Origin of the sequence: Shewanella sp. MF08487 (assembly GCF_050848685.1) — a bacterium.
GTDB classification, from domain to species: Bacteria; Pseudomonadota; Gammaproteobacteria; order Enterobacterales; family Shewanellaceae; genus Shewanella; species Shewanella glacialipiscicola.
On the sequence record NZ_JBOZPB010000011.1, the window covers coordinates 57,672 to 115,342 of the forward strand.

General features: G+C 44.6%; 43 protein-coding genes and 15 tRNA genes (2 of these 58 cut by a window edge). 39 read left to right on the forward strand and 19 right to left on the reverse strand.

The features are described from left to right. The 5 genes from ACRN9H_RS09770 to ACRN9H_RS09790 all read left to right on the forward strand — a co-directional run. A tRNA-Lys gene (locus ACRN9H_RS09770) sits at positions 1 to 65 on the forward strand; it begins 11 nt to the left of the window's first position. A 57-nt stretch (positions 66 to 122) separates the two neighbouring features. Then, positions 123 to 198 (forward strand) — tRNA-Lys (locus tag ACRN9H_RS09775). Between the two features lie 56 nt (positions 199 to 254). Continuing rightward, positions 255 to 330: transfer RNA gene (locus ACRN9H_RS09780), tRNA-Lys, on the forward strand. 57 nt (positions 331 to 387) lie between these two features. After that, positions 388 to 463, forward strand: a tRNA-Lys gene (locus ACRN9H_RS09785). 56 nt (positions 464 to 519) lie between these two features. Then, positions 520 to 595, forward strand: a tRNA-Lys gene (locus ACRN9H_RS09790). Positions 596 to 1,047: 452 nt separating this feature from the next. Here ACRN9H_RS09790 and ACRN9H_RS09795 read toward each other — a convergent pair. The 3 genes from ACRN9H_RS09795 to acs all read right to left on the reverse strand — a co-directional run bounded on the left by ACRN9H_RS09795 (position 1,048) and on the right by acs (position 5,295). Further along, positions 1,048 to 1,308 (reverse strand): GrxA family glutaredoxin, encoded by a 261-nt coding sequence (locus ACRN9H_RS09795; protein WP_432313495.1) that lies wholly within the window; start codon positions 1,306 to 1,308, stop codon positions 1,048 to 1,050. Positions 1,309 to 1,368: 60 nt separating this feature from the next. Further along, complete coding sequence (locus ACRN9H_RS09800; RefSeq protein ID WP_432313496.1) at positions 1,369 to 3,123, reverse strand: DEAD/DEAH box helicase; 1,755 nt, start codon at positions 3,121 to 3,123, stop codon at positions 1,369 to 1,371. A gap of 219 nt (positions 3,124 to 3,342) precedes the next feature. Next, positions 3,343 to 5,295, reverse strand: a complete 1,953-nt coding sequence (gene acs, locus ACRN9H_RS09805; protein WP_432313497.1) for an acetate--CoA ligase — start codon at positions 5,293 to 5,295, stop codon at positions 3,343 to 3,345. A 173-nt stretch (positions 5,296 to 5,468) separates the two neighbouring features. On the opposite strand from acs, the gene ACRN9H_RS09810 reads away from it, so the two are divergent. Next, positions 5,469 to 8,909, forward strand: a complete 3,441-nt coding sequence (locus tag ACRN9H_RS09810; protein ID WP_432313498.1) for a hybrid sensor histidine kinase/response regulator — start codon at positions 5,469 to 5,471, stop codon at positions 8,907 to 8,909. A gap of 72 nt (positions 8,910 to 8,981) precedes the next feature. Here the strand turns inward: ACRN9H_RS09810 and bioA are convergent, their stop codons facing one another. Then, positions 8,982 to 10,322, reverse strand: coding sequence for an adenosylmethionine--8-amino-7-oxononanoate transaminase (gene bioA / locus ACRN9H_RS09815; RefSeq protein WP_432313499.1), 1,341 nt, complete (start codon positions 10,320 to 10,322; stop codon positions 8,982 to 8,984). A 122-nt stretch (positions 10,323 to 10,444) separates the two neighbouring features. Between bioA and bioB the strand changes: the two genes are divergently transcribed. From bioB to bioD, 4 genes are all read left to right on the forward strand, one after another. Beyond that, positions 10,445 to 11,497 carry a biotin synthase BioB gene (gene bioB / locus ACRN9H_RS09820; protein ID WP_432313500.1) on the forward strand — a complete coding sequence of 351 codons (1,053 nt, stop codon included), beginning with the start codon at positions 10,445 to 10,447 and terminating at the stop codon, positions 11,495 to 11,497. Between the two features lie 133 nt (positions 11,498 to 11,630). Beyond that, the gene (locus ACRN9H_RS09825) at positions 11,631 to 12,863 is read left to right on the forward strand and encodes an aminotransferase class I/II-fold pyridoxal phosphate-dependent enzyme (RefSeq protein ID WP_432313501.1); all 1,233 of its coding nucleotides are present in this window, start codon (positions 11,631 to 11,633) and stop codon (positions 12,861 to 12,863) included. A gap of 61 nt (positions 12,864 to 12,924) precedes the next feature. Next, the gene (locus ACRN9H_RS09830) at positions 12,925 to 13,761 is read left to right on the forward strand and encodes a methyltransferase domain-containing protein (protein WP_432313502.1); all 837 of its coding nucleotides are present in this window, start codon (positions 12,925 to 12,927) and stop codon (positions 13,759 to 13,761) included. A gap of 196 nt (positions 13,762 to 13,957) precedes the next feature. Further along, on the forward strand, positions 13,958 to 14,689 hold the full coding sequence (gene bioD / locus ACRN9H_RS09835; RefSeq protein ID WP_432313503.1) for a dethiobiotin synthase: 732 nt from the start codon (positions 13,958 to 13,960) through the stop codon (positions 14,687 to 14,689). Between the two features lie 313 nt (positions 14,690 to 15,002). Here the strand turns inward: bioD and ACRN9H_RS09840 are convergent, their stop codons facing one another. After that, positions 15,003 to 15,362: a TraR/DksA C4-type zinc finger protein gene (locus tag ACRN9H_RS09840; protein WP_432313504.1), complete on the reverse strand. Its 360-nt coding sequence runs from the start codon at positions 15,360 to 15,362 to the stop codon at positions 15,003 to 15,005. A gap of 213 nt (positions 15,363 to 15,575) precedes the next feature. Further along, positions 15,576 to 16,523, reverse strand: a complete 948-nt coding sequence (locus ACRN9H_RS09845) for a tRNA-dihydrouridine synthase (RefSeq protein ID WP_432313505.1) — start codon at positions 16,521 to 16,523, stop codon at positions 15,576 to 15,578. 268 nt (positions 16,524 to 16,791) lie between these two features. On the opposite strand from ACRN9H_RS09845, the gene ACRN9H_RS09850 reads away from it, so the two are divergent. From ACRN9H_RS09850 to recR, 9 genes are all read left to right on the forward strand, one after another. Next, positions 16,792 to 17,157: an HvfA family oxazolone/thioamide-modified RiPP metallophore gene (locus ACRN9H_RS09850; RefSeq protein WP_432313506.1), complete on the forward strand. Its 366-nt coding sequence runs from the start codon at positions 16,792 to 16,794 to the stop codon at positions 17,155 to 17,157. A gap of 111 nt (positions 17,158 to 17,268) precedes the next feature. Then, positions 17,269 to 18,138, forward strand: coding sequence for an HvfB family MNIO-type RiPP peptide maturase (locus tag ACRN9H_RS09855; protein WP_432313507.1), 870 nt, complete (start codon positions 17,269 to 17,271; stop codon positions 18,136 to 18,138). Beyond that, a complete protein-coding gene (locus ACRN9H_RS09860) occupies positions 18,138 to 18,899 on the forward strand; it encodes an HvfC family RiPP maturation protein (protein WP_432313508.1) in 762 nt (253 codons plus the stop codon). Before ACRN9H_RS09855 ends, ACRN9H_RS09860 begins: the two co-directional genes overlap by 1 nt. Before the next feature lie 139 nt (positions 18,900 to 19,038). Further along, complete coding sequence (locus ACRN9H_RS09865; RefSeq protein WP_432313509.1) at positions 19,039 to 19,161, forward strand: hypothetical protein; 123 nt, start codon at positions 19,039 to 19,041, stop codon at positions 19,159 to 19,161. 78 nt (positions 19,162 to 19,239) lie between these two features. Beyond that, on the forward strand, positions 19,240 to 19,608 hold the full coding sequence (locus ACRN9H_RS09870; protein WP_432313510.1) for a YbaN family protein: 369 nt from the start codon (positions 19,240 to 19,242) through the stop codon (positions 19,606 to 19,608). Between the two features lie 268 nt (positions 19,609 to 19,876). Beyond that, positions 19,877 to 20,428 (forward strand): adenine phosphoribosyltransferase, encoded by a 552-nt coding sequence (gene apt / locus ACRN9H_RS09875; protein ID WP_432313511.1) that lies wholly within the window; start codon positions 19,877 to 19,879, stop codon positions 20,426 to 20,428. 37 nt (positions 20,429 to 20,465) lie between these two features. Next, positions 20,466 to 23,618 carry a DNA polymerase III subunit gamma/tau gene (dnaX, locus tag ACRN9H_RS09880; protein WP_432313512.1) on the forward strand — a complete coding sequence of 1,051 codons (3,153 nt, stop codon included), beginning with the start codon at positions 20,466 to 20,468 and terminating at the stop codon, positions 23,616 to 23,618. A 223-nt stretch (positions 23,619 to 23,841) separates the two neighbouring features. After that, entirely contained in the window at positions 23,842 to 24,171 is a 330-nt protein-coding gene (locus ACRN9H_RS09885; RefSeq protein WP_432313513.1) for a YbaB/EbfC family nucleoid-associated protein, read from the forward strand. 12 nt (positions 24,172 to 24,183) lie between these two features. After that, complete coding sequence (gene recR, locus ACRN9H_RS09890; RefSeq protein WP_432313514.1) at positions 24,184 to 24,783, forward strand: recombination mediator RecR; 600 nt, start codon at positions 24,184 to 24,186, stop codon at positions 24,781 to 24,783. 630 nt (positions 24,784 to 25,413) lie between these two features. Here the strand turns inward: recR and ACRN9H_RS09895 are convergent. From ACRN9H_RS09895 to ACRN9H_RS09910, 4 genes are all read right to left on the reverse strand, one after another. Beyond that, positions 25,414 to 25,490: transfer RNA gene (locus ACRN9H_RS09895), tRNA-Met, on the reverse strand. Between the two features lie 47 nt (positions 25,491 to 25,537). Then, a tRNA-Met gene (locus ACRN9H_RS09900) sits at positions 25,538 to 25,614 on the reverse strand. Between the two features lie 146 nt (positions 25,615 to 25,760). Further along, positions 25,761 to 25,837: transfer RNA gene (locus ACRN9H_RS09905), tRNA-Met, on the reverse strand. A 40-nt stretch (positions 25,838 to 25,877) separates the two neighbouring features. After that, positions 25,878 to 25,954: transfer RNA gene (locus tag ACRN9H_RS09910), tRNA-Met, on the reverse strand. A 257-nt stretch (positions 25,955 to 26,211) separates the two neighbouring features. Here ACRN9H_RS09910 and rlmKL point away from each other — a divergent pair. The 5 genes from rlmKL (at position 26,212) to rmf (ending at position 32,740) form a co-directional block, all read left to right on the forward strand. Next, complete coding sequence (gene rlmKL / locus ACRN9H_RS09915; RefSeq protein WP_432313515.1) at positions 26,212 to 28,341, forward strand: bifunctional 23S rRNA (guanine(2069)-N(7))-methyltransferase RlmK/23S rRNA (guanine(2445)-N(2))-methyltransferase RlmL; 2,130 nt, start codon at positions 26,212 to 26,214, stop codon at positions 28,339 to 28,341. Continuing rightward, the gene (locus ACRN9H_RS09920) at positions 28,334 to 28,588 is read left to right on the forward strand and encodes a glutaredoxin family protein (RefSeq protein ID WP_432313516.1); all 255 of its coding nucleotides are present in this window, start codon (positions 28,334 to 28,336) and stop codon (positions 28,586 to 28,588) included. The genes rlmKL and ACRN9H_RS09920 overlap by 8 nt, the downstream gene beginning before the upstream one ends. Before the next feature lies 1 nt (position 28,589). After that, positions 28,590 to 30,515, forward strand: a complete 1,926-nt coding sequence (locus ACRN9H_RS09925; protein ID WP_432313517.1) for an ABC transporter ATP-binding protein — start codon at positions 28,590 to 28,592, stop codon at positions 30,513 to 30,515. Positions 30,516 to 30,543: 28 nt separating this feature from the next. Next, on the forward strand, positions 30,544 to 32,376 hold the full coding sequence (locus tag ACRN9H_RS09930; protein WP_432313518.1) for a DUF3466 family protein: 1,833 nt from the start codon (positions 30,544 to 30,546) through the stop codon (positions 32,374 to 32,376). A 187-nt stretch (positions 32,377 to 32,563) separates the two neighbouring features. After that, positions 32,564 to 32,740, forward strand: a complete 177-nt coding sequence (gene rmf, locus ACRN9H_RS09935) for a ribosome modulation factor (protein WP_006082074.1) — start codon at positions 32,564 to 32,566, stop codon at positions 32,738 to 32,740. 113 nt (positions 32,741 to 32,853) lie between these two features. Here rmf and fabA read toward each other — a convergent pair whose 3' ends face one another. Together fabA and ACRN9H_RS09945 are read right to left on the reverse strand one after the other, a co-directional pair. Beyond that, positions 32,854 to 33,369 carry a bifunctional 3-hydroxydecanoyl-ACP dehydratase/trans-2-decenoyl-ACP isomerase gene (gene fabA, locus ACRN9H_RS09940; protein ID WP_220772914.1) on the reverse strand — a complete coding sequence of 172 codons (516 nt, stop codon included), beginning with the start codon at positions 33,367 to 33,369 and terminating at the stop codon, positions 32,854 to 32,856. A gap of 74 nt (positions 33,370 to 33,443) precedes the next feature. Further along, the gene (locus ACRN9H_RS09945) at positions 33,444 to 35,177 is read right to left on the reverse strand and encodes an AAA family ATPase (protein WP_432313519.1); all 1,734 of its coding nucleotides are present in this window, start codon (positions 35,175 to 35,177) and stop codon (positions 33,444 to 33,446) included. Positions 35,178 to 35,398: 221 nt separating this feature from the next. On the opposite strand from ACRN9H_RS09945, the gene ACRN9H_RS09950 reads away from it, so the two are divergent. From ACRN9H_RS09950 to ACRN9H_RS09960, 3 genes are all read left to right on the forward strand, one after another. Then, positions 35,399 to 35,489: transfer RNA gene (locus tag ACRN9H_RS09950), tRNA-Ser, on the forward strand. Between the two features lie 87 nt (positions 35,490 to 35,576). Next, positions 35,577 to 36,311 (forward strand): hypothetical protein, encoded by a 735-nt coding sequence (locus tag ACRN9H_RS09955; protein ID WP_432313520.1) that lies wholly within the window; start codon positions 35,577 to 35,579, stop codon positions 36,309 to 36,311. 101 nt (positions 36,312 to 36,412) lie between these two features. Beyond that, entirely contained in the window at positions 36,413 to 37,849 is a 1,437-nt protein-coding gene (locus tag ACRN9H_RS09960; RefSeq protein ID WP_432313539.1) for an amidohydrolase family protein, read from the forward strand. Between the two features lie 364 nt (positions 37,850 to 38,213). On the opposite strand, the gene ACRN9H_RS09965 is transcribed toward ACRN9H_RS09960, so the two are convergent. Next, entirely contained in the window at positions 38,214 to 38,603 is a 390-nt protein-coding gene (locus ACRN9H_RS09965) for a MerR family transcriptional regulator (protein ID WP_432313521.1), read from the reverse strand. 263 nt (positions 38,604 to 38,866) lie between these two features. On the opposite strand from ACRN9H_RS09965, the gene ACRN9H_RS09970 reads away from it, so the two are divergent. From ACRN9H_RS09970 to ACRN9H_RS10020, 11 genes are all read left to right on the forward strand, one after another. After that, a complete protein-coding gene (locus tag ACRN9H_RS09970) occupies positions 38,867 to 40,147 on the forward strand; it encodes a TolC family protein (protein WP_432313522.1) in 1,281 nt (426 codons plus the stop codon). 46 nt (positions 40,148 to 40,193) lie between these two features. Continuing rightward, positions 40,194 to 41,246, forward strand: a complete 1,053-nt coding sequence (locus ACRN9H_RS09975; protein WP_432313523.1) for an efflux RND transporter periplasmic adaptor subunit — start codon at positions 40,194 to 40,196, stop codon at positions 41,244 to 41,246. Between the two features lie 11 nt (positions 41,247 to 41,257). Then, positions 41,258 to 44,392, forward strand: a complete 3,135-nt coding sequence (locus ACRN9H_RS09980; protein ID WP_432313524.1) for an efflux RND transporter permease subunit — start codon at positions 41,258 to 41,260, stop codon at positions 44,390 to 44,392. A 480-nt stretch (positions 44,393 to 44,872) separates the two neighbouring features. After that, positions 44,873 to 44,963: transfer RNA gene (locus ACRN9H_RS09985), tRNA-Ser, on the forward strand. A 491-nt stretch (positions 44,964 to 45,454) separates the two neighbouring features. After that, complete coding sequence (uvrY, locus tag ACRN9H_RS09990; RefSeq protein ID WP_076501810.1) at positions 45,455 to 46,099, forward strand: UvrY/SirA/GacA family response regulator transcription factor; 645 nt, start codon at positions 45,455 to 45,457, stop codon at positions 46,097 to 46,099. A gap of 77 nt (positions 46,100 to 46,176) precedes the next feature. Then, a complete protein-coding gene (gene uvrC / locus ACRN9H_RS09995; RefSeq protein WP_432313525.1) occupies positions 46,177 to 48,006 on the forward strand; it encodes an excinuclease ABC subunit UvrC in 1,830 nt (609 codons plus the stop codon). 47 nt (positions 48,007 to 48,053) lie between these two features. Continuing rightward, positions 48,054 to 48,602, forward strand: a complete 549-nt coding sequence (pgsA, locus tag ACRN9H_RS10000; RefSeq protein WP_076501816.1) for a CDP-diacylglycerol--glycerol-3-phosphate 3-phosphatidyltransferase — start codon at positions 48,054 to 48,056, stop codon at positions 48,600 to 48,602. Between the two features lie 211 nt (positions 48,603 to 48,813). After that, positions 48,814 to 48,889: transfer RNA gene (locus ACRN9H_RS10005), tRNA-Gly, on the forward strand. Between the two features lie 43 nt (positions 48,890 to 48,932). Continuing rightward, a tRNA-Cys gene (locus tag ACRN9H_RS10010) sits at positions 48,933 to 49,006 on the forward strand. 49 nt (positions 49,007 to 49,055) lie between these two features. Next, positions 49,056 to 49,142: transfer RNA gene (locus ACRN9H_RS10015), tRNA-Leu, on the forward strand. A 126-nt stretch (positions 49,143 to 49,268) separates the two neighbouring features. Further along, positions 49,269 to 49,355, forward strand: a tRNA-Leu gene (locus ACRN9H_RS10020). Positions 49,356 to 49,914: 559 nt separating this feature from the next. On the opposite strand, the gene ACRN9H_RS10025 is transcribed toward ACRN9H_RS10020, so the two are convergent. Both ACRN9H_RS10025 and pepE read right to left on the reverse strand, forming a co-directional pair. Beyond that, positions 49,915 to 51,510, reverse strand: a complete 1,596-nt coding sequence (locus ACRN9H_RS10025; protein ID WP_432313526.1) for a glucan biosynthesis protein G — start codon at positions 51,508 to 51,510, stop codon at positions 49,915 to 49,917. Positions 51,511 to 51,890: 380 nt separating this feature from the next. Next, on the reverse strand, positions 51,891 to 52,601 hold the full coding sequence (pepE, locus tag ACRN9H_RS10030; protein ID WP_432313527.1) for a dipeptidase PepE: 711 nt from the start codon (positions 52,599 to 52,601) through the stop codon (positions 51,891 to 51,893). A 289-nt stretch (positions 52,602 to 52,890) separates the two neighbouring features. Between pepE and htpX the strand changes: the two genes are divergently transcribed. Further along, positions 52,891 to 53,754, forward strand: coding sequence for a protease HtpX (htpX, locus tag ACRN9H_RS10035; protein ID WP_432313528.1), 864 nt, complete (start codon positions 52,891 to 52,893; stop codon positions 53,752 to 53,754). Between the two features lie 236 nt (positions 53,755 to 53,990). On the opposite strand, the gene ACRN9H_RS10040 is transcribed toward htpX, so the two are convergent. From ACRN9H_RS10040 to ACRN9H_RS10055, 4 genes are all read right to left on the reverse strand, one after another. Further along, on the reverse strand, positions 53,991 to 55,952 hold the full coding sequence (locus tag ACRN9H_RS10040; RefSeq protein ID WP_432313540.1) for a hypothetical protein: 1,962 nt from the start codon (positions 55,950 to 55,952) through the stop codon (positions 53,991 to 53,993). 297 nt (positions 55,953 to 56,249) lie between these two features. Then, the gene (locus ACRN9H_RS10045) at positions 56,250 to 56,624 is read right to left on the reverse strand and encodes a DUF2069 domain-containing protein (RefSeq protein ID WP_432313529.1); all 375 of its coding nucleotides are present in this window, start codon (positions 56,622 to 56,624) and stop codon (positions 56,250 to 56,252) included. Positions 56,625 to 56,663: 39 nt separating this feature from the next. Beyond that, the gene (gene arsC / locus ACRN9H_RS10050; protein ID WP_432313531.1) at positions 56,664 to 57,014 is read right to left on the reverse strand and encodes an arsenate reductase (glutaredoxin); all 351 of its coding nucleotides are present in this window, start codon (positions 57,012 to 57,014) and stop codon (positions 56,664 to 56,666) included. A gap of 131 nt (positions 57,015 to 57,145) precedes the next feature. After that, positions 57,146 to 57,671 carry the 3' portion of a beta-barrel assembly-enhancing protease gene (locus ACRN9H_RS10055; RefSeq protein ID WP_432313532.1) on the reverse strand. 944 nt of this gene lie beyond the right edge of the window, so only the last 526 of its 1,470 coding nucleotides appear in the window; its start codon lies off the right edge, out of view; the stop codon is at positions 57,146 to 57,148.

Consider the following 57,671-nt stretch of genomic DNA (forward strand, 5'->3'; position numbering starts at 1 on the left):
TCAGTCGGTAGAGCAGTTGGCTTTTAACCAATTGGTCGAAGGTTCGAATCCTTCACGACCCACCACTTTTATATGTATGGTTCATATAAAATAAGTACATCGTTTTATCGCAATATATAGATGGGTCGTTAGCTCAGTCGGTAGAGCAGTTGGCTTTTAACCAATTGGTCGAAGGTTCGAATCCTTCACGACCCACCACTTTTATATGCATGGTTCATATAAAATAAGTACATCGTTTCATCGCAATACCAGATGGGTCGTTAGCTCAGTCGGTAGAGCAGTTGGCTTTTAACCAATTGGTCGAAGGTTCGAATCCTTCACGACCCACCACTTTTATATGTATTAGTCATATAAAATAAGTACATCGTTTTATGGCAATATCTAGATGGGTCGTTAGCTCAGTCGGTAGAGCAGTTGGCTTTTAACCAATTGGTCGAAGGTTCGAATCCTTCACGACCCACCACTTTTATATGCATGGTTCATATAAAATAAGTACATCGTTTTATCGCAATACCAGATGGGTCGTTAGCTCAGTCGGTAGAGCAGTTGGCTTTTAACCAATTGGTCGAAGGTTCGAATCCTTCACGACCCACCACTTTAATGAAAGTGTTTAAATCAGCGCAATATCCAGATGTGTCGTTAGCTTAGTCGCTTATTTATAAGGCTAGGGCAGCTGGCTTTTAACCAAGCAATAAATCGAATAGTTCTAATCCTTCCTAGTAAACCACTTATTACTCTGCCTAATTATTATCCTGCAGTGCTACCACATTACTACCCGTATAGTACTCTAATCAATTGTCTTTTATGTCTGTTGATTCATATCCGTCACATCGATATTATTTGAGATTTACTCTCTGTCATTATCAATCAAAAATAACTGATGTTATGCTCGGTTACGTACCAAAATAAAAACCATGTAACATCCGTAGAGTAAGCCCTTCGCCGTGACTCTATTCATGCGCGTGACATTTTAATACTCTGTATAGTGTGATAAAAAAAAGGAGACCTAGAGTCTCCTTTTTATTAAGCCGAGAATATACGTAGGGCTTAATCTAACAACTTGTGCTCACGAACGTATTGTTCAAAATCAGTACAGCCACCGATGTGTTTCTCATCGATGAAAATCTGCGGGACTGTCTCAACAGGCTTGCCTACAGTCTTCTCGATATCTGCTTTAGAAATACCTTCCGCGTGAATATCAATATATCTGAACTTGAAGTCATCACGCTTTTCAACGAGTTGCTCAGATAATTGCACTGCACGAACGCAATAAGGACAGCCTGGACGGCCAAAAATAACAACAAACATAATAACTCCTTAGGATTACTTTAGTCGTTTTATACCATAGGCCTAGGTGAATTGGTAATGTCAGCGGTATTTATTTTCAGTTTGATAACGGCCTTGATAATCAAAATAGCTTTCGAGCAGATCCCAACCTTTTTTATGCTTCTTCAGCAGCAAGAGATTAGGCATACGGAATTTATCCGTATCACTGATTAAATCTACCACCTTAGTGTATTTTTTCGGTTTTAACCCCGGTGTACGGCTATGGGGGAAAATAAATAGCGCATATAGTGCACGCCACTGGGCTGGAGTTTGTAATTTAAAGCGTTGATTAAATTCATTACCGTCGATATCAAGATACTGCACTTTTAGGTTGCCGCCATCGTCAATAAGCGTCATATGCTGGCAACGAAATAAATGATGATGTTGCTGGCTGAGTACTTGGCGCAGGCGTTTATCGGGATCGATGAGCGTTGATTGGCAGTGTTGGCAAATACGCGCCGCAATGTCATTTTCTTCACCGCAATCTGGGCATGATTTCGATCTAAATCGAAAATCGCATTGTTGTTTTTTACCTTGCGGTTCTACTATGCCTTGGCAGCGGCGACCAAAGTGTTCAATGATGTCGCCATCGTCGTCCGTTAGTCCCCAAAAAATATTGGCAAAATCACATGCGGGGCAATGAACTTGCACGGGAACCGATTTACTGTTGGGTTTAGCTTGGCCGACTTCAGGGAAATACAAATCATAGCCGTTGGCGGCATAGTCAATAACAAGACAATCTTTTTTACCTTCGGCGATCCGTAAACCACGGCCGATCATTTGTTGAAAAAGGCTCACTGAAGCGGTAGGCCGCAAGATGGCAATCAAATCAACATGGGGTGCGTCAAAGCCTGTAGTTAATACAGCCACGTTGACTAAAAACTTGAGCTCTTGGGCTTTAAAGCGTTCAATCGTTTCGTCACGTTCATCGTCATGCGTTTGTGCCGTAATAATGGCGCTCTGCGTCCCATGAGTTTGGTTTAATAGGTCAAAAATTTCATTAGCGTGGCGCACCGTTGCCGCAAAGATGATGATACCTTTTCTATGCTGGCTGAGCTCAATGAGCTGTTTCACTATCGCTGTGGTTGCGCGGCCGTAATGCCCCAGCAAATCGTTAACTTCTGATTGTGTGTATTCGCCGTTGTCGTTTGGTTTGAGTTGACTGAAATCGTACTGGGCACTTAAGCCATCAAATAGTATTGGCGCTGTGAGGTAACCTTGTTTGATAAGCGGCCTTATGGGAAGTTCAAAAACACAATGTTCGAATACGGCATGTTCAGGTGAGCCTACTTTACCATGGTAGTGCTGCTGATAAATCCACCCAGTACCAAGGCGATAGGGTGTTGCCGTGAGTCCAAGTAATCTCAGTTGAGGATTTTTGGTGCGTAAATGATTGAGCACTTGCTGGTATTGGCTGGTTTTAGCCAGACTGACCCTGTGGCATTCATCGATAATAATGAGTGAAAAAGGTTGATCAAATTGAGTTAGTGCCCGCGCCGCTGATTGGATACTGGCCACGACGGTTTTACCGTCGGTTTGTTTTTGATTAAGTCCTGCGGCATAAATACTGGCTTGTGCCGTGAGTAAGCCGACTTTTTGTGCATTTTGCGCGACTAACTCTTTCACATGGGTGAGCACTAAGACTCGCCCCTTTGCAATGCGCGCTAATTCAGCGATCACAATGCTTTTGCCTGCGCCTGTGGGCAATACGAGTACGGCTGAAGCCTGGCTTTGCCTAAAATGGGCGATAGCCGCATCAACCGCTTGCTGTTGATAGTCTCTGAGTTTGACTGACACGCTGATAAAAAATCTATATTGAATAAAAATGAGGTGACAAGCTTAACATAGCGGCCAAAAAAAATGCCCCTGGTTGGAGGGGCAAACTAGAGAAAGGAGCAATCACAGACTCTCTCAACAGGGGTCACTTTTACCTGAGCTTTAAAAAGGGAGTTTCAGGTTACACTTAGCCTATTGGGAATAGGCTAAGTGTTGTGGACGTTATTTTTAACTCGGATATTACTCAGTACGATTCAAGCGTGATTCAATCAAGGTCTCGATCACCGCTGGATCGGCCAAGGTTGATGCATCACCTAAATTAGTGACTTCGTTAGCGGCAATCTTACGCAGGAAACGACGCATGATCTTGCCTGAACGTGTTTTAGGTAAGCCCGTCGCCCATTGGATTAAATCTGGGGTTGCTAGCGCACCAATTTCTTTACGTACCCATTGACGCAGTTCTTGGCGTAGTTCTTCGGTTTCTTCAGTGCCACGGGTTAAGGTGACATAGGCATAAATGCCTTGGCCTTTAATATCATGCGGGTAACCCACTACTGCGGCCTCTGCGACAAGCTCGTGCGACACCAGCGCACTTTCAACTTCAGCGGTACCTAATCGATGACCCGATACGTTGATCACGTCGTCAACGCGGCCCGTGATCCAGTAATAACCATCTTCATCGCGACGGGCACCGTCACCAGTAAAGTACATACCACGGAAGGTTTTAAAGTAGGTCAGTACAAAGCGTTCATGATCGCCGTAAATCGTACGCATTTGGCCGGGCCAAGAGTCGAGTAATACTAAGTTACCTTCGTTCTCACCGTCTAAAATATTACCCATATTATCGACTAAGGCAGGTTGCACGCCAAAGAAAGGGCGAGTGGCTGAGCCTGGTTTAGTGTCAGTAGCGCCTGGCAGTGGAGCAATTAAAATGCCACCCGTTTCAGTTTGCCACCACGTATCGACGATAGGGCAATGCTCATGGCCAATCACCTCATGGTACCAACGCCACGCTTCTGGGTTTATTGGCTCACCGACTGATCCCATAATTCTTAAGCTGCTGCCATCAAACTTATCGAAATGTTGTTTGCCTTCTGCCATCAATGCACGGATTAAGGTTGGCGCGGTATAAAGGATATTGACCTTATGACGGTCAATCATTTCACCTAAACGGGCAGGGCTAGGATGATTAGGCACCCCCTCATGAATAAGCACTGTCGCGCCATTAGCGAGTGGCCCATAGACCATGTAAGAGTGACCGGTGATCCAACCTACATCGGCGGTACACCAATACACTTCACCGACTTTATAGTCGAACACATATTCATGGGTCATAGACGCATAAACCATGTAGCCACCAGTGGTGTGTAATACGCCTTTGGGGTTACCGGTTGAGCCTGAGGTATAGAGTAAAAACAATGGCGCTTCTGCGTCCATTTCTTCGGGGTGACAGTGTTCAGATGCGGTTTCCATCAGTGCATGCCACCAAATATCGCGGCCTTCTTGCCAGTCAACCTTACCACCAGTACGTTTAAGTACAATGACTTTTTCAATCGTGGTCACATCAGGATTTTTTAACGCATCATCGACGTTGCGTTTTAATGGGATGGCTCGGCCACCACGCATGCCTTCATCGGAGGTGATGATCACTTTGGATTTACCGTCAATTACGCGGGTGGCAATTGAATCGGGTGAAAAACCACCAAATACCACAGAGTGGACCGCGCCAATGCGGGCACAGGCGAGCATGGCGACTGCAGCTTCTGGCACCATGGGCATGTAAATGGTCACTATGTCACCGCAGCATACACCTTGGCTACGCAGTGCGTTCGCAAATTTACAGACATCAACATGTAATTCGCCATAGGTGATTTTGCGTTGTTCGCTAGCGTTGTCGCCTTCCCAAATAATCGCTACACGATCACTGTGCTCGGCTAAGTGGCGATCTAAGCAGTTGGCAGAAGCATTCAGGGTGCCATCGTAAAACCAGTTGATCGACAGATTATGATCATCGAAAGAGGTTTTTTTAATCTTAGTATAGGGCTTAATCCAATCTATACGCTTGCCGTGTTCTCTCCAGAAACCTTCTGGATTAACAATCGACTCTTGATACATTGTTTTATATTTATCGTTGTTTACAAGTGCATTGGCTGCGATATCGCCGGAGACTTTGTAGAGAGACTGCGAGCTCATAGGGCTTCCCTTTTGAAATTTGCGTGACCTGAGTATGGTATGTAAGGAGGCGGCAACTCCATTAGACCTTGGTCTATTTTTAAATTTTCCTTTATATTTAGACTGTTGCATTACAAATCAGGCTAGATTTTAGACAGGTTTTATCGCACAATAATCAGAAAAAAGAGCAGAGTATGAATTTAACCTTAGTCGTTGCTATTATTGCCGTCTGTTATGTCTCGCTTTTATTCCTATTGGCGTGGGGAGCGGAGCGGTGGTTTAGCCAAGTCACCAAAAAGCTACAGGTTGCTATCTATGGGCTGAGCTTAGCGGTTTACTGCTCTTCGTGGAGTTTTTTGGGCACGGTAGGCCAGTCAGCAAATGATTTTTGGTCTTTTTTACCCATTTTTGTCGGGCCTATTCTGATATTTACCTTAGGTTTTGGCATGTTGCGTAAAATCGTATTAGTGTCAAAGGCACAAAATATCACCTCAGTTGCCGACTTTATTGCCGCCCGTTACGGTAAGTCGCAAACCTTAGCCGCTCTCGTTACGCTCATCGCCTTGTTTGGCATCATGCCGTATATCGCCCTGCAGCTAAAGGCCATGGTATTTAGTCTTAATCTCTTTCAGCCCGTGGACGACCCGCTTGATGGCGTAACCATTCCGTTACTTATTACAGCACTATTAGCCATATTTGCCATTTTATTTGGTACCCGCAAACTCGATGCCACTGAGCATAATCCAGGGATGATGTTCGCGATTGCCTTTGAATCTCTGGTTAAACTAGCGGCATTTTTGTTAGTCGGTATTGTCATCAGTTTTGGTTTTTTTGATGGTTTTGGTGACATCTGGCAACAAGCGAGTGCTCAATCGTTGATCCACAACCCCAATCCGCGCATCGAAGCTTTAATGCCTGAGTTATTAGTCGGGATGGCGGCCTTTTTATGTATGCCAAGGCAGTTCCACGTGATGGTGGTGGAATGTGCCGATGAGTCAGTGTTATCGAAGGGTCGCTGGTTATTTCCACTGTATTTAGCATTGTTTGGCCTATTCGTTGGACCGCTTGCTTTAGCAGGAAAAATTATCCTCGGGGATTCAGTGTCCGCCGATACCTATGTGATCAATCTACCGCTGGCTTTAGATCAGCCTTTGTTGGCGGTAATTGCACTGCTGGGTACGCTTTCGGCCGCCACGGGGATGGTGATTGTTGCGGTCGTCACCATCAGTGTGATGGTGAGTAACGAATGGTTAGTGCCAGTGATGTTACGTACGGGTCATATCCGTGAGAAAAATTTTAGCCAATTTTCGCAGTTGTTATTAAATGCTCGCCGCTTTGCTATCGTGATTATTTTGAGTTTGGGCTATGGCAGTTATCTGGCATTAGCAGACAGTGATTCATTATCGCATTTAGGCATGTTGTCCTTTGGTGCTTTTGCCCAACTAGCGCCCGCTTTAGTCGGCGGGCTTTACTGGAAACACGGCAACCGTGCTGGAGTATTTTTAGGGCTAGGTGTCGGTTTTAGCTTGTGGTTTTATATCATACTGCAGGGCATGACGGATGTGCAAAGTTCAGCAGCCTTAGTGTCTGGTGTGGTACATGAAATTGGCTTATTGGATGCCATAACGCCCAATGTGCGTGATGCATTAACGGCACTTTCAGCCAATATCGGCTGTTATATTTTAGGCTCTATTTGGTTTAGGGCAGGCGTCGCTGAACGTATTCAGGCTAGTGCCTTTGTAAGCCCTGGTAAGTTAAAAAGCAGTGCCAATAAGAAAAATGGACCTATTTCGCAGCAGGATTTACTGATTTTAGCCAGTCGTTTTGTCAGCCCAACCCGCGCCTATGAAAGCTTTAGCCGTTTTTCAATTGATGCCGTAAAAAGTGATAGCTGGCATAAAGCGGCGCCATCTGAGCTAATTTTTCATACAGAGCGTTTGTTAGCAGGGGTGCTTGGTGCTTCAAGTGCGGCGCTGGTGATGGATTCTGTGCTACAAGGGCGCGATTTAGCGCTCGATGAAGTATTTAGTTTGGTGGATGAAGCATCATCGAAAATTATGCTCAGCCAAGATATGCTACGTGGCGCCATTGAACACGCCTATGAAGGTATGAGTGTTATTGATAACGATCTCAATCTGGTAGCGTGGAATTACAAATATGTCGAGCTATATCAATATCCTGAAGGTTTTTTGCAGCAGGGCATGCCGATTAGTGAGGTGATCCGTTTTAATGCAGCGCGAGGTTATTGTGGTGAAGGGGAAATCGAGCAACAAGTCGAGCAACGAGTGCAGCATATGCGTAATGGTACGCCGCATACCTCTGAACGTTATCGCAAAGATGGAAAAGTGATTAAAATTCAGGGGAATCCAATGCCATCAGGCGGCTTTGTGATGACCTTTACCGACATTACCCAATATCGTAAGCAAGAACGAGCCTTACTCGAGGCTAATGAGACTTTAGAAAGCCGCGTGAATGAACGTACTTATGAATTAGCTATGTTAAACAGTGAGTTATTAGAAGCCAAAGCGCAGGAAGAAATCGCCAACGCCTCTAAGAGTCGCTTTTTGGCCGCCGTTGGGCATGATTTAATGCAGCCGCTTAATGCTGCGCGGCTGTTTACTGCTTCTTTATCTCAATATCCTAATTTAGATCGAGAGGCTCGTACTACGTTATCCCACGTAAATAGCTCATTAAAAATCGCGGGTGAATTACTCACTGACTTACTCGATATTTCTAAACTCGATTCGGGTATGGTGGACGTAAATCGCCGTGACTTTGCTATTTCTGAACTTATCAATGGCTTATCTGTTGAGTTTGAGGCAATGGCAGCCGATAGCCACATCCGTTTTAAGATGATCCCATGCAGCGCAACCGTCAATTCAGATCCCTCTTTATTGCGCCGTATCCTGCAAAACTTTTTAACTAATGCGTACCGTTATGCTCGGGGGGGGAGAGTGTTATTTGGTTGTCGTCATCGTGGAGATTATCTTGAAATTCAAGTGTTAGACACGGGCTGCGGTATCGATGAAAAAGAAACCCAAGAAATATTTAAAGAATTCAAACGCTTAAATAACCCCAAAAGTAACAATATCAGCGGGTTAGGTTTAGGTCTGGCAATAGCCGATCGCATCAGCAAAGTACTCGAACACAGTATTCAAGTCTCGTCACAATTAGGACGGGGTTCGGTGTTCTCTATTTGTGTGCCACTTGGAGAAACCGTGAGCCAACCACAAATAAAGGCATTACCCTCATTATTACAGCCGTTATCGGGTATTAAGGTATTGTGTATCGATAACGAAGAAGCGATTTTGGCTGGGTTAGAAAGCTTATTAAGTCGTTGGCAATGTGAGGTTATTTGTGCCAAAGATTTATCCGATGCACGCATTAAGTTAGGGCTTAAGGGCGTTGCGCCCGATATTGTGCTCGCAGATTACCACTTAGATGATGGCCAAAATGGGGTTGATGCGATGGACGGTATCCGCGCACTTTATGGCAAAGATTTACCCGGTATTTTGATTACTGCCAATACCCGTAAAGAGCTGGTGGAAGATGTGCAACGCCGCGGTTATCACTATATGGCAAAAATGATAAAACCTGCGGCGCTGCGGGCGTTGATTTCTAGCCTAGTGAAATAAGCTTAGTAAAATGAACCCATTAAAAATGCGTCTAGTTAAATGAGTTCAGTGAAATAAAGGTATCAGCCACCACTAACCGTGGCTGATAAGTTGTTGCGTTGAATGGCTTGATGATACGCTAATGCCTCCTGCGACTTGCTTCATCGCGCTGGTGAGTTGGCTTAACTGCGCTGAGCTAATCACGTAGGGTGGCATAATGTAAATTAGGTTAGCAAAGGGGCGAACCCACACCCCTAAATCAACAAATTGTTGCTGTAGTTCAGCGGTATTGACGGGATCATGCATCTCTAACACGCCGACAGCGCCGAGCACTCGCACATCTTTTACGCTCGGTAAATCAATCGCATCCTTAAGTTCAACGCGCATTTGCTGCTCGATAGCGGCCACTTGCGCTTGCCATTCATTGCGGTTAATTAAGTCTAAGCTTGCACATGCCGCGGCGCAGGCTAGCGGGTTACCCATAAAAGTAGGGCCATGCATAAACACGCCCGCGGGAGATTGGCTTATACCTTGGGCAACTTTATCGGTACATAGCGTTGCCGCTAGACTGATGTAACCGCCCGTTAGCGCTTTACCTAAACATAAGATATCTGGAGTGATATTGGCGTGTTCATAGGCAAATAGCTTGCCTGTGCGGCCAAAGCCAGTGGCGATTTCATCTAAGATTAACAGCACATTAAATTCATCGCACAACGCGCGAAGGCCGATTAAATAATCCGCACTGTAAAAACGCATACCGCCCGCGCCTTGCATTATCGGCTCTATGATCACTGCGGCAATGTCGTTGTGATGAGTGCTTAAGATACTGCGCATCGCCGTTAAATCATCGGCTTGCAACGTTTCGCCAAAGGCGGTTTGCGGTGCGGGCACAAAAGATTGCTTAGTGACAGCATCGCCAAACATAGTGTGCATGCCGCCTTCGGGATCGCATACGCTCATGGCGGCAAAGGTATCGCCGTGGTAACCCTTCTTAACCGTAAGAATACGTTGCTTTAACGGGCGTAAACCTTCATGTGTATTTTGACCCTGCCAATACTGCAACGCCATTTTAATCGCCACTTCAACTGCGATTGAGCCAGAGTCGCACAAAAAGACCTTTGTTAGCGGTTCGCAGGTCATAGCGATAAGTTTTTTACACAGTTCAATGGCGGGTTCATGGGTGATGCCGCCAAACATCACATGGCTCAGCTGATGTAGCTGTTTTTCCATCGCGGTTAATATTGTGGGATGTGCATAACCATGAACACAGGCCCACCATGAACTGGTGCCATCGATAAGTTTGCGGCCATCGACGAGTTCAAGATCGCAGCCCTTTGCACTATGTACACCAAAAACAGGAAGAGAACGGGTCATTGAGGTATAAGGATGCCAAATATGGGCTCTATCAAAATCAAAATCGAGTAAATTGGGCATAAATGCTCACTAGGTTGGTTGTAAAGTGGCCACTAGTAAACCGGCTTTACTGGTTGGCGTTGACAGTTTAAGGGCTGAGGTTATCCTAGCCAAGATAAAAGACAGAATAAAAAGGGTATTCAATGTCGCTGTTGCAAGTTCGTCATGATTGGAAGCGGGAAGAAATCGAAGCCTTATTTGCGCTGCCGATGAATGATTTGTTATTTAAAGCCCACAGCATTCACCGTGAAGTGTACGATCCTAATGAAGTGCAAATTAGCCGCTTGTTATCGATTAAAACCGGTGCTTGCCCTGAGGATTGCAAATACTGCCCGCAGAGCGCCCGTTATGACACAGGTCTAGAGAAAGAGCGTTTGCTGGCAATGGAAACTGTGCTGACCGAGGCGCGCAGCGCTAAAGCCGCGGGGGCTTCTCGTTTCTGCATGGGCGCAGCTTGGCGTAATCCTAAAGAAAAAGACATGCCGTACCTTAAGCAAATGGTACAAGAAGTCAAAGCCTTAGGTATGGAAACCTGTATGACGCTCGGCATGCTGTCAGAAGACCAGGCTAATGATCTCGCTGGTGCTGGCTTAGATTATTACAACCACAATTTAGATACTTCGCCTGAATATTACGGCGATGTGATCACCACACGTACCTATCAAAATCGGTTGGATACACTGACAAATGTGCGCGCATCTGGCATGAAAGTGTGCTCTGGCGGGATTGTTGGTATGGGTGAAAAGGCAACGGATCGCGCAGGTTTACTACAACAGCTGGCTAATTTACCGCAGCATCCTGATTCAGTGCCGATCAATATGCTGGTCAAAGTGGCGGGCACGCCGTTTGAGAAACTGGACGATCTCGATCCATTAGAATTTGTGCGTACCATTGCCGTGGCACGTATTTTAATGCCACTTTCGCGCGTGCGTTTATCGGCGGGGCGTGAAAATATGAGTGATGAGCTGCAGGCCATGTGTTTCTTTGCTGGCGCCAACTCGATTTTCTACGGTTGTAAATTGCTAACCACGCCAAACCCAGAAGAAAGTGATGATATGGGGTTATTCCGTCGTTTGGGCCTACGTCCAGAACAGGGACCAGTGGCAAAACTGGAAGAAGAAAAGGCCGTATTGGCTAAAGCGGCGGCGTATCAAGATAAGTCATCAGCAGCATTTTATGATGCGGCTGCGTTGTAATATTAGGCAATATTTAGACCTGAGGCCACAACCTTATAACGGTTGTGGCTGTTAATCTTATGCCGTTATTCTCATCTATGCGATAACGTTTGAGGCAACTCTGTTTGAGACTATCTTTCTTAAGAGCAAATAAATGAGTTCTCTGCTTGAGACTAAAATTGCAGCCCGTCAGCACGCTTTGCGTGAGCAAGGATTACTGCGACAACGTAAAGTGTTGAGTGTCGATCATGCCCTTAATACTAACGCATCTACTTCGGGCCCACGCTTTGTGTTCGAAGGGCGATCCTATGTTAATTTTAGCAGTAATGATTATTTAGGTTTATCCCGCCTGCCAGAACTTGCTGACGCCTTGCACCTTGGCGCGCAGACTTACGGTGTTGGTAGTGGCGCTTCGCCATTAGTAACAGGTTACAGTGAGGCACATTTCGCGCTTGAGCATAAGCTCTGCGCCTTAACGGGGCATGAAGCAGCATTACTATTTTGCTCAGGCTTTAGTGCCAATACGGCGCTGATGAAAACCCTGTTTGATCAACACGATATTGTGGTTGCCGATAAGCTAGTACACGCCTCAATTATTGATGGTTTGCAGGACAGCGGCGCGCAGCTGAAACGTTTTTTACACAATTCCTTAGAAAGCGCTGAGCGGCTTCTGACTCGAAATCACGCATCGGCGTTAATCACAGAAAGCGTGTTTAGCATGGACGGGGATTGTGCGCCGATCACGCAGTTATCAGCGCTTTGTCGTCAACACAATACTTGGTTGATTGTTGATGATGCCCATGGTTTTGCGGTGCTCGATGGTTATAAAAATAGTGATGTAATAGATAAAGCCGCCAAGCTTATCGATGTGCAAGTGGTGACCTTTGGTAAAGCTTTAGGTTGCCAAGGCGCAGCGGTTTTGGGAAGCCAAGCGCTGATCGACTTTTTGGTCAGTAATGCCCGTGAATATATCTATTCGACCGCATTATCGCCTGCCAATGCCGCACTGGCGTTAGCTGCTGTTCAGTACAGCACGGCGCATCCTGAATTACAGCAAAAACTGCTTGCAAATATTGCGCTGTTTAAGCGCTTATGCCTTGATGCCAATGTGCCTCTTTTAGGCTCAGACACAGCAATCCAGCCATTAATCATTGGTGATGCGCAGCAAACCCTGCAAGTGGCCGAGGAGTTAAGGCTGGCTGGTATTTGGGTTGGCGCTATTCGCCCGCCTACAGTGCCTGTGGGCTCGGCGCGTTTACGTATTACCTTAACCGCGGCGCATAGCGCTGAAGATATTGCAGCTTGTGCTGCGCAATTAGCCCAAGTGCTCAGTCGCGTTAATATCCCTCGCGTGAGTGAGCGCCTCGCCGCCGATGAGTACAGATAAATGCGCTTTAGAGATTGGGTGAGTTTTTTGAATTTGAATTGTGTTATGAGTGTGAAGCAAAATGCTAAGTCTAAAAGAGTCTGAAGTAATCAAACCTGTTGAAATCAAGCCTCATTCCACAGAGGTTAAGATTGCGCAGCGCTTCTCCGCCGCGGCCAATAGCTATCAAGATCATAATAAATTACAGCGCCTGAGCGCCGCCAGTTTACTCAGCAGTTTATTCGTCCAAGGTAATCTGTTAGATATTGGGGCGGGTCCGGGGACTGATTTTTCAGCATGTTATCCTAACAGGCTTTCTATGGATAACCAGTTTAGCGCTGTGTTTGCCGTGGATATTGCCCTTGGCATGTTACATAAGTTAAATCAGTCCTATCCCGATTATCATGGGGTATGCGCAGATGCGCAGTATTTACCCTTTAGCGATAACAGTATGGATGTTATTTATTCGAATCTGGCTTTGCAGTGGTGTGCGGATTTTCCTGCCGCTGTGGCTGAGATGGCGCGGGTACTAAAGCCTGGCGGCGAGTGTCATGTGACGCTGGTGGCTGAGGGGAGCCTTCATCAATTAGCTGAATTAGGCTTAAGGGTGAATGACTTCTCTACGGTTGAGGCGCTCAAAACAGCATTTAAACTCGATATATGGCAGCATTTAGATGTGCAGCTCATCCCAATGACAGTGCATTTTGATACATTAAAAGCATTACTCTATTCCATTAAAGGGGTCGGCGCTTCGGTGCAATCAGCCCGCGCATCTATCGCTGTTGCAGACCGAACTCCACGGCTGCGTGGCCGTGAGGATTGGCAACGAATACAGGCCAAAGCCGAGGTGCTACGTTTACCCGACGGTCTACCGTTAACCTATCAAATAGTACAGATCCGCGCGCGACGTAATGCTTAAAAATATGTCGACATAGCGCTTTAAAAGTATAATACCCGTACATGAGTCACACTATTTTCCTTTAATGCGAGTGTTTATAAATCACCGTTTTATAAAGCATTTAGTTGATAGCGATTTAGGCCTATGATGATGGACATATAACGTCGTCAACTGAGCAAAATCAGCCAACAGCGATCGACGAACATAAGGATCTCATATGTTTTTTGTAACAGGTACAGATACTGACAGTGGTAAAACCTTAGTCTCATCAGCATTATTAACCGCAGTGAATCGTTTAGGCCATATTGCTAGCGCAGATTCTGCCGTGGGCATTCTCGCTGCTAACACTATGCTGACCCTAGGCATTAAGCCTATTGCTTCGGGCTGTGCACAAACCTCTGAAGGCTTGCGAAATGCCGATGCTCTGCAGCTGATGACCTCATCGTCGTTAAAACTTGCGTATCCGCTCGTTAACCCTTTTAGTTTTGAACCCGCCATCGCGCCGCATATTGCCGCGGCTCAAGTAGGCATGCGTTTAACGCCAGAGGCGATTGTCGATAGCTTAGATTTTACGGCATTTTCCCAAGCGGATTTTTGCTTGATTGAAGGCGCGGGTGGCTGGCGTTTGCCATTAGGTGAGGACAGGTATTTGTCGGAAGTGGTGCAGAAACTTGAGCTGCCGGTCATACTCGTGGTAGGCATGAAACTCGGTTGTTTAAATCACGCCTTACTGACCCAAGAAGCGATACTGGCTGATGGTCTTACCATTGCAGGCTGGGTGGCAAATCGTATCGATCCTGAAATGAGCATGTTTGACGAAAATCTAGTTAGCCTTAAAGGGATGATGTCAGCGCCTTTTCTTGGCTGCATTCCTTTTCTAACTGAACCGAGTGCAGAAAATGCCGCTGATCATCTCGATGTTTCTCTTTTGCATGATAATGCTCATTAATTAACTTGATAAGGGTGTTATGAGCCTTGGTTGCGATGGCATTAGACTTTGCATTGGATGTTCATGCATTGGATGTTCATGCATTGGATGTTCAGTTGCTGTTTGTGAGTTTCATCTGTTAATTTATTTCTGCTATTTAGGATTAAATTAGGATTAAACTACTTAAAAATTATAGATATTACAAAATGCTTCTATTCGCTTGCGCATAGTACCTGCTGTGCGCTGGGCTTTTTATTAGCTGAAAATTAAACACGTAGATAGCGGTTAGTTCAATGTATTATCACAAGTTTAGGTTAAATAAGCGGGAGTTTTATCAATGATTGAGCCGTAGCTCGTGGCGATGCTCATGTTGATAATGATCAGCACATGCGTTACAGCGCTGCTCGGTGGGGTCTTGAGTTAACCGCACGGTTTCGATTTCAGCTTCGCAATCGGAGCAAAGACCATAAAGACCTAAATCGAGCTGACAAAAAGCTGCGTCGAGTTTATTTAATTGACTAAATAGCGGGTGTTCTGCCAATGGGGTTTGAGCCAATTTATCGATAAGCTCAGTTAAGCTCAGACTAGTATAATGCTTTCCTATGGCTTCGAGGAACGAAGGGATCGCGCCGATTTCTATCCTTAGATTAGCTTCAAGCTCTGACAATTCATGTCTGATATGGGTAATACTCACGTAAAATAGCCTATATTCATTTAACTCTAGGCGTTCAGTCTAATTGTTCCACTATCAACAACTATGATGAAGATCAAGTATCTGCCACATTTTCATTTTTTTGCGTTTTTAAAATCGCTCATCCTTATCGCGTCACATCTGCGATAAAAAAGTTCCTTTCATCGCAGATACACACAGAGTGGCCTATTGAGGTTTGATGCTAAACCTTGATGGTTAGTCGTTTAAATTGCGCTGTGCTGTCTCTAATACTGCAACGATTTCTTCTGTCGTTTTAAAGACTCGCAGCTCTCTAAATAAGATATCGGCCGCGGGATATTGACGATTGAGATAGGTAAACCACTGTTTGATTCGAGCAGGATAATAGTCGCTTTTACGACCATTTAATTCCCTTTGGGTGTAGCTGAGCATTAACGCTAAGGTTTGCTCCCACGTATAAGGAGTTGCGCCTGTTTTGATGGTATCGGCTAAATTGGGTAATGAAATCGCCCCACGGCCGATCATGATGCTGTCGCAGCCTGTGACTTCGATGCAACGCTTTGCATCGTCGCGGTTCCAAATTTCACCGTTAGCAATCACTGGAATAGGCAAACGCTTGCGTACTTCTGTAATGTATTCCCAGTAGGCTGGCGGCTTGTAACCGTCGACTTTGCTGCGCGCATGGATGGCAAGTTCCGTTGCTCCTGCTTCATACACGGCTATGGCATTTTCCATGAACAGTGATTTATCTTCATAACCTAAGCGAATTTTTGCGGTCACTGAGTGTTCTTTTGGGACAGCTTGACGCATAGCTTTAACAATATCGTGCACACTTTCTGGATATTGCAGTAATACGGCGCCACCTTTACTGCGGTTAACGATTTTTGCTGGACAGCCAAAGTTGGCATCGACACCGTGTGAGCCCAGTTCAATTGCGCGTAGAGCATTTTCGCCCATGCATTGGGGTTCTTGGCCGAGTAACTGCACTCGCACTGGCGTACCTGAAGGGGTATTACCGTTATTGAGTAACTCAGGACACAGCTTTAAAAAAACTTTATCTGGTAACAGTTGGTCTACCACACGCACAAATTCAGTGACGAGTAAATCGTAGGGATTGATAGTCGATAAGATGTCACGCATCAAAGCGTCTACTACGCCTTCCATAGGAGCCAAAATCACGCGCACTGCAGTAAACCCATATCTGTTGCAAAGGGCGAGCATTCTACCTTATCAGCCCTAAGTTACAAAGTGGCCTAGTTAATGGGGATAAATAGGTGGACTAAACAATAATCTTCACGCCAAAATAATCGCCCCAACAGGATATTTTGGCCATTTCTGTGATTTAGTGATATTTTTTGCAACAGGATTGAAACAAGGCAGGTCTTTTGTTGTGAGCCAGCGATTTACTCTGTTGTTGGTTAACATTACTCAATAAACAAGAAGGGGTTATTTTATGAATTCAGTTAAAAAAACAGCAGTGGCAGTCGCGTTAGGTTCAGTTGTGATGAGTTCAGCATTTGCTGTCAATGCACAAACGAACCCATTTGGTTTTGAAGCGATGGACACCGGTTACCAAATCGTCGGCTCAGAAGGTAAGTGTGGTGAAGCGAAATGTGGCGCCGATATGAAGAAAGCCGCAGCTGAAAAAGCGAAAGAAGGCAAATGTGGCGAAGCAAAATGCGGTGCCGATATGAAGAAAGCCGCTACTGAAAAAGCGAAAGAAGGCAAATGTGGTGAAGCCAAATGCGGCGCCGACATGAAAAAAACTGCCGAGAAAGTTGATGCTAAAGTCGAAGCCGTTAAAAAAGAAGTGAAATAACGCCAGCGGGTATTATCTCTTGCATGATCGGGCTTATGGAGTGTGTTCAGGCCAGCCTATGCTGGCCTCTTTTTTATCTCAGCTGAAAATCATCAGCGTTGGTGAAGTGCTATGAATAATCAGAAAAATGCGGCGCAGGTCGGGCTGGGGTTAAGGCGAGAAATGCTCAGTGAGTTTTGTTTACAGGTGCCTGATGCTATTAATTTTTTTGAGGTGGCACCTGAGAATTGGATGACATTAGGTGGTAAATTTGGCCGCCAATTTCGTGAATTGACCGAGCAACATACTTTCTACTGCCACGGTTTGAGTTTATCCATTGGTAGCCCTGACCCCTTAGATCTCGCGTTTGTAAAAAATATCAAAACCTTTATGGATTTACACCAAATCCAAGTCTATTCCGAACATTTAAGTTATTGCTCAGGGCAAGGCCATTTATACGATCTTATGCCCATTCCTTTTACCGACGCTGCGGTAAAACATGTGGCGGCGCGTATCAAGCAAGTGGAAGACATCCTTGAGCGGCCACTCATTTTAGAGAATGTGTCTTTTTACGCCGCACCTGGCGCACAAATGAGTGAGCTTGAATTTGTCAATGCTGTGCTGCAAGAAGCCGATTGCAAACTGCTATTAGATGTTAATAACATCTATGTAAATTCGGTTAATCATCAATATGATGCCGAGCCTTTTTTAAAGGCTATGCCAACGGAGCGCATCGCGTATTTGCATATCGCTGGGCACTATAAACAAGCAGAAGATTTACTTATCGATACCCACGGCGCAGCTATTAACGATCCGGTATGGGCATTACTGCAACGCTGCTATGCCTTGCATGGAGTAAAGCCGACTTTGCTTGAGCGTGATTTTAATTTACCGACAACCGCAGAACTCATGGTAGAGATAGAGCAAATACGCGCTTATCAAACTGTGGCGCTCAGCCCTAATGCCCAGAATAGTCGTCATGCAGTAAAGAGGATTGCCTAATGGATTTTAAGCAAGTGCAGCAATCCTTTATCGATTATATCCGCGATCCTTCTTTGCCATTGCCCATCGATACCGATGTGCGCCACATGCAGGTTTACCGTGAGTTATTTTTTAATAATGTCATGGGTTTTGTATCCAACGGTTTCCCTGTGCTGAAAAGTTTGTATTCTGATGAAGCTTGGCAGGCATTGGTGCAGAGATTTTTTAGTCAGCATGACTGCCAATCGCCGATTTTTATTGATATAGCGGGGGAGTTTTTAAATTTCTTACAACAGCAATATCAGCTCACGGATAATGATCCGCTTTTTATGCCGGAATTAGCCCACTATGAATGGCTTGAATTAGTGGTTGCGGTGGCACAAAGCCGTGATGATGAGTATTCACTGAGCCCTGAACAACTTTCGTTGCAGACGTTATACCTGTCGCAGACGGCGAGGGTTGCGCAGTATCATTTTGAAGTACAACATATTCGTCAGGATTATCGCCCACAGCAACGCCTCGACATCCCTGTATTTTTTTGTCTCTATCAAGACGTTGATGCCGAAGTCTGTTTTTTGCAGTTAAGCCCTTTAAGTGCACAGGTAATGGCATTGTTAACGTCACAAAGCAATGTGACATTTATACAGATAGTCAATTGGTTAACTAACATTTACCCTCAAATGGAACCTCTGGTGATTGAGCAAGGTTGCCTACAATTACTCGAGCAATTAGCAAGCAAAGGCATTGTGCTAGGCCGCCGGTCGTTAAATGAGCTCGGTTAGCGAAATAAATGCAATAACCTTACTTTTACAGGGTTTTTATTGATTTGACAAACCGCTACAATATGGACAGTTTTGTGATCTAAGTCACTTTGTTATTCCTGCGATATTTATACTTTATCCCCATACTCGAGGAGCTGTAATGAGTAGCGAGCCATTTAAAGACCCATTTAACTTTATGTACTTTGCTGGTTTTATTTTAGTATTGTTGCTACCCACGCTACCTGCGAGTTTGATGTGGTTAAAGCATTTTGGTTTAGTTTAATCCAACATTAATGCTAAATTTGTATAGTATTAGCCACTCTTTGAGTGGCTTTATTTTTAATGGTGTATTTTTAATATTATGGCTATAAAACGCGGGTTATTTTTACTGTTGGGATTAATCGCATTAGCCCTTGGTTTACTCGGTATAGTGCTGCCTTTGCTGCCGACCGTGCCGTTTATCTTGCTTGCAGCCTTCTGCTTTGCCCGCTCGAGTGAACGTTTACACTATTGGTTGATGACACATCCTTGGTTTGCCGATGCCTTAACCCAGTGGCAAGAGCAGCGAGCAATGCGTAAGGGATTGAAACGCAAAGCCATGATAGTTAGCGCACTCAGTTTTAGTGTCAGCATTGTTGTGGTGCCTATCCTTTGGGTAAAAGGTTTGCTGCTCGTGATGGCACTCGTCTTACTCTGGTATCTCAAAGAGATCCCTGAAATAGAGGGATGATTGAACGATACGATGGATTCAATTTGTTGCCAATAATTTTTGCCGCGTCATGGTTGAGGAGATTTAACACTGTGCCGACAGGGTTTGATCTAAGGCACAAATTGATAACCTTTACATCACTTGTGCGTTGTGATTGTTGCAACTAAAACTAAAGCGGCATAAACTTTGTCTGACTTTCGACAAAACGTCCACCTAGTGTGGACGTTTTGTTTTATACCGCCGATCCATGGGTTGGTGAATTGATTAAGTAACTTATTAAGTAAATATGATGGCTATGAATACAGAAACCTTATCCTTGATAAAACAAAGCATTAAAACAATTCCTAATTATCCTAAGGAAGGGATTTTATTTCGCGATGTCACCAGTTTGCTTGAAAACCCAGCAGCCTATAAAGCGACTATCGACTTGCTAGTGGAACATTATCGTGGCCAAGGTTTTACCAAAATTGTGGGTACCGAAGCCCGTGGTTTCTTCTTTGGTGCGCCGCTAGCATTAGAATTGGGTGTGGGTTTTGTGCCAGTGCGTAAGCCCGGTAAACTACCGCGTGCAACCATTAGCCAAAGTTATGAGTTGGAATATGGTCACGATAGTCTAGAAATTCATACCGATGCGATTAATGCTAATGACAAAGTGCTGGTGGTTGACGATTTACTCGCCACTGGCGGTACTATCGAAGCGACAGTGAAACTCATTCGCCAACTGGGCGGTGAAGTGAAACATGCCGCTTTTGTTATCTCGTTACCCGATTTAGGCGGTGAAGCACGTTTAACCGCATTAGGGCTTGAGTTGGTTAAACTTTGCGAGTTTGAAGGCGAATAAATCTGCAGCTACAGGCGCCTTGGGATAGTTTGATGGCATGTCAAATCGTGACATGTTATCTTTCAACGTTCTTGGGGCGCATGCTCCCGCTTTTGTATCACATACTCTGGGGAGTCCCATGTCATATCAGGTGTTAGCCAGAAAATGGCGCCCTGCCACATTTGATCAAATGGTTGGCCAAAGCCATGTTTTGCAAGCTTTGACCAATGCGTTAAGCCAGCAGCGCTTACATCATGCTTACCTGTTTACGGGAACGCGCGGTGTTGGTAAAACCAGCTTGGCGCGACTCTTTGCCAAAGGCTTAAATTGCGAGCAAGGCGTAACAGCGACCCCCTGTGGTGTTTGCGGCAGCTGCGTGGAAATCGCCCAAGGCCGTTTTGTCGATTTGATTGAAGTCGATGCCGCATCTCGGACTAAGGTAGATGATACCCGTGAGCTACTCGACAATGTGCAGTATCGTCCGACTCGTGGCCGTTTTAAGGTTTATCTTATCGACGAAGTGCACATGCTGTCGCGTAGTAGCTTTAATGCACTGCTCAAAACCTTAGAAGAACCTCCTGAACACGTTAAATTTCTTCTGGCGACCACCGATCCACAGAAACTGCCCGTAACTGTGTTATCTCGTTGTTTGCAGTTCAATTTAAAAAGCCTGACCCAAGCTGAAATTGGCACTCAGCTGAATCATATCTTGACCCAAGAGCAGTTTCCCTTTGATGCTGAAGCCCTAAAACTGCTGGCTAAAGCCGCCAATGGCAGTATGCGTGATGCCTTGAGTTTGACAGATCAAGCCATCGCCTTTGGTGGCGGTCATGTGATGCTTGGCCAAGTGCAAACCATGCTAGGCAGTATTGATGAGCAGCATGTGGTTGCTTTACTTAAAGCTTTAACCGATGCCGATATTGGTGTGTTAATGCATACCTGTGCCCAAGTGCTCGCGTACGGCGCAGATGCCCAAGAAGTGCTACGCAGTTTACTTGAGTTGTTACATCAAATTACCTTGACCCAATTTGCCCCCGCTTGCGCGCAGCAATCCTTGTATAGCGCACAAATTCGCGCCTTTGCCGAGCAGCTTAAGCCGGAACAAGTGCAGCTTTATTATCAGATTTTATTAACGGGCCGCAAAGACTTACCCCATGCACCGGATCCTAAATCGGGGCTTGAGATGGCGCTATTACGTGCTGTTGCTTTTGTACCAGAAAAACCGGTAAAACGTTGGCAGCCTGATGTTGTTGCCGAGGTCATGTTACCCGAAAGACAGACATCAATTACGCCGCAAGCGGTAGCGCAAGAGCAACCAACGGCTGAAAAAAAAACAGCGTTAATTGAGCAAACCGCAGCGAGTCATCAAGCTGAAACGTCTCTTAAAATCCCTTCAGCTGAAAGTCCCCTCGCTGTAACACCTAAGGGCGCTGATGCGGTAAGAAGTGTTCAGGAAATGGTAATCGATGATGCCAATGACGAGTGGGAGTCAGCAGAGTTTGACGCGGATGCGGCATTAATTACCGAGCAGGCGGTTATTTTAAGTCAGGCCCAGAGTCAGGGATTTAATGCTGACAGCGCCAATATGAAGGCAGAGCCTCACGCATTATCGTCAGCGCTAGGCGCTTTTGCACCAATCCATGATTCTTGTGTTCCAACCATAATGCCTGCCACTGCTACTGAGGATAATGGCATTGAGCATTCATCTTCACTAATAGTGGATTATGCTCAAGAATCTGCGCCGCTCGATTCCTATCAAGATGCTTACGTTGGATTCTCGTCAGGCTTTTATAATGACGATGACTTTAATCACAGCTTTGAGCCTCAAGCTGAGCCTGATGAGGTTCAACACGCAGATAGTACTCAAAACACAGCTTATATTCAAAGCGCAGTGGGCGTGCAAGGTTCAGTTGACCATCAGTTAGCTGCAGTGGCCCAAGAGTCTACTTCGGCACCAATACCAACCTGCGTACCTTTAGCGGATGATGATATTCTCTCGGCAGTATTAGCGGCGCGGGATTCACTGTTATCAGATCTTGATGCTCTAAGTGCTAAGGACGGTGATGAAAAAAAGTCGTCACAGGACTCAAAATTAAAGGTGCCAAGCAATAAACCTGCGGGTGTAACGTTACCTAAACCTAGCTCTAAAATTGGGGCCAGTCATGCAAGTGCGGCATTATCTACCGCTCCTACATCTGAATCTGACGTAAACTCCCATTTAGCTTCCGATCTAGATTTTGGTGATGATTTTGACTTAGATCTTGAGCCTATCGCTGTTCACCAAGCGGCGCCTTCGATTACAAGTTCAGCTGGATTAGTCGCTGCAGAACTTATCAAAGCTACCTCCACCTATGATCGTCCACCTTGGGAAGCTGCGCCAGCAACTGATAACCTCACAACGACTCAAGTTGATAGTACTTGTGTAGACAGTGCTGACACGAATACTGCTGCTATGAACAGTGTCGATATTAATAGCGCTGCTATGAATAGTGTTCAGACTGATTATGCTCAAACGTCTTTAGATACGACTCATTTAATCAATCATGCATCAAATAATGTGCGAGATGGCAGTGCAGGGCTGCACATCGGACAGCCGTTGGAAACGACTCCAACGTCAGCAATGCTTCAGACTCAAACAAAAAAGCATCAAGATGAATCGCAAGTCCCAGCCTCTGCGGTAACACTGACGAGTACGGCTGTACTTACTCATACCTCGCATGCAGTGGAAGGTGCGCTCAATACGACTTTGCCGATAAGCGGCCATCCACTCGATTTACATTGGTATAAGCTAATGGCGAGTCTAGATATCGGCGGTCGAGTGCGGCAACTTGCTGTCAATTCAGTTTGCCAAACACAGAGCGAACCTTTGCTATTATTGCTCAAACCGAATCAGAAGCATCTTGCTGCCGATGGTGCCATCGTGCAGCTTGAGCAGGCATTAAGTGCTGTGCTCGGGAACCCAAGACGGGTACAAGTGGTCATAGGAATCGATGCGCAGCGGGAAACGCCCTTAGAGTTACGTAAGCGTTTCCATCAAGAGTTGCTGCAACAGGCACATCAATCACTGATCCATGATGAGAATGTGCAATGGTTGATCCAACGTATGGGCGCCGAACTCAATGCCGACAGTTTAGTGTATCCGCCCGAGTTGTTGAATTTACGCAGTCAGCAAATACAAGCGTTACCTGAGTTAACTGAGGCGGCGAGTTAACCAGTATTGATGAGCCCTTGGGTAAAATGTTCGTCGTTAATTTGTAACCTTGTGGTTTAAATTTGAGCGCAAAGTGCATATTTATAGTGATGCTGCTGAGAAACTCGGCATCGAGATCATAAGTTTATTAACAAGATAACGGCATTGATTGCCAATCCCATTTATTTAAGTAAGATTAGCCGCGTTAATGCTTGCGACTAACCCTAATAGAAGAGAAAAGACTATGTTTGGAAAAGGCGGTATGGGCAATCTGATGAAACAGGCCCAGATGATGCAAGAAAAAATGGCCAAAGTGCAGGAAGAAATCGCCCGTATGGAAATGGTGGGTGAATCTGGTGCAGGTTTGGTGAAAGTCACCATGACTGGCGCGCACACAGTGCGTAAAGTTGAAATCGACTCAAGCCTGATGGAAGACGACAAAGAAATGCTGGAAGATTTGATTGCTGCGGCTTGTAATGACGCTGCTCGTCGAATCGAAGAAAACCAAAAAACTAAAATGGCCGAAGTCACTGGTGGCATGCAATTACCACCAGGCATGAAAATGCCATTTTAATTGAGATAGCCGATGAAATTTAGTCCACTGTTAGATGAGTTAATTCAGTCCCTGCGTTGTTTACCTGGGGTTGGGCCTAAATCGGCGCAACGTATGGCGTTTCAGTTACTCGAGCGCGACCGAAAAGCAGGGCTTAAATTAGCCAGTGCGCTGTCCAGTGCGATGAGTGACGTCGGTCATTGTCAGTCTTGCCGAACCTACACTGAAGAAACCCTCTGTCCTATCTGTGCTAGCCATAAACGCGGAATGTCCGCCACCATTTGTGTGGTGGAAACGCCGGCAGATGTGTTAGCCATTGAGGCTGGTGGACATTTCACTGGTCGCTACTTTGTTCTTTTAGGTCATTTATCGCCACTCGATGGTGTGGGACCAGAAGAGCTAGGTTTAGCGTTACTTGAGCGCCACTTGGCTTCGGGTGATGTTGCCGAGTTGATTTTGGCGACGAATCCGACGGTAGAAGGCGAGGCAACAGCGCATTTTATTGCTGATATGGCTAGACGCCACAAAGTTATAATTAGTCGCATTGCCCATGGCGTACCAGTGGGGGGCGAGCTTGAATATGTGGATAGCACTACGTTAGCACTGTCATTTAATGGACGACTGCCGCTCTAAGCATTAAATAATATAGTCACTTGATATCGTTAAAGTAAAATGATTAAAGCGGCTAATTCAAAGTAGTGATAATGCTGATCGTCTAAGCCCGCCAAGATCTGATCTTGAGCGGGTTTTTATTTACCTGATGTTTCAACATAAACGTAGCGATATTGGTCGGAAGGTTTGGCTCTCAATTTAATTTGATGCAGCTGCCTAAAATTAGTTTCATGGTCAATTTGATATCCAAAAAATACCTCTACTTCAATAGGTAAATATTAATATGACACGGCTGCTATGTTTCTAGATATTGGCTGGTGGAAGGTGAGTGCAATGGGGCTTGTATTTGAGCGTTATGTATATTGCTAATCGCGGCGAGTCAAATAATAAAGCGTTGAGCTAGCATATTGCATTGCTTTAGTCTGCATTCCCTACTGATCTCAGGTACAAAAAAACCAGCTTATACTGGTTGATTGACTCTTCTATGAAGAGATTGGTTGCGGGAGCCGGATTTGAACCGACGACCTTCGCCTGTTGTTTATGAAGAGTTGAGCCCGATGAGTTAGCATATTGCTTTAGCCAGCTTCTCTACGGATCTCAGGTACAAAAAAACCAGCTTATGCTGGTTGATTGACTCTTCTATCAAGAGATTGGTTGCGGGAGCCGGATTTGAACCGACGACCTTCGGGTTATGAGCCCGACGAGCTACCATACTGCTCCATCCCGCGTCCGATTGTTGCTGTTGATTACTGTTTTAATTCTGTTATCTAAGAATTGGTTGCGGGAGCCGGATTTGAACCGACGACCTTCGGGTTATGAGCCCGACGAGCTACCATACTGCTCCATCCCGCGTCCGATTGTTCCTGTTGATTACTGTTTTAATTCTGTCATCTAAGAATTGGGTTACGGAAGCTGGATTTAAACCTGCTACCTTCGCCTGTTGTTTATAAAGGGTTGAGCCCGATAAGCTGTTTCTCATTATAAACACATATAGAAAGTGGTTGCGGGAGCCGGATTTGAACCGACGACCTTCGGGTTATGAGCCCGACGAGCTACCATACTGCTCCATCCCGCGTCCGATATCTATCTGTATTACTTCACTATTTGCTTTTAAATGGTTGCGGGAGCAGGATTTGAACCTACGACCTTCGGGTTATGAGCCCGACGAGCTACCATGCTGCTCCATCCCGCGTCCGTCTTCAAAGCGGGGCAGACTATAACGGCAGAGCGCTGGCAATGCAAGGACGAAGATTGAAAAAAGGTGGTGAACGCTTAAATATAAAGCGAGGTGGGGGGCTTTTATACGATTTCAACATAAGTTGGCGATTTTTCGCTGATGATCTTAGACCAAGACAGTGACTAAATGGGGCATTGGTTAATAACTGTTTATCTTTTATGTATCCGAGCAGGTATAATGTCGCTTTGATTTTGACTGCGTACTGATATCCCATGCTTAATTTTTTTGCTGCCGCCCCTAAGGGCTTTGAATATAGCTTAGCCCAAGAGCTGATAGAATTTGGTGCGACTGAAGTAAAAGAGAGTGTTGCAGGTGTGTATTTCACCGCCCCTTTAGCTTTAGCGTATCGTATTACTTTATGGACACGCTTAGCCAGCCGTATTGTGTTGGTTATCTATAAAGGTAGCTGCGAGTCGGCAGAGCAACTCTATAACGCAGCCTATTGTGTTGACTGGCCTGCACATTTTTCGAATAAATGCACTTTTAGTATCGATTTTCACGGTACGGGTGGCTTTATCAATAATACCCAGTTTGGCGCTTTAAAGATTAAGGATGCGGTGGTTGACCGTTTTCGTGACGATGATATCGAACGTCCAAACGTGTCGCGCGTCGACGCTGACTTTAAGATTGATGCACATTTCCGTAATGGCGTAATCACCATCGCGATAAACTTTTCCGGCCCATCGTTACATCAACGTGGTTATCGTTCAACTACGGGTGAAGCACCATTGAAGGAAAATTTAGCTGCCAATATGCTAGTACGAAGTGGCTGGCAAGCAGCGCCTTCGACGTTACTCGATCCTTTTTGTGGTAGCGGAACTGTGCTAATTGAAGCGGCGTTAATGGCAGCGGATATTGCCCCAGGTTTGCAACGTAGTCGTTTTGGTTTTGAACACTGGCGTCGCCATGATAAAACTATGTGGCAAGAGGTTGTTGAAGAAGCCAAAGCACGTGCTTCAGTAGGCCTTGAACGTTGTGACATTAAATTTTATGGCTCAGATATCGATGCGCATTTAATTGGCGTTGCCAAACGTAACGCTGAGAATGCTGGCGTGCTGGAGTTAATCGAGTTTCAAGTTGCTGATGCGTTGACGATAAAGCCGCCTGCGGAAAGCGGCTATTTGATCACTAACCCACCTTATGGTGAGCGTTTAGGTAATGTGTCTGAGTTATTGCAGCTTTACTATCAGCTCGGTGACAAGTTTAAAAAAGAGTTTGGCGGCTGGAAAGTGGCCATGCTATGTAGCGATATTGAACTGATTTCATCACTCAAGCTTAAAGCTGATAAACAGATGAAGATGTTCAACGGCGCCTTAGAATGCGTGTTTAACATCTATACCTTGCATGCCAACAGCACTCGTCGCGACACGCCAGTGCTACCCGATGGCGTTGACATTGCCGATATCGCTCCTGCGTTTGCTAACCGCATTAAAAAGAATGCCAAGCTATTAGAAAAATGGGCCCAAAAAGAAGGTATCGATAGCTATCGTATTTATGATGCTGATATTCCTGAATATAACGTCGCAGTAGATAAATACTTAGATTACGTGATTATTCAAGAATATATGGCGCCAGCGACCATACCTGAAGCCGTAACCAAGCGTCGTTTAAGCGATGTATTGTTAGCACTGCCGTCGGCCATTGGTATCAATCCGAACAAGATGATTATGAAGACCCGTGAGCGTCAAAAGGGCACGAGTCAGTATCAAAAGCTGGATGAGCGTAAGTTAGAGCTTATCACCACTGAATATGGTGCTAAGTTCAAATTGAACTTAACCGGTTATTTGGATACAGGATTATTTCTCGATCACCGCTTAACCCGTCGTTTAGTGGGGCAAAAATCTAAGGGTCGCCGCGTACTGAATTTGTTTTCTTATACCGGTTCTGCTTCTGTGCATGCCGCGCTTGGCGGTGCCAAATCAGTAACGACCGTCGATATGTCTAATACCTATATCGCGTGGGCAAAGGACAACTTTGCACTCAATGGTTTGCAAGGCAAACAATATGAGTTTGTGCAGTCTGATTGCATGCAGTGGATTAGAGATTGCCGTGAACAGTACGATCTAATTTTTATCGATCCGCCGACGTTTTCTAACTCTAAACGGATGGAAGACTCCTTTGATGTACAGCGCGACCATGTGAACTTGCTGGCATCTTTAGTCAAACTGCTTAGTCCAACAGGTGAGTTAGTGTTCTCGAACAATAAACGCAAGTTTAAAATGGACATAGAGACACTGACAAAGATGAATATCAAGGTGACTAACATTGATGACATCACGTTACCGATGGATTACAAACGCAACCCGCATATTCATAACACGTGGTTGCTAACCCATGCCTGAGCTGACTCAAACAGAGTTAGATAACAGGCCTTATCTGCTATATCACACAGACGGTTGCCATCTGTGTGAGCTGGCTGCGGCGTTACTAGACGCGGCCGAGATTAACTATCATGCCATCGATATATGTGATGATGCATACCTCGCGCAGCGTTATGGCGTATCGATTCCTGTGCTGAGAGCCAGGGACGATAACGAGTTATATTGGCCATTTAATGCAACGCAATTACAAGAGTTTACAGGAGCTTAGTTTGAGTCTGGTTCGTATCAATAGTGGCTCTTTAGCCTATGGTTACACTCCGTTATTACAAAAAGCGGATTTTACTATTCAACGCGGCGAGCGCGTGTGTATTGTTGGCCGTAATGGTGCTGGCAAGTCGAGTTTATTAAAGGTGTTGTCTGGTGATGTGTTGCTGGATGAAGGTGAATTTAACATCGCTGGTAATGTTACAGTTAGCCGCCTACAGCAGGATCCCCCAAAAGCCGAGCAAGGTTCTGTGTATGCTTATATTGCTGCGGGCTTAAAAGAAGTCGGGCATGCGCTTGAGCGATATCATCAACTGTCTCACGATGTTGCCCATGCTTCGCCTGAGCAAATGGATCGTATGCTCAATGAGATGCAAGGCCTGCAAGAGACGTTAGATCACTACAACGGTTGGCAATTAGATTCACGTATTCAACAAAATTGTGAGTTATTAAGTCTAGATCCCGACAAATTATTAAGTGAGTTATCGGGTGGTTGGCAACGTAAAGTGGCCTTAGCAAGAGCATTGGTCAGCGAGCCTGATTTGCTGTTACTCGATGAGCCGACTAACCATTTAGACATAGATACCATTGAGTGGCTTGAAAAGTTTTTACTTGATTATCAAGGTGCTATTGTGTTTATCAGCCATGATAGGGGCTTTATTGCTCGTATGGCGACGCGTATTGTCGATTTAGACCGTGGCGTCGTGACATCATGGCCGGGCAACTATCAAGCTTATCTTGATGGTAAGCAAGAATGGCTACGTGTCGAAGCTGAAAAAAATGCCTTATTTGACAAACGCCTAGCCGATGAAGAAGTATGGATCCGTCAAGGTGTTAAAGCTCGCCGTACCCGTAACGAAGGTCGAGTGCGCGCGCTTAAAGCCCTACGTGACGAACGCAGTGAGCGTTTGAATCGCCAAGGTAACGCTAAAATGGCGGTGTCGGATACTGAGCGTTCAGGTAAGTTAGTGTTTGATGTTAAAGATCTAAATTTCAATTTACCGGACAAAAACCTAGTTAAGAATTTCAATACCACAGTGATCCGTGGTGACCGTATCGCGCTGATTGGCCCGAACGGCTGTGGTAAATCGACGCTGATTAAACTGTTAATTGAGAAGTTACAACCACAATCGGGCGAGATTAAAGTCGGAACTAAGTTAGATATTGCTTATTTCGACCAATATCGTGAGGCGTTAGATCCTGAACAAACGGTTGAGGAAAACGTCGGTGAAGGTAAAAAGACCATCACGATTAACGGTCAAGACCGTCATATTTTAAGTTACTTACAGGACTTCTTGTTCTCACCAATGCGCGCGCGAACGCCAGTTAAAGCGTTATCGGGTGGCGAGAAGAACCGTCTGTTACTGGCTAAGCTACTCATTCGTCCTGCAAACTTAATCATACTCGACGAACCAACCAACGATCTTGATATTGAGACCCTAGAATTGTTAGAGTCGCTGCTGACTGAGTATCAAGGCACGCTTTTATTGGTGAGCCATGATAGGGCATTTATCGACAATACAGTCACCAGTAGTTGGTGGTATGCGGGTAATGGCCATTGGAGCGAGTATGTGGGTGGTTACCAAGATGCGGTGAACCAAGGAGCAAAATTTTATTCTGAGGAACCTAGTGCACAAAAGGCGGTCGAAGCACCTGCGGTTGAAACAAAACCAGTAGAAGTAAAACTTGCTGAGCCAGTTCAAACAGTAAAAAAATTGTCATATAAGTTACAGCGTGAGTTAGAGTCATTACCCAGTATGATGGAGCAGCTAGAAGCGGATATCCTCGCGCTACAAATCACCATTGGTCACGCAAACTTCTATAGCCAGACGCAAGATAAAGTGAATCAAGTGCTAAGCCAATTAGCAGATAAAGAAAAGCAGTTGGAAGTTTGCTTCGAGCGATGGGAAGAGCTTGAGTCACTGAAGTAAACCAATAATAAAAATGGGAATAGAATTAATGAAGTCAACGTTGGATAAAGCCCTTTCCTTGGTAGCCTTAGGTGTCCTTGGTGTATTGAATAGTGCTCATGCTGCACCTGTGTATGAAATTGTTAACTTAGATAACTATGATCTACTCGGTACTCTTGAGGGGACGCGTAATGGCTATGCTTTAGGCATCAATGCCAATGATGAGTTAGTCGGTATTTCTAAGGGTAAGAAAAAGCTCAGCACTTCTGATGTAGAAGATGGCATCATTGATATTGAAGATGGCATCGCTCCAGAAGAAACCATCACCTATTCAATTACCGAGGCAATAGTTGCGAATAACTTTGCCTTTACCGCCGCGCAAAATGGTGCCACAGGTGCTTGGTTACCAACGTTTGATAGTATTAATGGCACTACACAGCCAAGTGATACCACCGTAATTAACTCGGTTGATACCTTTTATTATGGTATCAATGATGTGGGTATCAAAGTTGGTAATATGACGGCGCCTGAAAAGAAAGTCGACAATACTGCAACGACTAATGTCGCTGATGATTACTGGTATTACCGTGACTATGAGTTTCGCGGTATTGCGAAACAGGGTGACACCGAAATTCCATTAGTACCTCCTTATACGCAATTTGTTAAGGATGACAAAACGGTTGAGCTTGGCGGTTGGTCAGCAGCATCTGCGGTAAATAACAATAATTTAGTCGCGGGTTATGCTAGTACTGCTATCAGCAAGTACGGCAGCGATCGTGTGACTTATTGTTTAGGTACAGATAATACCTTACCGTTGGACGTTTGTGTGCAACGTGAACAATATCCTAATGCTTCTGGGACACGTAATATTCAATATCAGACCCGTGCTTATATATGGCAAATTGATAACAATATTGCGACAGGAACTGAATTACCTTTAGGATTAACGCCTGCAAAAGATAGTACATTTACCTTTACTGCTCAGGCCGTAGGGTTGAATAATACTGGAGTTACTGTGGGGCGTTCACACGTTTATCGTTATGGTAAAACTGATAATTTACGCCAAGATGCGGCTTACTGGGCTAAAGACGCTAATGGTGAGTATCAGTATCACTGGATCCCAGTTCGCGATAATAAAGTATTGAGTTCTATAGCCTACGCTATTAATGATGACGGTCTGGTGGTGGGAAGTTACCGTAGCTATTTGCAAGGTTATGCACGGGATAAGTTCTTCTATTTTGATTCAACTCAAGCAGATGCAACCATAGTAACGCCAAATGACTTTGCAGCAAAAACGAGTGATCTTTCAAGCAAGCCAAAAGATATTAATAATAAAGGCCAAGTGGTTGGTTATATTGAAACCACGTACGACAAAGAAAAACCGCGGCCTAAAGCGGGTTTTTTGTATGATAAACCAACAGATGAATTCAGTAACATTAATACATTACTGACCTGTGAGTCTAAGGGCTATGAGAAAAATAGCAGTGGAAACTGGGCTCGCCATCAAATAGATATACAAGATGGCTCGGGTAAGCAACTGCAATACAACGCAGATATCGTGGTTGTTGAAGGTGCTAGCATCAACGAAGAAGGAACGATTGTCGGTACCGCTTTTATTCGCAAACCTGCTTACCAATTTGATAAAGATGGGAAAGTGATAATTGGTGATAATGGCTTGCCGCTATTTGAGCTAAATGGAAATGGCGATCCGGTAACGGCATATCTCCCACGCATGGTTGTGCTTAAACCTACGACAAATGGCGTGGCTTGTACTGTTGAAGATAGTTCGATTGATACGGGTAATTATGAACGTAAAGGCGCTGCATCCTTCGCTTGGTTATTTGCCTTGCCCTTATTGTGGTTCCGTCGTCGAATTCGTTAACTTTTAAGATTCAATTCAGGCTAAAAAAATCGAGGCTAAATGCTTCGATTTTTTTTAGCTAAGATCTCAGTAGCTTAATAAATAGTCAGTAAAATGGCCGATTTTTTGATTGATCTTGGCGTCAAAAAGCACTATTCCTATGGGTGAAGCTTTTGCTTCTATTTTATGTAGAACAGAGGACGCTTGCATGAAAAGACAAAAACGAGATCGTTTAGACAGAGCTTTTTCAAAAGGATTCCAAGCTGGTGTGGGTGGGCGCTCTAAGGAGCTCTGTCCTTATGCAAATCTTGATTCGCGATCGCAGTGGTTAGGTGGTTGGCGTGAAGGTGTGGATGGCCGAGTTAATGGGCTATTTAATAAATAAGTGAGCCTAAGCTCATTAATTAAATAGTCCAGAACACGCAAAGTAATGCAGCATATTGCCCTCAGTCGAGGGCAATTTTATCTATCACAAAGCTGATATTGCAGACTAGGGGATTAAAACGTAGAAGTGTCGCTAAATACACCAACTTTAAGATCTGTAGCGCTATAAATCTGACGTCCATCGACTTCGAGAACCGCATCAGCAATACCCATCACCAGCTTACGATGAATAGTGCGCTTGATATTGAGCTTATAAGTCACTTTCTTTGCACCAGGCAATACTTGGCCCGTAAACTTAACTTCACCTACGCCAAGCGCACGGCCTTTACCTTCTGCTCCTTCCCAGCCCAAATAGAAGCCAACTAACTGCCACATGGCATCTAGGCCTAAACAACCGGGCATCACAGGGTCGGTAATGAAATGGCAGTCAAAAAACCATAAGTCTGGATTAATATCGAGTTCAGCGACAATTTCACCTTTGCCAAATTCACCGCCATTATCATTGATGGTGACGATTCTATCTATCATCAGCATGTTGTCGACAGGAAGACGGGGTGAGTTCGGACTAAATAATTTCCCATGACCACAGGCTATGAGTTCTTCTTTATTGAAACTGTTTGCTTTATTCATTGTTTTACTACTCCAGCAATAAGAGGGGCCAAGATTAGCGAACACGTGTAAGCTAAACAACTCCGATCAGCTAATTAACGGCGAAAAAATCCTAATTTTGCGAGTAATCTCGTAATTAGGCCGATTTCCTCTTCACCATTCCCAGCAAGTTTGTCTAATCTCTCCTGCACTAGGCCATATAATGAGTCGTGTGGAAAATCATTATCTTCATCAGCGACACCCGCGGGCATTTGCATTAATAGTTCAACCGCCTGATCCATATGCTCAATGGCATAGATGTGAAATAGGCCTTTGCTTACAGCTGTAATCACTTTGGGATTAAGATTAAGCTGTAATATGTTCGATTTGGGCATAATCACACCTTGCTCGCCCGTTAGACCTCGTCTTTCGCATAGGTTAAAGAAACCTTCAATTTTCTCGTTGATGCCGCCAATCGCTTGTACATTACCAAATTGATCTAATGCACCGGTAATCGCCAGTGACTGAATAATCGGTTGTTCGGCAATAGCTGACATCAAACAGCAGTATTCAGCGAGTGATGCGCTATCACCATCAATTTCTTGATAGGACTGCTCAAAAACGATATTTGCATTTAGGTGTAATGGTGCGTCTCGTCCAAAAATACGATACAAGCAGGCCGAGAGGATCATCATTCCTTTGGCATGTATATTGCCACCAAGTTCAGATTTTCTTTCAATATCAGCTACTTCGCCATCACCATAATGGACTGAGGCTGTGATACGTGCCGGCTCGCCATAACTGTAATCGATGGCATCGATCACGGTTAGACCATTAATCTGACCGACCATAGCCCCAGACGTTGGCAGATTGATGAAGTTATCATCAAAGCTCTGGCCTGAATATTCTTCAGAACTATTATGGCGATAGTTGGCTTGGATTAACGCGTGTTCAATGCTGTTGGCATCGATACTTATTTTGCCGCTATATGCCTTAGCCTGTGCCATAAGTTGAGCAAACTCGAGCATAGACAAGCTGAGGCGACGCTGGTGCTCGGTTAATCGTGTGCTGTAACTGAATAGTGGCGCTAAACTCGACTGTTCTAAGGTAACATCAACACTTTGGGCTACAGTTTGAAGCCACGCTACGTATTGTGATTCCTTATAACGGATCAAATCGATTTCACTGGCAAGCTCAGCTAAAAGCGTAAAGTGACGTTGAAATTGCCAATCTTCCGTTCTCACTTGACTATAAATCATCCCTGCGCCCACTAAGACAATTTTACAATTTAGTGCGATAGGGCTTAAATTATTACTAATCTGGTATTGTTTATGGGTGAGGATTTGCATCACTAAATCCCATAAAATTTCACGTTTCCACAGCGATTCGGCACAAATAAAAACATAATGACATTGTGCTAGAGCACCTGCTTGATATTGACTCGTCGTCCCTGTTTGTAGCATGCGACCTATGAGATCAACGCGACGAATATTACCGCTTAGATAACGATAGTTAGTCGTTTTTTCGGTAATCATTTGTTGATTATCTAGCGGTTTCTCTAATTGCCATTGAAATTTTACCGCGTTATCAATCTGGCTGGATGCCACTAGATACTTTGCAGGTAAGGGATCTAGGCTATTAACGCAGGCTTGGATCATCAGCTGGCGGTCAATGCCGGGATAATCAGCCAAATAAAGCTGCTGGTCAATAATGGCATGGTGGAGTTTAAACGCATCCACAGCACGTTCTTGGCCTAAGAGTAATGCGCTTAGATTGGCAGCCGTTTCAGAAATAGGTGGCAGGCTAAATTCAGGTGCGAGTGAAGACGTGGGTATCAAGAGTGAATTCATATAAGCATTTACCATGAAAAGTTAATCTGATTTTACCATACCCAAACGACAAGTCTCTCACTGTATAGATATTTTTGTGCCTGTTTTACCGATTTTTCAGCAAAGTTAGCGAGGAATTTGCCGTAAAAAACATCGAGCTGGCCATAAGATGAGCATTTGATTCAATAATTTTAAATTGAGGTTTACAATACTCTACGATGCTTATATTATTCTCGGCGTTCGGAGGGGTGGCAGAGTGGTTTAATGCACCGGTCTTGAAAACCGGCGTGGGTTTATAGCCCACCTAGGGTTCAAATCCCTACTCCTCCGCCATATTAAATACGAAAGAAGCCGTTGATTATCAACGGCTTTTTTTGTTTGTGGCGTTTGAGAGACTCTCCATAAGGATTGACTCAGACAATGTATCTTTATCGCGCCCCCAACAACGTTTACTTCACTCGTATCTGTTTAACCAAATCCTTACGCGATATCGGCTATCCTTTCGATGTTAAAGTCTCATTATTAACTCGTGACCGCTCTGAAGCGGTGATTCGTAACATTGATGTCGCTGGAAACCTCAAAAAACTGATTAAATCGATTGATGAGCACACACGCATTAATGATTTTATTCGCTACGTTGATGAGGTGATTAATCAGCTACGCACACAGTTCGCACAAATAGACCGTCCTCACTCGTTAATTCCTCAACGGCAGAGCAAATTAACGCCTGCGCGCGAGGTGATTCCGCCCAAACCTCAAATCTGCTTTAACGAGGCTCTCACGCAGTTTGTCGCGTCAAAACATAAGGCGGGCATTCGTTTATTGTCGGTAAAGCAACTGACCCAACGCATTGAACACTTCATCACATTTACTTCCGCTACTCAGGTCACCCACATCACCAGTGCCGATGCGATGCAGTATCGTGATACGTTATTAACGCAAGGTCGCAGCTATAAAAGTAATAAAGAGTACTTAGCCGCCACATTTCAATTCTTTAAGTGGTGCAAATTAATGAACTATTGCACTCAAAATCCATTTAGAAGTGTGACGATAGGACAAAAGCTGAAAGTCAAAATTGAGGGACTTGTCGAACGTAAAAAGGTACTGCATAATAAAAAGTCATTGGCAATAGTGAGTTACCAGCTCCTGTCATAAAATAACCCGTCGCCGTGATGTATTCCGTTGATAAGTTAGCTTGGGTCTCCCTCCGTGAAAGGTAGATTTTTCCAGAATGGCAGAAAAAGGAGATCGAAGTGATGAATCTCGGTTATACGCGGATTTCTACCCTAGAGCAGGATAACAGAATGAATAATGCAGAAAAAAGCCGCCGTGAATTTCTGAGCGGAAGTGGCAAAGTTGCCGCTGCTGCCGCACTTTTTGGTGCCACGGGTTCGATGGCGTATTCAGCCCCTTCGACATCTAAAACACGTGAAACGGATAATCGCATGATCGCCATTAAAGATAAGCATTACTACCTCGACAATGTACTGCTGGAAGCGGGTTTCGTACGCGATGGTCAAGCGGTAGTAGGAACAGAAACCGAGCTAAAAACGCTTGAAATTAAAGGCGGTGTGATTGCTGCTTTGCTGGATAACAAACAGCATCCTGATGCAACACTTGCACATTTCGACGCAGGCGGAAAACTGCTGCTGCCAGCGATGCGCGACATGCATATTCATCTTGATAAAACGTTCTATGGTGGCCCGTGGCGGGTGAATTACCGTCCTGAAGGCACCACCATTATGGATATGATTGCGCTGGATCGGAAGCTGCTGCCGGAACTTCAGCCCTACACGCAGGAACGTGCTGAAAAGCTGATTGATTTAATCCAGTCTAAAGGCTCCACAATCGCTCGCAGCCACTGCAACATCGATCCAGTATCCGGGCTGAAGAATTTAGAAAATCTGATGGCGGTGCTGGAGCGTCGTAAATCTGGTTTCGAATGTGAAATTGTGGCGTTTCCGCAACACGGCTTGCTGTTGTCAAAATCTGAGGCATTAATGCGTGAAGCGATGCAGGCTGGGGCGCATTATGTCGGCGGGCTTGACCCGACAAACGTTGACGGCGCGATGGAAAAATCGCTCGATACAATGTTCCAGATAGCACTCGACTACGGTAAAGGCGTGGATATCCATCTGCATGAAACCAGCCCAGCAGGAATTGCTGCGGTGAATTATATGGTAGAAACGGTGGAGAAAACGCCAGAGCTAAAAGGAAAACTGACCATCAGCCACGCGTTTGCTCTGGCAATGATGAATGAGCAGCAGGTGGATAACATTGCCACGCGTATGGCGGCACAGAAAATCACCATCGCTTCTACTGTGCCGATTGGCAAAATGCATATGCCGCTCAAGCAATTGCAGGAGAAGGGCGTATTCGTGATGACCGGCACAGACAGCGTGATTGACCACTGGTCGCCGTATGGCCTAGGCGACATGCTGGAAAAAGCCAATCTCTATGCGCAGCTCTACGTTCGTGCCAATGAGCTAACGCTCTCTCGCTCGCTGGGGATCGCGACTGGCAATACGTTACCGCTCAACGATAAAGGCGAGCGTGTGTGGCCGAAAGTGCAGGATGAAGCGAGTTTTGTGCTGGTTGATGCCTCATGCTCTGCCGAAGCCGTCGCGCGTATTTCCCCTCGTACCGCCACATTCCATAAGGGCGAAATGGTTTGGGGAGCTGTGGGGGTTTAGGCTTTGAGATTGTGGTCAGATTGCCGGTTAATCTGGCCACAATTTTTTTAACCACCAAATGATGTGAGTAAACTTTAACTGAAACATGCATTTGGCAATATCTAGTCTCGCTCGAGTTCGCTCAACTATTGAAATTTTTTTGCATAGTGCTTTCTGACGAAGACGGTGCAATCAATCCCAGAAACAATTTTATATCTCACAGCCTTCATCAAACATCCTGTCTATCCACAGCAAGAAATCCGCTACCATAATTTACTTTGCTTAGTGATTTATCTTCGTGGAGCAATAAAGGTTTTAATAAACCATTAGTGAGGCGATAACATTTCTTGCTAGGTGGCAAGATGTACTATGCCACTCTAAGCATTTATTTTTCAGTTAACTTTTGTAAAATCTGACATTGAGAAACGGTATCAAATTGACAAGAGTGGGCTAGTTTATTGAGGGTTTTTTCTAGTTGCTGTAGTTCTTTAATCCTATCGCGTACCTTTTCAAGCTGCTTGAGGATGATGTCATCTACCTCCAAACAAGATGATTGTTGATCTGTCTGTACATTGACAAGGATCATCAGCTCTTTTATTGGAATTTGTAATTCACGACAACGCCGAATAAAAATCAACCTTTCAATATCGGTATCGCCATACTCCCGGTAGCCATTTGCATTGCGGTTCGTCGGTGGCAGTAAACCCACTTCTTCGTAGTAACGAATCGTCTTGCTATTAATGTTAGAACGCTTAGCGGCATCGTTGATTTTCATTTAGGGTTGACCTTCTTGTCACTGGAAGGATTAAGCTAGCACAAATAACGCAAAACGGCTCAAATATCTATCTTTTTTAGCGATTAATCATGGTGTTAATGGGTCTGGTCATCATCATTATGTCTGTTAATCGATACAAAATCTGATCACTCTATCTTCCGTAGCAATTGATATTGCTCTTGGGCGGTAAGTTAGCGGTAAAGCTGCGTTGAGCAAACCCGCTGCAGTAAGTTAAGCGAATATCTACTTAAGGTTATAAATACATGCTAAACAGTCATCATCCATCGCGGCAGCATAGGCGCTATTTATGTAGCGTATTATTTTTGCTGACGTTTTTATCAATTGGCGGCGCGTATGCAAAAGCCCCTGAGCGTTTAACGTTAGAAAGTGCTGCCCAGTTAACGTTAAGTCGTCATCCACAGTTGCAAGTGTTCCAATGGCGCAGCCAAGCATTAGCGGGGCAACGTTTAACTGCCAGCCAGTCACCGTCATACGAAATGGGTCTAGAAGCGGAAAACGTATCGGGAACAGGCGAATATTCAGGTATTGATGCCGCTGAGCTGACGCTAGCCTTATCATCATTTATTGAGCTGGGTGATAAACGATTAGCGCGCACTACGGTTGTTGATACCAGTTTTGCTTATGTTGAAGCGCAGAAAAAAGCCGCCGCTTTAGATTTATTAAGTGAAGTGACGCAAACTTTTATCACTACGCTTTCTTTACAAGAAAAACAATTGCTTGCTGAAAATGTCATCGCGTTAGCGCAAGCGACTTATCAGCAGGTTAACCAGCGGGTCCGCCAAGGCGCAGCGTCTCAAGCGGATGCACTGCGGGCAAAGGCGGCACTGGCTAATGCTCGTTTAAATGCGGCGGAACTCGCATCGCGTTATAACAGCAGTAAAGTGATTTTGGCGAGTTATTGGGGCGAATATCAGCCAACCTTTGCGTCATTAAGTGGCGATCTATTTGCCTTTAACGCGGTTGAGCCCTTTGAAACACTGTATCAACGCATTGAAACTACCCCAGCGATTGAAGTGTATGCTAATGAGCAGCGCGTTCGTGAAGCACAGTGGCAGCTGGCTCGTAGCCAGTCCAGCAGTGATATTCGTTGGCAGATAGGCGTTAAGCACTTTGAGGTTTCTGGCGATAACGCGCTGACATTAGGCTTTTCGATGCCGTTATTTGTTGAGCAGCGTAATAGTGGCAATGTACAAGCGGCAAATTCGGCAATGAATGAGGTTAGTGCGCAAAAAGATGCGGCCTTATTAGCCTTAAGAGTGCGGTTATTTAAAGCTTATTCAAGTCGTGAGCAGCAATTTGAGGCGGTAGCACACCTACGGGATGAGATTATCCCCATCTTATCTGAATCGCTTATCCACACCGAGAAAGCCTATGAAAAAGGCGCTTATCGTTATGCCGATTGGGTGTCTGCCCAGCAAGAGCTTCTTGATGCCCGTTTAGCCTTAATTGAAGCCGCAACCTCAGTGCTATTAAACCAAGCCTTGATTGAACAACTGACAGCCCAAGCATTGGAGCAGCGTTAATCCAATGCTTTGTCATTAATGGAATACAAATGGAAATCTCATCAATATGAAACAGTTACTTTTTCCCCTATGCCTTTTCTTTGCTTTTTCAAGTCAAGCTTGGTCATCTGACGATCACGGTCATGAGCATTCGGAACAAACAAAACCAGAACAGACAAAACATGCGGAGCACAATGAGCAAGATGCTCACACTGAACACGATAAACATGGTGAGCACGCCGAACACGGCGATGATGACAAACATGCTGGCCATGATGATCACGACGAAGATGGCGGTCACGATGAGCATGAAACCAATCATGTGACTATTGCGGCTGCAATAGCCCAAAAAGTGGGTATAAAAACAACGCCAGCGGCAGCAGGCACCATAGCTCAAACCGTTAAAGCCTATGGCAGGCTGACACTGGCGGCGGATAATATCGCTAATATTACTGCGCGCTTCCCCGGTGTAGTGACCAACATCTACGTCAATATTGGCGATAAGGTTGAAAAGGGTCAGCGTTTAGCGCAGGTCGAGTCCAATGACAGCCTGCAAACTTATACTCTATCAGCACCTATTAGCGGTGTGGTGCAAGGTCGATATGTCAATGTGGGTGAAACCACCAGCAATACGCCGTTATTGCTGATCACCAATACTGCCACCTTATGGGCTGACATTAAGCTTTTCCCCTCTGCCCGCGCTCAAGTAAAAGTCGGCCAAGCGGTCACATTGCAAGGAAGTGGTAGCTCATACCAAGGCTCGATTACGCATTTACTGCCCTCATCTAATGGTGAGGCTGTGGTGGTTGCTCGGGTGCAGGTCAATAATACCGCAAGCACGTTTGCCCCCAACGATATGCTGGCCGCCAACATTGAAATTGCGCACCTTGATGTGCCTTTAGTGGTGGTGAATCAAGCGCTGCACAATATGGAAAATCAAGACGTTGTTTTTGTTAAAGAAGGCGATCGTTACGAGCTAAGACCCGTTACCTTAGGTTATCGCGATGATAGCCACACTCAAGTACTGTCAGGTCTTGCAGCGGGTGAACAATATGTTTTTGAAAACAGCTATTTGATTAAAGCCGATATTGAAAAATCTGGCGCAGCGCACGAGCACTAAGGAGAAACAGTATGTTTGAACAAATCGTACGTTTCTCTATTGAGCGACGCTTTTTGATGATGAGTCTCGTCTTGCTGCTGGTTGCGGCCGGGTTATGGAGTTACCAGCGTTTACCGATAGATGCAGTCCCCGACATCACCAATGTGCAGGTGCAAATCAACACAGAGGCTGCGGGGTTCTCGCCGTTAGAAACCGAGCAAAGGATCACTTTTCCGGTCGAGTCTGCGCTATATGGCTTGCCGCATCTTAGCTATACACGCTCTATTTCTCGTTATGGCTTATCGCAAGTCACGGTTGTCTTTGAAGATGGCACCGATATTTATTTTGCTCGTAATCTAATTAATGAGCGCCTTGGGACAATTAAAGCCCAACTACCTCAAGGGCTTGAGCCAACAATGGGGCCGATAGCGACAGGCCTCAGTGAAATTTTTATGTACACGTTAGCTGCACTGCCGGGCGCCACGCAAGCCGATGGTTCGCCGATGGACGCTATCGCCCTACGTGAAATTCAAGAGTGGATCATTAAGCCGCAACTTGCGCAGGTTTCAGGCATTGTTGAGGTCAATACCTTTGGCGGCTTTAATAAGCAATACCATGTGTTACCTGATCCTAGGTTGTTGCTGCAATACGGTATATCGATGGAGCAAGTGGCTGAAACACTGCGAACCAATAACAGCAACCGCGGCGCAGGTTACATTGAAAAGAACGGCCAGCAGTTATTAGTGCGCTCACCAGGGCAATTGGCAACGATTACAGATATCGAACAGATTGTTGTCGGGCGTAATGGTTCCGAGCCTATTTTAATTCTCGATGTAGCTGAAGTGGCAATCGGCAAAGAGCTTCGCACCGGCGCTGCGACCCGTGACGGTAAAGAAAGCGTGCTTGGCATGGCGATGATGCTGATGGGGGAAAACTCCCGCACTGTTTCGCAGGCCGCGGCCACCAAACTTGAAGCCATTCAACCATCATTGCCCGATGGCGTAACCGTTGATGTGGTGTATAACCGCACCACCTTGGTCGATAAAACGATTGATACCGTTAAAACCAACCTGTTAGAAGGCGCTTTACTGGTTGTCGTGGTGCTATTTTTACTACTCGGGAATTTTCGCGCCGCCTTGATTACCGCTGCAGTGATCCCGCTGTCGATGTTAGTCACCATTACTGGCATGGTGCAAACCGGTGTTTCAGCAAATTTAATGAGTTTAGGTGCACTGGATTTTGGCTTAATCGTCGATGGCGCGGTGATCATAGTTGATAACTGTGTGCGGCGTTTATCCTTCGCGCAGCAGCATGGCGGTGGATTATTAGATTTACGCCAACGCCTACAGCTGGTTTACGAAGCGACCATAGAAGTGATCCGCCCGAGTTTATTTGGCGTGGCCATTATCACGGTGGTGTATATCCCGATTTTCAGTTTGTCGGGCGTTGAAGGCAAAATGTTCCACCCTATGGCGATTACCGTCATCATGGCCTTATTAGCGGCAATGGTGCTTTCTATCACCTTAGTGCCCGCTGCTGTGGCGATTTTTCTACGTGGAAAAATCAGTGAAAAAGAAAGTATCGTGATTAAAGGCGCTAAATCTTTGTATCGCCCGTTATTAGAATGGGTGCTTGAGTGGCGCTGGCTTGTGGTGTCTTTTACCGCCGCGCTGGTGGGCGTATCTATTTGGTTACTGACTCAAATGGGATCAGAGTTTGTCCCTGAGCTTGATGAGGGCGATATCACCTTGCATGCCATGCGTATTCCAGGAACGGGTATAGATCAAGCCATTGAGATGCAATCACAGGTTGAGCTGCGTTTATTGCAATTTCCTGAAGTAGTAAAAACCTTCGCTAAAATCGGCACACCCGATGTAGCAACAGATCCCATGCCACCCAATATTGCTGATAGTTTTGTGATTTTAAAGCCTCGCGATCAATGGCCTAACCCCAATAAACCTAAAAACGTGTTAGTTGAAGAACTCGAGGCCGCATTATTTGAATTGCCAGGTAATAACTACGAGTTTGCCCAGCCGATTCAAATGCGTTTTAACGAGTTAATTTCAGGGGTGCGTGCCGATTTAGGTATCAAAATATTTGGCGACTCGCTGGAGCAATTAGTTACCACGGCCAATGCCATTAGCGGGGTGGTTAATAGTATCGAAGGCGCGGCTGATACCAGTGTCGAGCAAGTCACTGGTCTGCCGATGTTATCGATTATTCCTAAACGTATGGCACTCTCGCGTTACGGGCTAAACGTACAAATGTTACAGGATTTAGTCGCCACCAGTATTGGTGGTGAAACCGTCGGTCAACTTTATCAAGGCGATCGCCGCTTTGAGCTAGTGGTGCGTTTACCAGAAGCGCTGCGTCTTGATATTGAAAACCTACAGTATTTACCTGTGCCGCTACCTAATGGCGGTTATGTGCCATTAGGTGAAGTGGCTATATTGGAAAATAAACCCGCCCCAGCTCAAATTAGCCGTGAAAACGGTAAACGTAGCATAGTAGTCACAGTCAATGTGCGAGAGCGCGATCTCGGCAGCTTTGTCGCAGAAGTCAAACAGCGTATTGCCAGCGATGTCGACGTGCCAAGTGGCTATTGGCTCGATTACGGTGGCACCTTTGAGCAACTGGAATCGGCCAGCAATCGACTCTCTATTGTAGTACCTGTGACCTTAGCGATTATTTTTGGCTTGTTAATGATGGCGTTTTCATCTTTTAAAGATTCGCTAGTCATTTTCACCGGCGTGCCTTTAGCGTTAACTGGCGGCGTATTATCGCTATGGCTACGGGATATGCCGCTGTCATTATCGGCAGGCGTGGGGTTTATCGCGCTATCGGGTGTGGCAGTGTTGAACGGTTTGGTGATGGTGGAGTTTATTCGCCAGCGATGGTCTGAAACCGGTGATTTACGTCATGCGATTATTGAGGGTGCGCTGCTACGCTTAAGGCCGGTATTAATGACGGCATTAGTCGCCAGCCTTGGTTTTATCCCAATGGCGCTCAATATCGGCACGGGAGCAGAAGTGCAGCGGCCGTTAGCAACCGTGGTAATTGGCGGTATTATGTCATCCACCTTGCTGACATTACTGGTGCTGCCCGTGTTGTACTTGTGGATACACAAACGTGACTTGCCACCGCAAAAGCGAGAATCGACAACTTAATCGTTGATATTTATTCTCTGAATCAAAAGAATAGTAACTAAGGGCGATATATGATTTTATCCAGTATTGGGTAGGTTATATATCGCTTTTACTTGTTTTAATTCAATGCACCAAATAATTTAAATAAAAACGATAACTTAACTAGCTTTTTAGTCGCCTTCAATTAATGCAAAGAAGTTTCCTGTCGTCATTATCTGGTAAATATCCCCAATTCGCTGCGGCTTATTGCGCTGACCTATGTTCATGAAATATATAATTAATATGTTAGTTTGATACTGTGAGTGCTTGATGGCTAAATCGGGTTTGCCCAATGAACACGTTTTTGTAATAAAAGTCGATTTGAGCCGAAGGCTAAAACTATCGTTTTGTGACGATATTAAAAGTATATTGCGCAGATAGAGTACTAAATCACCAATTAAAACATTATTCAAAAATTTAAGTTTACAGTGACAGCAGAGATCGCTATTATCTCGCTCGTTCGGAGGGGTGGCAGAGTGGTTTAATGCACCGGTCTTGAAAACCGGCGTGGGTTTATAGCCCACCCAGGGTTCAAATCCCTGCTCCTCCGCCATATTAAGTCAAAACGCCGCTAAGAAATTAGCGGCGTTTTGCATTTATAGTATTTAAACCTTTGGGGTTGAGATTTTAAGTGCAGTCCTTCCGCCATATTTTACAAAAAAGGCTATCAGCAATGATGGCCTTTTTTGTTGGTGCCGTTTGAACCTCGGCCGCCTCATTTAAGTTAAACGCTGCTTGTACCATTATTGAGTAAGGTTGAGTCCAGTATTTGGCATATTTAGTGAACGCATCGCCAGTTAATCTGTTTAATGACTCGAGAGTTGATATTCGGTTGAACAAGTATTTTTCAGCGGCGCAAATGCACCTAAAACGTAAACAGGGCCTAAAATCCTTCCTTTAAATATCATCTAGTTAACAATGTTCATTTTATGCTTTGCGAAACAGAGCGGTTGGGCTAAATTAGCCTCATGAATTCGGTGACCGTTTTTTGTATTTCGCTGTTTATGCGCGGCGCGAGCTGTAAATTGTAGAGGTGGGTGTAAAGTGATATCGATATATTTAGTTGATGATCATGAGCTTGTGAGAACTGGGATCCGTCGCATATTAGAAGATGAACGTGGGATCAAAGTGATTGGTGAAGCTCCCGATGGTGAAACTGCTGTGCAGTGGTCTCGTCAGAATGAGGCCGACGTGATCTTAATGGACATGAATATGCCGGGGATGGGTGGCTTAGAAGCAACTCGAAAAATTTTACGATATCAGCCACATGCAAAAATTATTGTATTAACAGTGCACACTGAAGATCCGTTTCCAAGCAAAGTGATGCAAGCGGGCGCTTCGGGCTACTTAACTAAAGGTGCAACGCCACCTGAAGTCTTGCAGGCGATACGGCAGGTTTCCCGTGGACAACGGTATTTATCGCCTGAGATTGCGCAACAGATGGCCCTGAGTCAGTTTAATCCCGCAGATGACAACCCGTTTAAGACATTGTCTGAACGTGAATTACAGATCATGCTGATGATTACTAATGGTGAGAAAGTGAGCGATATCTCTGAGCAGCTCAATTTAAGTCCTAAAACCGTTAACAGCTACCGTTACCGTTTATTTGCCAAGTTGGGGATCAGTGGCGATGTGGAACTCACACGCTTAGCTATTCGCTATAAGATGTTGGATACGGGTCATTTTTAATGGCTAATTGGTTACAAGAGTAGGTTGTATTATTTTATGTTGTTGGTGTTAAGTCTGCAAAACCGTGGGTGTGAATGATGTCGAGTGATTTTAATGCCTCAAGTTTTTTACGGACGGTTTCATCCTCTGCTGGCGTTTATCGAATGTACGACGCCAAAGATGACGTTATTTATGTGGGGAAGGCCAAAGACCTTAAAAAACGTCTTTCATCGTATTTTCGTAAAAACTTAGGCAATGTTAAAACTCAAGCCTTAGTCTCACATATCCATCATATTGATGTCACGCTAACGCACAGCGAAACCGATGCACTGTTGCTTGAAAACGATTACATCAAGCAATATATGCCTAAATACAATGTATTATTGCGTGATGACAAGTCTTATCCCTACATATTATTAAGTCAACATGAGCACCCAAGGCTTGCGTATCATCGCGGTCCTCAGCGGGAAAAAGGTCACTATTTTGGACCTTATCCTAATGGTGGTGCTGTGCGAGAAAGCCTGCATTTGATGCAGAAGCTGTTTCCTATTCGTCAATGTGACGATCTTTACTACAAATCGCGCTCACGCCCTTGTTTGCAATATCAACTGTCTCGCTGTAGCGCGCCCTGCGTGGGCAAAGTCAGTAACGCTGATTATGATGAGCAAGTGAAATTAGCCAGCCTGTTTTTAAAGGGCAAAGATCAGCAAGTGATCAGCGCCTTGGTTGATAAAATGGAACTTGCGGCTGAGCAGCAAGCCTATGAACAGGCAGCACGATTTCGCGACCAAATTATGGCATTGCGTAAAGTGGCTGAGCAGCAAGAAGTGTCGAATAATAAAGGCGATATGGATGTGATTGGCGTGCATTATGCGTCAGGCATTGCCTGTTTTCATTTGCTGTTTATACGTGAGGGTAAAATTTTTGGCAGCCGTAGTTATTATCCATCAGTGCCAGCTCAAACTGATATGGATGAGGTGCTGCGCTCCTTTATCCTACAGTTTTATTTAAATGCAGATATTCAACGCACTATTCCAAAAGAAGTAGTGATTAGCCATAATTTTGAAGAATTACATGAACTTGAAACTGCAATTTCAGAGGCGCTAGATAAAAAGTTTTCGATTAAAACCAATGTTCGCGCCGATAGGGCAAGTTTTTTACGCTTGGCGGTCACTAATGCTACCAATGCGGTGATGACGCGTTTATCCCATAAAAATACAGTTGAGCAACGCTTTGTATTATTAGAAGAAATTCTAGAGTTGAGTGCGCCTATCCGGCGAATGGAATGTTTCGATATTAGCCATACTATGGGAGAGAGCACGGTTGCCTCCTGCGTAGTGTTTAATCGCGAAGGGCCGCACAAAGCGGAGTACCGCCGTTATAACATCGACGGTATTACGCCAGGCGATGATTATGCCGCAATGAAACAAGCGGTGACTCGCCGTTTCGATAAGATTGATGCGGGCGGTAAAATTCCCGATATCCTGTTTATTGATGGTGGACTCGGGCAGTTGCGTATTGCTCAAAAAATTGTGGATGAAAAGTTTGTTCATTTAGATAAAGCACCTCAACTGATTGGGGTGGCAAAAGGTGAGGGCCGTAAACCTGGGCTTGAAACGTTAATTTTCGGCGATACTGAAACCAGCTTTTCCCTCGAAGGTGATTCGCCAGCACTACATCTTATTCAGCATATTCGTGATGAGTCCCATCGGTTCGCGATTGCTGGGCATCGTAATCGCCGCCAAAAGACCCGCAACACCTCAACGCTCGAATCTATTGCCGGCATTGGCCCTAAGCGCCGTAAAGCGTTGTTACAACATCTGGGTGGATTGCAGGAAGTGAAAGGGGCAAGTGTGGCAGAATTAGTCAAAGTGCCAGGGATCAGCATAGAAATGGCACAAACCATTCATGATGCATTGCGAGGGTGATAAAATTAAGGCAAGATTGGCGCTGCTTTTGACTAACTGGTTTGATCATGCCGTTTAACGTACCTATAGCATTAACTCTTTTCAGGCTTTTTTTACTGCCCATTTTTGTGGTGCTGTTTTATTTACCCTATGACTGGACTCCTTTTGTTGCTGCGTTTACCTTTTGGCTCGCGGCGTTAACGGATGCATTAGATGGTTATGCGGCCCGTAAACTGAAGCAATTGACCCGTTTTGGTGCCTTCCTCGATCCAGTTGCAGATAAATTGATGGTTATCACGGCGTTAGTCTTATTAGTTGACCAATACACCAATATTTGGCTGACGATGCCAGCACTGTTTATGATCGGCCGCGAAATTGTGATTTCAGCCCTGAGGGAATGGATGGCAGAAATCGGTAAACGTGGCACTGTAGCGGTTTCTTGGATTGGAAAATATAAGACTGCAGCGCAAATGGTGGCGATTATTGGCTTGATTTGGCAATACAATCCGTTAATGACAACAGCAGCATTTGTGCTGTTATATATCGCGGCTGTATTAACTTTCTGGTCAATGATGAGTTACATTTTAGCTGCGTGGAAAGATCTTACTGCTGAATAGCACAATAAAAAATCAAAGAGATTATTTAGTGTGCAAGCAGTGGGTTATCGATAAAACAGCGGTTGACACGGGATGGTAAATCGGTAGAATGCCACCCCGTAGACCAGAGACACTGTGAGAGCAATGTCTTAACGCTACAGAATATTGAAGCGTAACATCAACTCAGTTTGTTAGGTTGAAACACCTTAGTTGAATTGAAGATAAAGCAAATGCGACATTAGCTCAGTTGGTAGAGCGATACCTTGCCAAGGTATAGGTCATCGGTTCGAACCCGATATGTCGCTCCAATATTTTAAAAATCTCATAGTGTTTAAATGAGTTAGCAAGTATGGCGCGATGGCAGAATGGCTATGCTGCGGATTGCAAATCCGCCGATCTCGGTTCGACTCCGGGTCGCGCCTCCACAATATAAAGTATTAATGACACGATTCCCGTTGTTAATATAAAGAGTTTGCCCGAGTGGTGGAATCGGTAGACACAAGGGATTTAAAATCCCTCGCTGGTAACAGCGTGCCAGTTCAAGTCTGGCCTCGGGTACCATTATTTTGATAATGGTATTAAAAATAGAGTCCTAGTTTTAAATAGGGTTTTATTAAATGCTTCAGCGTTAAATATATAGAGTTAATATATTAGTGGCATGATTCCAGTCATTAATATAAAGAGTTTGCCCGAGTGGTGGAATCGGTAGACACAAGGGATTTAAAATCCCTCGCTGGTAACAGCGTGCCAGTTCAAGTCTGGCCTCGGGTACCAAAAACAAAAAGCCTCGATATTTATATCGAGGCTTTTTTGCATTTGTATTAGACATATCATGTAAGTTAAAAGCTAGATAATATGGGCCGCTAATGTTGCTCGCTGTAGCGCTTATGGGCTTTTAAACAGGGCTGGTTGGGGGATACATAATAATCATACTAAGTATTATCGATTAACGCTGTCATCTTAAGATAAGCTATTTAACTGAAACTCGGGATAGTGGCTGTGGTAATTGATTAATCTTATTACCTTATTCACAAAAATAACCTGTAGAGACCGTAGAGCTATCCCGAATTCAGGTTATTTATCTTAGTAGATGGTTTAAAAACATCTGTTTGAGAGATAGGTATGAGTTTATTTCTTGCAGGCAGGTAGCGTCTAAACGTGGCTCTACCTCATTGTTCTGACTGGACCTCGATAAGATCAAAAAACAAAAAAACGTCAGTAAATACTGACGTTTTTTGTTTTCATCAATCTACCAATTTGGTATCTGCTAGTCGTATCAGTCAGTGGTTTTAGACGTATAAATACACATAAACTTCACGACCGTTAAATTTTACTATTGCCAATCGTCACTATTCCAACGGTATAACCAAGTGGTAGCCAGTGGTTTATCGTCTTTATTTAGTTGGACTCTTAATTCTGCCACATTGGTACTTTCTGGCTCGAAGTTTAAGAATACCCTTGCACCATTGATATCTGGATGCGCCACTATTCGAGAAGAGATAATTTTACCTTTACTAATACTGGCATCAATACGAATTTTATCAATATCTTGTGCGTTTATATTGCTGTAGTCGATCAGCAACTCTTTTCCTTTTGTAACAAGTTGTCCCTTTGAGCTACGAACAACACGCGCTTTAGCTGCGGCTGAAGGGCTGTCGTTTGATGCCGTCATCCGGTAGGAGTATTTGTAGGGCTGATCTTTTTTCAAGCCGCCTTGTGGCTCCCAATAGGTCACGATATTGTCGTTAGTTTCCGCATTAGAGGGGATTTCTAGCAATATAAGTTGTCCTTTACCCCAATCATTGAGTGGTTCAATCCATGCCGAAGGTCTAAGTTGATAGTTTGCATCAAGATCTTGATAATCTTCAAATTTACGATGACGCTGAATTAATCCAAAACCTTTGATATCTTCATCACCAAACGCACTGATTTGCAGTTTATTGGGGTTATTTAATGGGCGCCATAGGCGTTCACCATTACCGCGGTCCACTTGTAATCCGTCGGAATTATGAACTCGCGGACGATAATCGGGTTTATCCGAGGCATCTAGGCCCCCATAGAGAAACATCGAGGTGAGCGGAGCGAGGCCAACATGTTGGATATCGCGGCGTGGGAATAACGTTACTTCCACTTCAACACGTGATGGTGCACCAGGATAAATGCCAAAACGATAGGCGCCAGTGACACTTTGGCTATCGAGCAGGGCATGTACCACAATTGCGGTTTGGTATTTAGATGGCCGTTCAACCCAAAAACGTTTAAATAACGGATATTCTTCGCCCTTAGGTTGTGCGACATCTATCGCTAACCCACGGTTTGATAAACCATAGGTTTGTCCTTTTGATAGGACACGAAAATAGCTCGCACCTTGGAACATAATAAATTCATCTTTAGTTTCATCATCATTGATGGGGTAATGCAAGCGAACACCTGCATATTGGCCCACTTGGGTGAGTAACTTTTCGATGGCGTCATTGGGTACATCAAATGAGGCTTCTGTTAGCTCAATTGGAATGGCTTTGCTGTTTTCAACGACATCGATATCGACGAGGTTTTTATAGAGAAAACCTGGCGCAAACAGTTGTACCGAAAACTTTGTGGGCGAGCCGCCCCAAATGGCGGCGTTTTCTTGATAATTTATCTTGCTGTAGGTATCAAAATTTAAATCAATCAGTTCCTTTGGTGCTTTTTTAGCTTCTTTGAATGGTTTTTGTGAGAGTTGTTCTGCCAGTGCGATAACCGTATCGTGGGAGAATTTCTCTACCTTTTTTTCTGTTTTTTTCTCTGTGCTAGGTGCCGCCTGTGTAGTGGCGGCATTGACGTTATTGATCCCGACAACAGCAACAAAGGCGGTCAGAATGACAAAAGGTAATTTTTTCAGTAATGCCGGATAACCGGTAGGGTAATTCATCACAAGATTCAGTCGCAAAATGGAAACTCCTTACTAAAATGACGCTGAGTCATAGGCATAATGTAATATGCTTCAGTCAACCTAATCTTTAAATATTAATAACTTATATCTTATTAACGCCTCAGAAGTGAGGGCAACTTACTGAGGTCTGAAATCAATTTTACCTATGTATACAGATATTTGTAATATAAATTACTGATAATGCTACTTTGGAGCTATCAAATATGTGACATAAAGGTATCTATGGCGCTTATCCCCTCAATTATATCCCTGATAACGCCTTATTCACCGACGCTGCCTGTTGCTAGCATGGATTAATAATGCATCATGTTCTAATGACTAATTGAGTGGAGTTAACTTGAAAAATCGATTATTTAAGAGCCATTATCTGAGTACAATTATCGGAGTAAGTGTGATAAATCAGTGCCCGCAGGTATTGGTATTTCTTGCTGCTCACCACAGAACAAATAGGCAGACTGATTGCCTAATAGTGATAATGTGTCTCCTTGGCGCCATAATGCTGAGCCTTCAACGAGGCCAACGACTGGCGTTATAGGATCGACCTTTGTGAACTCTAAGAGCCGTTGGGCACGGGTTTCACCATTATGACCTGGCGCAAGGTAATTAGAATAATGTGGGTTTAGTTGAAACGGAACAATGTTTAACCCGTTGAATGACGGCGGCTCTATAATAGGCATGTCATTTGTGGTTCTAATGCTTAGTCCTGAGACGTTAGAGCCTGCGCTCCAGCCGATGTAGGGTTTACCTTGAGCGACTTGTTCACGAATAAGCTCTACTAGGTCATAATGATACAATTGATGTAATAGATGGAAAGTATTACCACCACCTACTAATATCCCATCGGCGTTTTTTATTGCCTGACGCGGATCTGGGTGCTGATGTATACCGCTGATATCGAGTTGAAGTTCACTTAGCCCAGTAACGACAGACGCTAGGTAAGTGTTATAACTCATACTGACACCTGCATAGGGGATAAAAATCCACTTTTGTGCTTGCGTCGTTAACGGTTTAATAAAAGGGATCGCGTGCGCAAGATAAGGCGTATCACCGACACGAGAACTGCTGAGCAGTAGGGCATTAATGGTCATTTTTATATCTCAAAAGATTCGAGTGTACGGGCATGTTAACAAAGATTAATCGTGATAAATATAGAGAAATAAAGCAAAATTCGTCTGTAACCCTTATCGCCGTTAGATTTAAGTTTTGATTAATAAAATATCCCTAGACTCACAAACCATCAAAAAACGTTGTCTTTATCAGTATAAGGTAAGCTAATTTAAGCACTTTTTATTCGTTAGCACTTGAATTTCAATCATTTTGACATATTATGTCTTTGAACAAAGTTAAATGGCACATTATTGCCCTAAAGGAGCTGAAATGAAGCGTATATTTTTATTGATTGCGACTAACCTAGCCGTGTTGTTAGTCGCCTCAATTGTGATGTCTATTCTAGGCGTGAACACGTCGACTATGGGTGGACTGCTGGTGTTCGCTGCCATTTTTGGATTCGGTGGGGCCTTTATCAGCTTAGCCATTTCAAAATGGATGGCGAAAAAAACCATGGGTTGTGAAGTCATCACGACTCCACGCGATAGTACTGAACGTTGGTTAGTGGAGACGGTTGCCCGTCAAGCTAAACAAGCTGGGATTAAAATGCCTGAAGTGGCTATTTATCAATCACCCGATATGAATGCGTTCGCCACCGGCCCAAGTAAAGATAATTCATTAGTGGCTGTGAGTACGGGTTTGTTATACGGCATGAGTCAAGATGAAATCGAAGGCGTACTGGCCCACGAAGTGAGTCATGTTGCCAACGGTGATATGGTGACCCTGACACTGATCCAAGGTGTTGTGAATACATTCGTGATCTTCGCTGCTCGTGTAGTTGCAGGCTTTATCAACAACTTCGTATCGAGTAATGATGAAGAAGGCGCAGGTCTGGGTATGTTCGCTTACATGGCCGTTGTTTTCGTACTGGATATGTTATTTGGTATCTTGGCTTCAATCATCGTTGCTTACTTCTCACGTGTTCGTGAGTACAAAGCCGATGAAGGCGCTGCACGTTTAGCGGGTAAAGGTAAAATGATTGCTGCACTTGAGCGTTTACGCCAAGGTCCAGAAAGCACGGCAATGCCAGCACAAATGTCTGCCTTTGGTATTAACGGTAAGCGTTCAATGGCGGAAATGATGATGAGTCATCCTCCATTAGAAAAACGTATAGCTGCATTAAAAGCGAGCTAAACGAAGCTGACTCAAAGTCGCGCTATTGATTAAGTTATTAGCGTGCAAATAAGGCTCAAACATTTGTTTGAGCCTTATTTTTTGGGTGAATGCTAAGGTACGCTAAGCGCGATTCGTTGCGAGATTAGATAGCACAAGATGTATAGATAAGATCGACGTTGACGCCTTTTACGTGTTGATTGTTCAGTGTCCAGTATCGTAGGTGTCCTGAACTGGGTTTATCATCCTATTAGTATTTATTGTTGTGGGTGACGATGACGGTCGCCACTTAAACGAAGTTCAGGCTCAAAACGTGGTGCAATATCATTTACGGCGGCATTATTTAAGCTTTTAAGCCGTATATTGGCGGGTGATATTGCAAGTGCTTGACGCCAGTTTTGGCCTTGTGTCATGGCAACAGGCTCGGGTAGGCTTTCAATCACGCTGATGCCATTAAGCTCAGGAAGTATTTCATCAATCACCAGTGCCGCGCGGTTTTCTAAGCTGTCATCGGCAATTCTACCTCTCTGTCCCCAATCAATCAGCAGCGTATCAGCGGTTAATACCGCCGGTTTATTGGTGACGGCAATATCACGTAATATCTGATAGCGATAGCTCATCATCGCTTCTTCAAACAACATAGCGGTATCTTCACGGGTAGTGGAATAAGCATAGAAATCGCTAGCGATATCGGTAGAAAAGAAAGTGCTCACATCTGAGGGTTGGTAGGCTTTTTGTAGGTTATTAGCCACGCCGCCGAGAAAACTGATATTGGCAAGCCCGCTCATTTCAGTGCTCATCAATGGATAACTTTTGCTAACTTCATCTGAAATTAGGCTCTTGCTCGCATTACGCCGGCGGTAGTCATCTAATAATCTCGGCCCTGTTAATGAGTTATGTACACTGCGGGGAAAGAAGTCATTGGCATGGGCGAGTTCGTGGTATAGCAAAGAGGCCAGATCGGGATTAATTTGCGCTAATGTTCGGTATGTTCTGACGGTAGTTGGCACACTGAGTGAGGCATATTGATTATTTTTTACATAGCGCCAAGGCATCATAAAATTGAGTTGATTACCAAAATTACTACGATAATCAGGCGCTTCATTGATCGTGTCACGTTGGATTGGCGTAAGCCATAAATCGTTAGGGTCAAGATAAATCGCTCCAGTGACGACCCAATAGAAAGAAGGGCGTACATCATAGCTAATCACGACGGCAGTAACAGATTGTAATAAGCGGGCAAAATCGCTGTTAGGGTCCAACTGGGTTAAAAAGGCGGCAAAGTTATCACCCATCCAATCGTGTGAAACCAGCACACGATTAAGAATGGTCTCACGATTGAGATCATTTGATGTTTGGCCTATTAAAGGTAACTGATTGATAGTACAGCTGTCATTAAGTTGATTGGAGTAAACACAGTTGCTTAATACATTGGAGTAAGGTGAGGCCGCACGATAGGCATGAGTGCGCGCGACTGGGGTGTCAAAATAGCTTGAGCTTATCGCAGGTGCCGCCGTTGTCAGGACAAAAACATCATCGTTGAGCTGATTTCCGTTGATGTTGGCGTTCACTTTGAGTCGAGTAAGCGTATCTTGGGTGACCGCTGGCGCAGTAAATAATGGCCTAAACGGATCGCTAATATCAACCATCAAATCTGGGCCAGATGCTACGCACCAAGAGATATTCGCAGCGCTTAATCCCGACTGTTGTCCGAGCCTTAAGCTGATATTATTGCCTTCAACCACTTGATGGTCTTGACGAACATTAAGCCCTTCTATAGACGTTGCATCGGCATTAATAGCAATTTCACCCATGAGATCTATATTGCTACCGGTCACATGTAAGCTAAAACGGTAGCTACCCGCTGCGGGAATATCAAAGGCTAATACCGGGCTGTTTTGGCTGACTAATTCTATATTTTGTCCATCTATTTGCTGCCAGCGAAAGCTTAAATTCTGGCTATCACGATTGGGTATATTGGCAATAATGGCACTGGATTGACCCGCGGTATAAGTTGACTCAGTTTGAAAGCGAATGGATGAGGACGTTGTGATAATCAGTGGTGCAGTATTATCAGTGCAACGCAGTAATGAAGCCGATGGTGGCGTTGTCCCACCATTGTTAGGAGCGTTATTATCTTCTCCGCCCCCACCGCATGCTGTGAGTAGGCTAGAACAGGCCATTAATGCCAACATTTTCTGTGATACCGACATTCCCATGACACTATTCTCCATTGTTAACTCAGTCGTGCTATTAGACTTCTGATAACACTTTACAAACCGGTACTTCAAGATTAACACCTGACTATAGCATGGACAATAAGTTGCAAAAAAAGCAATCCAAGTGTATTGAATGTTAGTTTTTACTCGATTAAAGTAGAGGTTGTCAATAAGGCGGGAGCATCGCTGATGCAGATATTTAAATCGTTCTAGTTGATGGCGTTTGGCGTTGTTCTATAAAAATGCCGTTCTACCCTCAAAGGTAGAACGGCATCGAAATGTCACTGAGGTTAAAGGTTATTCTTTAGATTTTTTCTTCAAGCCTAATCCCAGTTCACGCCCACGGATACGTGCGTAGAAGGGAAACGCGATGAGCAGTACACCAATCAATAACACTTCGATTAAGGCAAAAATAAAGGCATCGGTGGTGACATAAAGCAGTGTCAAAGCATGTAACATATACAAGCACAGCACAAAGCTTGCCCACGCAAAGGTATAAGGATTACCTTGGAAAATCCCTTTTGCAGGCAGTAATAATGGCACTATCCATAATAGGCTAAATAGTAACGAGTATTCACCATTCATTCCTTGGCCAACAAACCAGCCGCCTAACAGCAGTACTAATGCAAAGTAGCCTAAACGGCTAAGGGTAAATAAAGCGTTGGACGTCATTATGTCTACCTAACGGTTAAAAATAGCGGCAAGAGTGGGTTAAAGAATCGCGAGCACATTCTCTGGAGGACGGCCAATAACAGCGCGTTGATTGGCAAGCACAATAGGACGCTCAATCAGCTTAGGCGTGTTCACCATGGCTTCAATCAGCTGTATTTCCGTCAGCGAGGTATCGGCAAGCCCCAAGGTTTGATATTCAGTTTCCTTAGTGCGCATTAATTCACGTGCACTAAGGCCTAATTTAGACAAAATATCGCCGATTTCTTTAGCCGTTGGCGGATTTTTTAAATATTCCACCACGCTAATATCACAACCTTGCTGCTCCAGTAGGGCTAAGGTTTCGCGGCTTTTTGAACAACGCGGGTTATGGTAAATCGTCGCTTGGGTCATAGTGATAGAGGCTCAATACGGGCTGAAATAACAATGGCCGAATAATAACAGAAAAAACAACGCCCCGTCAGAGTGTTCGGGGCGCAGATTGTATTAGAGCCGCTTTTATTCAGCGAACTAACTTTAGTGACTTATTTAAGGGCATCCATCTGTTTGTCGGCAATTTTGAATTGGCGGATCCGTGCTTCAATCCGCGCGAGCTGTAATGGATTACTTTCAGATGCACGATAAGCAAAATTTAATTGATCAATTGCACCTTTGTAGTTTGCCCCTAATGCCATTAACTCAGCAGTAGAGAAATATTCCAAAGCTTGATTACCGGTTTTTTTATAGACAGTGGCTAACAATTGGTAAGGCAATTCATTCTGTTTATCAAGGAAAATCATATCCTCCAGCAAAGGGATTGCTTTGGATGCCTGATCAGCTTCGATATAAATGTTGGCTAAGTTAGCGTTAATAACTTGAGACGTTGGCTTGATTCTGCGCTGAGCCTCGAGCATTGTAATCGCGTTCTTATAGTCTTTACGTTCGATGAATAAGTCGGATTTAGTATCGATATAAAACAGATTGTTGTCATCAATTTTTAATAAACTGTCAATAATTTTCTCGGACTCATCAAACTTTTTTAATCTAAATAATGCTAGTGCTTTGCCATAG

Coding starts and splice junctions, on each gene's coding strand:
- ACRN9H_RS09795 (WP_432313495.1), bottom strand. CDS start 1,308: ATGTTTGTTGTTATTTTTGGCCGTCCAGGCTGTCCTTATTGCGTTCGT.
- acs (WP_432313497.1), bottom strand. CDS start 5,295: ATGAGCTCGCAGTCTCTCTACAAAGTCTCCGGCGATATCGCAGCCAAT.
- ACRN9H_RS09810 (WP_432313498.1), top strand. CDS start 5,469: ATGAATTTAACCTTAGTCGTTGCTATTATTGCCGTCTGTTATGTCTCG.
- bioA (WP_432313499.1), bottom strand. CDS start 10,322: ATGCCCAATTTACTCGATTTTGATTTTGATAGAGCCCATATTTGGCAT.
- bioB (WP_432313500.1), top strand. CDS start 10,445: ATGTCGCTGTTGCAAGTTCGTCATGATTGGAAGCGGGAAGAAATCGAA.
- ACRN9H_RS09825 (WP_432313501.1), top strand. CDS start 11,631: ATGAGTTCTCTGCTTGAGACTAAAATTGCAGCCCGTCAGCACGCTTTG.
- ACRN9H_RS09830 (WP_432313502.1), top strand. CDS start 12,925: ATGCTAAGTCTAAAAGAGTCTGAAGTAATCAAACCTGTTGAAATCAAG.
- bioD (WP_432313503.1), top strand. CDS start 13,958: ATGTTTTTTGTAACAGGTACAGATACTGACAGTGGTAAAACCTTAGTC.
- ACRN9H_RS09850 (WP_432313506.1), top strand. CDS start 16,792: ATGAATTCAGTTAAAAAAACAGCAGTGGCAGTCGCGTTAGGTTCAGTT.
- ACRN9H_RS09855 (WP_432313507.1), top strand. CDS start 17,269: ATGAATAATCAGAAAAATGCGGCGCAGGTCGGGCTGGGGTTAAGGCGA.
- ACRN9H_RS09860 (WP_432313508.1), top strand. CDS start 18,138: ATGGATTTTAAGCAAGTGCAGCAATCCTTTATCGATTATATCCGCGAT.
- ACRN9H_RS09865 (WP_432313509.1), top strand. CDS start 19,039: ATGAGTAGCGAGCCATTTAAAGACCCATTTAACTTTATGTACTTTGCT.
- ACRN9H_RS09870 (WP_432313510.1), top strand. CDS start 19,240: ATGGCTATAAAACGCGGGTTATTTTTACTGTTGGGATTAATCGCATTA.
- apt (WP_432313511.1), top strand. CDS start 19,877: ATGGCTATGAATACAGAAACCTTATCCTTGATAAAACAAAGCATTAAA.
- dnaX (WP_432313512.1), top strand. CDS start 20,466: ATGTCAAATCGTGACATGTTATCTTTCAACGTTCTTGGGGCGCATGCT.
- ACRN9H_RS09885 (WP_432313513.1), top strand. CDS start 23,842: ATGTTTGGAAAAGGCGGTATGGGCAATCTGATGAAACAGGCCCAGATG.
- recR (WP_432313514.1), top strand. CDS start 24,184: ATGAAATTTAGTCCACTGTTAGATGAGTTAATTCAGTCCCTGCGTTGT.
- rlmKL (WP_432313515.1), top strand. CDS start 26,212: ATGCTTAATTTTTTTGCTGCCGCCCCTAAGGGCTTTGAATATAGCTTA.
- ACRN9H_RS09920 (WP_432313516.1), top strand. CDS start 28,334: ATGCCTGAGCTGACTCAAACAGAGTTAGATAACAGGCCTTATCTGCTA.
- ACRN9H_RS09930 (WP_432313518.1), top strand. CDS start 30,544: ATGAAGTCAACGTTGGATAAAGCCCTTTCCTTGGTAGCCTTAGGTGTC.
- rmf (WP_006082074.1), top strand. CDS start 32,564: ATGAAAAGACAAAAACGAGATCGTTTAGACAGAGCTTTTTCAAAAGGA.
- fabA (WP_220772914.1), bottom strand. CDS start 33,369: ATGAATAAAGCAAACAGTTTCAATAAAGAAGAACTCATAGCCTGTGGT.
- ACRN9H_RS09945 (WP_432313519.1), bottom strand. CDS start 35,177: ATGAATTCACTCTTGATACCCACGTCTTCACTCGCACCTGAATTTAGC.
- ACRN9H_RS09955 (WP_432313520.1), top strand. CDS start 35,577: ATGTATCTTTATCGCGCCCCCAACAACGTTTACTTCACTCGTATCTGT.
- ACRN9H_RS09960 (WP_432313539.1), top strand. CDS start 36,413: ATGAATCTCGGTTATACGCGGATTTCTACCCTAGAGCAGGATAACAGA.
- ACRN9H_RS09965 (WP_432313521.1), bottom strand. CDS start 38,603: ATGAAAATCAACGATGCCGCTAAGCGTTCTAACATTAATAGCAAGACG.
- ACRN9H_RS09970 (WP_432313522.1), top strand. CDS start 38,867: ATGCTAAACAGTCATCATCCATCGCGGCAGCATAGGCGCTATTTATGT.
- ACRN9H_RS09975 (WP_432313523.1), top strand. CDS start 40,194: ATGAAACAGTTACTTTTTCCCCTATGCCTTTTCTTTGCTTTTTCAAGT.
- ACRN9H_RS09980 (WP_432313524.1), top strand. CDS start 41,258: ATGTTTGAACAAATCGTACGTTTCTCTATTGAGCGACGCTTTTTGATG.
- uvrC (WP_432313525.1), top strand. CDS start 46,177: ATGTCGAGTGATTTTAATGCCTCAAGTTTTTTACGGACGGTTTCATCC.
- pgsA (WP_076501816.1), top strand. CDS start 48,054: ATGCCGTTTAACGTACCTATAGCATTAACTCTTTTCAGGCTTTTTTTA.
- pepE (WP_432313527.1), bottom strand. CDS start 52,601: ATGACCATTAATGCCCTACTGCTCAGCAGTTCTCGTGTCGGTGATACG.
- htpX (WP_432313528.1), top strand. CDS start 52,891: ATGAAGCGTATATTTTTATTGATTGCGACTAACCTAGCCGTGTTGTTA.
- ACRN9H_RS10040 (WP_432313540.1), bottom strand. CDS start 55,952: ATGGGAATGTCGGTATCACAGAAAATGTTGGCATTAATGGCCTGTTCT.
- ACRN9H_RS10045 (WP_432313529.1), bottom strand. CDS start 56,624: ATGACGTCCAACGCTTTATTTACCCTTAGCCGTTTAGGCTACTTTGCA.
- arsC (WP_432313531.1), bottom strand. CDS start 57,014: ATGACCCAAGCGACGATTTACCATAACCCGCGTTGTTCAAAAAGCCGC.